This is a genomic window from uncultured Draconibacterium sp. (assembly GCF_913063105.1).
Lineage (GTDB): Bacteria > Bacteroidota > Bacteroidia > Bacteroidales > Prolixibacteraceae > Draconibacterium.
Genome location: NZ_CAJXYQ010000026.1, coordinates 1 through 45,664, shown reverse-complemented (window position 1 = coordinate 45,664; position 45,664 = coordinate 1). Strand labels below are relative to the sequence as shown.

Annotated in this window: 42 protein-coding genes, 2 tRNA genes and 1 pseudogene; 23 read left to right on the top strand and 22 right to left on the bottom strand. The window is 39.2% G+C overall.

Annotated features, from left to right (window positions below; all coding sequences use genetic code 11):
- The 3 genes and pseudogenes from araD to QZ574_RS18275 all read left to right on the top strand — a co-directional run.
- Positions 1-180, top strand: a pseudogene (araD, locus tag QZ574_RS18285) (L-ribulose-5-phosphate 4-epimerase); the annotation flags it as partial.
- An 86-nt stretch (positions 181-266) separates the two neighbouring features.
- On the top strand, positions 267-1,934 hold the full coding sequence (locus tag QZ574_RS18280) for a ribulokinase (protein ID WP_297092228.1): 1,668 nt from the start codon (positions 267-269) through the stop codon (positions 1,932-1,934).
- A 22-nt stretch (positions 1,935-1,956) separates the two neighbouring features.
- A complete protein-coding gene (locus QZ574_RS18275; protein ID WP_297092226.1) occupies positions 1,957-3,078 on the top strand; it encodes an aldose epimerase family protein in 1,122 nt (373 codons plus the stop codon).
- A gap of 300 nt (positions 3,079-3,378) precedes the next feature.
- Here the strand turns inward: QZ574_RS18275 and QZ574_RS18270 are convergent, their stop codons facing one another.
- Entirely contained in the window at positions 3,379-5,331 is a 1,953-nt protein-coding gene (locus tag QZ574_RS18270; RefSeq protein WP_297092224.1) for a DUF4914 family protein, read from the bottom strand.
- 159 nt (positions 5,332-5,490) lie between these two features.
- Positions 5,491-6,042 (bottom strand): XRE family transcriptional regulator, encoded by a 552-nt coding sequence (locus QZ574_RS18265; protein WP_297092222.1) that lies wholly within the window; start codon positions 6,040-6,042, stop codon positions 5,491-5,493.
- Positions 6,043-6,516: 474 nt separating this feature from the next.
- On the opposite strand from QZ574_RS18265, the gene QZ574_RS18260 reads away from it, so the two are divergent.
- The 3 genes from QZ574_RS18260 to QZ574_RS18250 all read left to right on the top strand — a co-directional run bounded on the left by QZ574_RS18260 (position 6,517) and on the right by QZ574_RS18250 (position 11,732).
- Positions 6,517-8,853 (top strand): GH92 family glycosyl hydrolase, encoded by a 2,337-nt coding sequence (locus QZ574_RS18260; RefSeq protein WP_297092220.1) that lies wholly within the window; start codon positions 6,517-6,519, stop codon positions 8,851-8,853.
- A gap of 134 nt (positions 8,854-8,987) precedes the next feature.
- Entirely contained in the window at positions 8,988-10,109 is a 1,122-nt protein-coding gene (locus QZ574_RS18255; RefSeq protein ID WP_297092218.1) for a glycoside hydrolase family protein, read from the top strand.
- Between the two features lie 402 nt (positions 10,110-10,511).
- On the top strand, positions 10,512-11,732 hold the full coding sequence (locus tag QZ574_RS18250; RefSeq protein ID WP_297092216.1) for a site-specific integrase: 1,221 nt from the start codon (positions 10,512-10,514) through the stop codon (positions 11,730-11,732).
- Between the two features lie 158 nt (positions 11,733-11,890).
- On the opposite strand, the gene QZ574_RS18245 is transcribed toward QZ574_RS18250, so the two are convergent.
- The gene (locus QZ574_RS18245) at positions 11,891-12,643 is read right to left on the bottom strand and encodes a helix-turn-helix domain-containing protein (protein WP_297092214.1); all 753 of its coding nucleotides are present in this window, start codon (positions 12,641-12,643) and stop codon (positions 11,891-11,893) included.
- A 148-nt stretch (positions 12,644-12,791) separates the two neighbouring features.
- Between QZ574_RS18245 and QZ574_RS18240 the strand changes: the two genes are divergently transcribed.
- From QZ574_RS18240 to QZ574_RS18170, 15 genes are all read left to right on the top strand, one after another.
- Positions 12,792-12,989, top strand: coding sequence for a helix-turn-helix transcriptional regulator (locus tag QZ574_RS18240; protein WP_297092212.1), 198 nt, complete (start codon positions 12,792-12,794; stop codon positions 12,987-12,989).
- Between the two features lie 10 nt (positions 12,990-12,999).
- The gene (locus QZ574_RS18235; RefSeq protein ID WP_297092210.1) at positions 13,000-13,185 is read left to right on the top strand and encodes a helix-turn-helix domain-containing protein; all 186 of its coding nucleotides are present in this window, start codon (positions 13,000-13,002) and stop codon (positions 13,183-13,185) included.
- A gap of 19 nt (positions 13,186-13,204) precedes the next feature.
- On the top strand, positions 13,205-13,378 hold the full coding sequence (locus tag QZ574_RS18230) for a hypothetical protein (protein WP_297092208.1): 174 nt from the start codon (positions 13,205-13,207) through the stop codon (positions 13,376-13,378).
- 70 nt (positions 13,379-13,448) lie between these two features.
- Positions 13,449-13,622, top strand: coding sequence for a hypothetical protein (locus QZ574_RS18225; RefSeq protein ID WP_297092206.1), 174 nt, complete (start codon positions 13,449-13,451; stop codon positions 13,620-13,622).
- A gap of 44 nt (positions 13,623-13,666) precedes the next feature.
- Positions 13,667-14,251 (top strand): hypothetical protein, encoded by a 585-nt coding sequence (locus tag QZ574_RS18220; RefSeq protein ID WP_297092205.1) that lies wholly within the window; start codon positions 13,667-13,669, stop codon positions 14,249-14,251.
- Positions 14,217-15,791: a VapE domain-containing protein gene (locus tag QZ574_RS18215; RefSeq protein WP_297092203.1), complete on the top strand. Its 1,575-nt coding sequence runs from the start codon at positions 14,217-14,219 to the stop codon at positions 15,789-15,791. The genes QZ574_RS18220 and QZ574_RS18215 overlap by 35 nt, the downstream gene beginning before the upstream one ends.
- A 640-nt stretch (positions 15,792-16,431) precedes the next feature.
- Complete coding sequence (locus QZ574_RS18210) at positions 16,432-16,761, top strand: hypothetical protein (RefSeq protein WP_297092201.1); 330 nt, start codon at positions 16,432-16,434, stop codon at positions 16,759-16,761.
- A gap of 88 nt (positions 16,762-16,849) precedes the next feature.
- Entirely contained in the window at positions 16,850-17,086 is a 237-nt protein-coding gene (locus QZ574_RS18205) for a hypothetical protein (protein ID WP_297092198.1), read from the top strand.
- A gap of 196 nt (positions 17,087-17,282) precedes the next feature.
- A complete protein-coding gene (locus QZ574_RS18200) occupies positions 17,283-17,453 on the top strand; it encodes a hypothetical protein (protein WP_297092197.1) in 171 nt (56 codons plus the stop codon).
- A gap of 369 nt (positions 17,454-17,822) precedes the next feature.
- Positions 17,823-18,071, top strand: coding sequence for a hypothetical protein (locus QZ574_RS18195; protein ID WP_297092195.1), 249 nt, complete (start codon positions 17,823-17,825; stop codon positions 18,069-18,071).
- Positions 18,068-18,307, top strand: a complete 240-nt coding sequence (locus QZ574_RS18190) for a hypothetical protein (protein ID WP_297092193.1) — start codon at positions 18,068-18,070, stop codon at positions 18,305-18,307. Before QZ574_RS18195 ends, QZ574_RS18190 begins: the two co-directional genes overlap by 4 nt.
- 1 nt (position 18,308) lies before the next feature.
- Positions 18,309-18,617 (top strand): hypothetical protein, encoded by a 309-nt coding sequence (locus tag QZ574_RS18185; protein WP_297092191.1) that lies wholly within the window; start codon positions 18,309-18,311, stop codon positions 18,615-18,617.
- Between the two features lie 12 nt (positions 18,618-18,629).
- Complete coding sequence (locus QZ574_RS18180; RefSeq protein WP_297092190.1) at positions 18,630-21,257, top strand: phage tail tape measure protein; 2,628 nt, start codon at positions 18,630-18,632, stop codon at positions 21,255-21,257.
- A gap of 11 nt (positions 21,258-21,268) precedes the next feature.
- A complete protein-coding gene (locus QZ574_RS18175) occupies positions 21,269-23,134 on the top strand; it encodes a hypothetical protein (RefSeq protein WP_297092188.1) in 1,866 nt (621 codons plus the stop codon).
- A gap of 2 nt (positions 23,135-23,136) precedes the next feature.
- Entirely contained in the window at positions 23,137-23,910 is a 774-nt protein-coding gene (locus QZ574_RS18170) for a hypothetical protein (RefSeq protein WP_297092187.1), read from the top strand.
- A 320-nt stretch (positions 23,911-24,230) separates the two neighbouring features.
- Here the strand turns inward: QZ574_RS18170 and QZ574_RS18165 are convergent.
- Positions 24,231-24,305 (bottom strand) — tRNA-Pro (locus tag QZ574_RS18165).
- A 14-nt stretch (positions 24,306-24,319) separates the two neighbouring features.
- Positions 24,320-24,407 (bottom strand) — tRNA-Ser (locus tag QZ574_RS18160).
- A 425-nt stretch (positions 24,408-24,832) separates the two neighbouring features.
- On the opposite strand from QZ574_RS18160, the gene folE reads away from it, so the two are divergent.
- Complete coding sequence (gene folE / locus QZ574_RS18155) at positions 24,833-25,540, top strand: GTP cyclohydrolase I FolE (RefSeq protein ID WP_297092185.1); 708 nt, start codon at positions 24,833-24,835, stop codon at positions 25,538-25,540.
- Here folE and QZ574_RS18150 read toward each other — a convergent pair.
- The 10 genes from QZ574_RS18150 to QZ574_RS18105 form a co-directional block, all read right to left on the bottom strand.
- The gene (locus tag QZ574_RS18150) at positions 25,537-26,787 is read right to left on the bottom strand and encodes a PQQ-binding-like beta-propeller repeat protein (protein ID WP_297092184.1); all 1,251 of its coding nucleotides are present in this window, start codon (positions 26,785-26,787) and stop codon (positions 25,537-25,539) included. The genes folE and QZ574_RS18150 overlap by 4 nt on opposite strands.
- A gap of 134 nt (positions 26,788-26,921) precedes the next feature.
- Positions 26,922-27,899: a tRNA-dihydrouridine synthase gene (locus QZ574_RS18145; RefSeq protein WP_297092182.1), complete on the bottom strand. Its 978-nt coding sequence runs from the start codon at positions 27,897-27,899 to the stop codon at positions 26,922-26,924.
- Positions 27,900-27,939: 40 nt separating this feature from the next.
- Positions 27,940-28,968 carry a rhodanese-related sulfurtransferase gene (locus tag QZ574_RS18140; RefSeq protein WP_297092180.1) on the bottom strand — a complete coding sequence of 343 codons (1,029 nt, stop codon included), beginning with the start codon at positions 28,966-28,968 and terminating at the stop codon, positions 27,940-27,942.
- Between the two features lie 138 nt (positions 28,969-29,106).
- Positions 29,107-30,318 (bottom strand): S8 family serine peptidase, encoded by a 1,212-nt coding sequence (locus QZ574_RS18135; RefSeq protein ID WP_297092178.1) that lies wholly within the window; start codon positions 30,316-30,318, stop codon positions 29,107-29,109.
- 232 nt (positions 30,319-30,550) lie between these two features.
- Positions 30,551-32,269: a S8 family serine peptidase gene (locus QZ574_RS18130; protein ID WP_297092176.1), complete on the bottom strand. Its 1,719-nt coding sequence runs from the start codon at positions 32,267-32,269 to the stop codon at positions 30,551-30,553.
- Between the two features lie 138 nt (positions 32,270-32,407).
- Positions 32,408-32,908, bottom strand: a complete 501-nt coding sequence (locus tag QZ574_RS18125) for a TlpA disulfide reductase family protein (RefSeq protein WP_297092174.1) — start codon at positions 32,906-32,908, stop codon at positions 32,408-32,410.
- A gap of 61 nt (positions 32,909-32,969) precedes the next feature.
- Positions 32,970-34,448 (bottom strand): hypothetical protein, encoded by a 1,479-nt coding sequence (locus tag QZ574_RS18120; protein WP_297092172.1) that lies wholly within the window; start codon positions 34,446-34,448, stop codon positions 32,970-32,972.
- Between the two features lie 116 nt (positions 34,449-34,564).
- Positions 34,565-35,518, bottom strand: coding sequence for a phosphoribosylaminoimidazolesuccinocarboxamide synthase (locus QZ574_RS18115; RefSeq protein ID WP_297092170.1), 954 nt, complete (start codon positions 35,516-35,518; stop codon positions 34,565-34,567).
- 173 nt (positions 35,519-35,691) lie between these two features.
- Entirely contained in the window at positions 35,692-36,669 is a 978-nt protein-coding gene (locus QZ574_RS18110) for a PhoH family protein (protein WP_297092168.1), read from the bottom strand.
- Positions 36,670-36,803: 134 nt separating this feature from the next.
- On the bottom strand, positions 36,804-36,953 hold the full coding sequence (locus QZ574_RS18105) for a PspC domain-containing protein (protein ID WP_297092166.1): 150 nt from the start codon (positions 36,951-36,953) through the stop codon (positions 36,804-36,806).
- Between the two features lie 131 nt (positions 36,954-37,084).
- On the opposite strand from QZ574_RS18105, the gene mazG reads away from it, so the two are divergent.
- On the top strand, positions 37,085-37,861 hold the full coding sequence (mazG, locus tag QZ574_RS18100) for a nucleoside triphosphate pyrophosphohydrolase (protein ID WP_297092164.1): 777 nt from the start codon (positions 37,085-37,087) through the stop codon (positions 37,859-37,861).
- A gap of 28 nt (positions 37,862-37,889) precedes the next feature.
- On the opposite strand, the gene QZ574_RS18095 is transcribed toward mazG, so the two are convergent.
- The 7 genes from QZ574_RS18095 to QZ574_RS18065 all read right to left on the bottom strand — a co-directional run bounded on the left by QZ574_RS18095 (position 37,890) and on the right by QZ574_RS18065 (position 45,339).
- Positions 37,890-38,468 carry a flavodoxin family protein gene (locus QZ574_RS18095; RefSeq protein WP_297092162.1) on the bottom strand — a complete coding sequence of 193 codons (579 nt, stop codon included), beginning with the start codon at positions 38,466-38,468 and terminating at the stop codon, positions 37,890-37,892.
- 36 nt (positions 38,469-38,504) lie between these two features.
- A complete protein-coding gene (locus QZ574_RS18090; RefSeq protein ID WP_297092160.1) occupies positions 38,505-39,158 on the bottom strand; it encodes a DUF4159 domain-containing protein in 654 nt (217 codons plus the stop codon).
- Positions 39,159-39,239: 81 nt separating this feature from the next.
- Complete coding sequence (locus tag QZ574_RS18085) at positions 39,240-41,003, bottom strand: ABC transporter ATP-binding protein (RefSeq protein WP_297092158.1); 1,764 nt, start codon at positions 41,001-41,003, stop codon at positions 39,240-39,242.
- Positions 40,993-42,738, bottom strand: a complete 1,746-nt coding sequence (locus tag QZ574_RS18080) for an ABC transporter ATP-binding protein (RefSeq protein WP_297092156.1) — start codon at positions 42,736-42,738, stop codon at positions 40,993-40,995. Before QZ574_RS18080 ends, QZ574_RS18085 begins: the two co-directional genes overlap by 11 nt.
- Positions 42,739-42,952: 214 nt before the next feature.
- Positions 42,953-43,795: a hypothetical protein gene (locus QZ574_RS18075; RefSeq protein WP_297092154.1), complete on the bottom strand. Its 843-nt coding sequence runs from the start codon at positions 43,793-43,795 to the stop codon at positions 42,953-42,955.
- Between the two features lie 14 nt (positions 43,796-43,809).
- The gene (locus QZ574_RS18070) at positions 43,810-44,766 is read right to left on the bottom strand and encodes a glycosyltransferase family 2 protein (protein WP_297092152.1); all 957 of its coding nucleotides are present in this window, start codon (positions 44,764-44,766) and stop codon (positions 43,810-43,812) included.
- A 21-nt stretch (positions 44,767-44,787) separates the two neighbouring features.
- Positions 44,788-45,339 carry a DUF4199 domain-containing protein gene (locus tag QZ574_RS18065; RefSeq protein ID WP_297092151.1) on the bottom strand — a complete coding sequence of 184 codons (552 nt, stop codon included), beginning with the start codon at positions 45,337-45,339 and terminating at the stop codon, positions 44,788-44,790.
- Between the last annotated feature and the right edge of the window lie 325 nt (positions 45,340-45,664).

Below are 45,664 nucleotides of genomic sequence, written 5' to 3'. Positions count from 1 at the left end.
GGTCCGTTTTCGTGGGGAACAAGTGCCCACAATGCCGTTCATAACGCAAAAGTTATGGAAGAAGTGGCAAAAATGGCGCACACTGCGTTGCAGTTGACTCCGGGAGCTGAGATCGATCAATTCTTATTAGATAAGCATTACCTGCGCAAGCACGGGAAAAATGCATACTACGGACAGTAATTGTCCATCAGTTAAAAAAATCAAGGACGAAAAGTTGGTGGAGGAACAAACGCTGCCAGCTTTTCGCTCCATCTTAAATTAGAAAAATGGCAAAATATACAATTGGACTGGATTATGGTTCTGATTCGGTTCGTTCATTAATCGTAGACGTAGAGACCGGCGAGGAGCTGGCAAGTGTGGTGTTTGAATACCCGCGTTGGAAAAGAGGAGAATATTGTGATGCGCCAAACAACCAGTTTCGTCAGCATCCGAAAGATTATTTAGAAGGCTTGGAATACACCATTGTTGAGGCCCTGAAACAAGTTCCTGCAGGTGTGGCCGAAAATGTTGTGGGTATTTCTGTTGATACCACCGGATCGACTCCGGTAGCGGTTGACGAAAAAGGTACGCCACTGGCATTAACACCGGGTTTTGAAGAAAATCCAAATGCGATGTTCGTACTTTGGAAAGATCATACGGCAGTAAAAGAGGCGGAAGAAATTAATGAATTAGCCAGGAAGTGGGATATCGACTTTACAAAATACGAGGGTGGAATTTATTCATCAGAGTGGTTCTGGGCCAAGCTGCTGCATGTAACGCGCAAAGATGCCGGAGTGTACCGTGCTGCTTATTCGTGGGTAGAGCACTGCGACTGGATTCCGGCGGTTCTTACCGGAAATACCAATCCGAAAACATTAAAGAGGAGCCGCTGCGCAGCCGGGCACAAGGCCATGTGGCATGAAGCTTTTGGTGGTTTGCCATCAGAAGAATTTCTGACTCAGCTTGATCCGATGTTAGCCGGATTAAAAGATCGTTTGTTTAAAGAAACATTTACCTGTGATGTTGCGGCAGGAACATTGAGTGAAGAGTGGGCGAAGAAATTAGGCCTTTCAACCAATGTGGTTATTGGGGTAGGAGCTTTTGATGCTCACCTTGGTGCTGTTGGTGCACAAATCGAACCGTATCACTTGTCGAAAGTTATGGGTACCTCAACCTGCGATATGCTGATTGCACCGCTTGAAGAAGTGGGTGATAAACTGGTTAGCGGTATTTGTGGTCAGGTTGATGGATCGATCGTTCCCGGAATGTTAGGTTTGGAAGCCGGTCAGTCGGCATTTGGTGATATTTACGCCTGGTTCCGTCGTTTAATCGAGTGGCCAATGCAAAATATTTTGGCAGAATCTGATTTGATCGACGAGGGCACTAAGAAAAAACTGATCGATGAAACTTCAGGTAAGATCATTGCTAAATTAAGCCAGGAAGCTGAAAAAATTCCCATCGCTGAAAGTGGAATCGTTGCATTGGACTGGATGAACGGTCGTCGTACTCCGGATGCCAACCAGGCATTAAAAGGAGCAATTATCGGTTTGAATCTGGGATCGGATGCACCACGTATTTTCCGTGCTTTGGTTGAAGCTACTGCTTTTGGATCAAAAGCTATTAACGACCGCTTCATTTCAGAAGGAATCCGCATCGATGGTGTTATTGCGCTCGGAGGAGTAGCTAAAAAATCGAAACTGGTAATGCAAATTGTTGCCGATGTACTGGACATGCCAATTAAAGTGGCTCGTTCGGAACAGGCTTGTGCATTAGGAACTGCAATGGCAGCAGCAGTTGCAGCCGGTGTATACGAAAACCTTGGTGAAGCACAGGAAAAAATGGGCGGTGGTTTCGAAATGGAATATCATCCCATACCTGAAAATGTGGCCAAATACAAAGCGCTTTACGAGAAATACAATCAGCTGGGTAAGTTTATTGAATTCGATTTGAATTAAAAACCAAATAAATAAATAAACAATGAAGTACTTAGGAATTATAGCTTTAGTTATAATGTTTTTTGGCTGTGTGCAGGAAGAAGCCACAGTGGGTATATCACGCGAAGATTTTGCGTTTGATTACAATGGAAAAACCATTGAACTTTATACCTTGAAAAACGATAATGGCCTTGTTTGTCAGTTAACCAATTTTGGCGCAAGGGTGGTAAGCTTGTATGCACCTGATAAAAACGGAACGCCCGGCGATGTGGTGGTAGGTTATGGCAGTGGTAAAGATTTTGTTGAGAAAAAAGAAAATTTCTTTGGCGCTACTATTGGGCGCTACGGAAACCGCATAGGAAATGCAACATTTACCATTGATAGTATTAGTTACCAGCTGGAGAAAAACGATGGAGAAAATCATCTTCACGGCGGAAGTAACGGATTTCACCGTCAGGTATGGACGGTGGAAAGTGTAAGTGACAACGAAATTGTTTTTAGCTACCTTTCTCCGGATGGCGAAAGTGCTTATCCGGGAACCGTAAATACAACCATTACATACCAGTTAACGGCAGCTAACGAGTTAAAAATTGAGTATTTTGCAACAACAGATAAAAAAACAGTTCTCAATCTTACCAATCATACCTATTTTAATTTAAAAGATGGCGGTAAAAGCTCAATTAACGAACACCTGATGTACTTGAATGCATTACGTTTTACCCCGGTTGACGGCGGATTGATTCCTACCGGAGAATTGGCAGAAGTGACTGGTACTCCTTTTGATTTTACGCAGGCTACGGCTATTGGCGAGAGGGTTGATAACGAGCACCAGCAGTTAAAAGTTGGAAATGGTTACGACCATAACTGGGTGCTTGATACCGGCAACGATAAAACACAATTGGCAGCCCGCGTAGTTGAACCCGAATCGGGCAGGGTACTCGAAGTGTATACCAACGAGCCAGGCATTCAGTTTTACGGAGGAAACTTTTTAGATGGAACAATTGCCGGAAAATCAGGTATAAAATATGGATTCAGGTCTGCTTTTTGCCTGGAGACTCAACATTTTCCCGACAGTCCGAACAAACCTGAATTTCCAGGAGTGTTGTTAAATCCGGGAGACAAATATTATTCAATTTGTATCTACAAATTTGGTGTTGAAAAATAGGATTCCGGAGATTGAATAAATGAAATGCTGTTGAAACTTATTAATGATGTAATACAATTTAGGCGAGGAACTCATAACTTAACAGAGCAGTCAGCCCATGGGGGATGCGTGAAACACCCATGAACCATTTAAAATTTAAAACAGAATAAAATACGGAAAAAATAAAGGGGAGCTGCGAATGCTGCTCCCCTTGGTTTATGCCTCCTGTGTAGTCAAATTCATTGTGATATTAAGTTAATTATTAAGTAGTATGCGAAAAATTTGAATCTGCTTACAGGAAATAAATTTTTACTTATCGAATTAAATTTTACTATTCTTTTCGTAATCCTCGATGTTGCTAAATGCATATTCGTAATCCATCGGAATAATCTGGTTGTAATCTTCAATAGTTGCGTTGGATAAACAGGCCTCAATAATTTTTCTTCCGGTTTGAAATAAATCTTTGTGCAGGTATTTCTGTAACTCCTTATTAAAGAACTGCTGCAAAATTTCGGCACCGGCATCATAGGCATCAGTACCTACCTCAACCTGGTTGTAAACTTTTAAAAATCGGCTCGGTATTTTAGATCCTTCAATAGTGAGGTAATTTAATTCGTAGCCTAAAAGCGAACAACGTGCAGCTTGCATTTGGTCGTCTCTGAGTTTTGTTCCTCCCCGTCGGGTTAAATATTCACGCATTAAAAGCTGCGGTTTAAAACCAACTTCCCAAACACCAATATTTTGGTTAGGCACCAACGAGAATATCGTTCTAGGTGTTTCAATAATTTGTTTTAACAGCATGTTGGCATGGATTATACGGTCGCCTGTTGCAAAAGGCCAGTACGAGCCTACGCCTTCGCTTTCCATTGCTCCGGTTCCAACAATGCTTGGATTTTTGTGTCCGCGTGGAGCTACCAAACGCCATAACCAGGCCAATGCCGGTGGTAAAATATGAAATAGCCCAACAATACCGTAAGTTGGGTCTTCAATCGAGCATTTTGGTGTACGTATTCCAAAACTGCGCACATCAACCGATACTGCTCCGTCAATCGAATTCTCAACAATTTCGCGGGGCATTACAACTCTTGGATTTGGGCAACGTTTGCCCGGTTCGTCTTCAATATGATCCCATATTAATGCCGTTGACTCGGGTTTGGTATCGATATTTAAAAACAATAAAGGTTTTTTAGGATTGATAGTATTCTTCTCTAAAACCGGGTCGTCGCCGTATTTGTTAACACTATCGGTTCTTACAAACCAGGCGTTTTCAGCATCCATAATTCCCAGTTTCCCATTGTCTTTCTGAAATGATGGATGACAGAATGCCATATCGTCGGCAACAGCTTTAAAGCTGCATGTTCGAGGAATGGTTATAAACCTGGTTTCATCGGTACGCGAATTTCTACCCAGTAAAACCCTTCCGTCTGTTTCTCTTAAAATATGTTGATGCAATTCTGATTTTCCACCGCCACTGGCACCTTCGTGCATAAAGGTTGTGGTAATATCGTAAGGGCTTATGGATTGCACTGCCGAGCAGTGCGCTGTAATCCAGCTCTCTCTTTCGCCCTGGGCAAGAAGCACGCCATACAAGCCTTTTTTGGCACTTGGCCCCGGGTAAAGGTTATACGAATATAACTCATGAATATCGTCCAGGCGATTATGTACAACAACTTGCTTTCCGTCAAAATGTGTATGACGGAAAACAGGAGCCACAAAAATTACTGATTTTAAATCGCCCTTTTTATCAATTTCATCAATCGATACAATTTCCTGCAACATCGAAAGACCCATGGCAAAAAAACCGGCGTTTGCAGGTGCTATCGCAATGCCAAGTGAGCCTATTCCCTGTCGGCCGGCAAAATAAAAGAACACTGCCAAATCCTGTTCTTTCAGCCAGTCAAAAGTTTTTGATTGTATGTCAGCAAAAGGATATCCAAATTTATCAGAAAAACGAGTTTTGGCAGACGGTTTGTCATCGCCAATAACCATGGTTCCCGGATCCCTTCTACGCATATACGCTTCGGTATAATTAACTGAAATACCGTTTTTAACCCGGTGAACAATTGCTTCGGTGTACGTTCCTTTGCCCTCAATATCATACGAAACGGCAAATTCTTTATTTTCTTTTCCGTTGGTTGCGGCTTCGGCAAGCTCATCGGTAGAATTAAAAAATGTAAATGATTTACAGGAATTTAGAAGGTTTTGTACATTATCAGGCAATTGAATGCCTTTGCTTTTAAGGTTGCTTGTAAAATTTGAATACTCTTCACGCATACTAATACTTTTTTGAGTTATTGTACCGGCTTAACTCGTGCCGGTAACGTGGCGCAAAACTATAAAAAGCTTTAGTATCGTTTAAAAAATGAAGAAGAACTTAATACTATTTAAGTATTTATTAACTTATTAAGTAGAGATGAAAATTGCAGTGTTTTTCTAAATGTTTGGAGGAGTAACCACCCAAATTGCCCGGGTAACACCATTGTGAATATTTTTGGCGTTATGCATAATGTTTGAATTGAAATAGAAACTATCTCCTACTTCCAAATCGTAAGTTTTGTCCTCGAGTGTTATAGCCAGTTTTCCCTCGGTTAAGTAGCAAAACTCTTGTCCGGGATGATTGGTCATAATTCCATTACTGTCTGAATTAGGCACAAACTCAAGAAGGTATGTCTCCATTTGCTTATGCGGATCGTGGTGCGAAAGCAGGAAAAGTTTGGTTCCGCTTTTATTTTTCTGCACAAATTTTTTCTGCTTGTCCGAAATCAGCGGTTGTTGTAACAGGGTTTCATTTTCTCCAATTAATTCACCAACAGTTGTATTTAAACTGTCGGCAATATTTTTTAAGGTAAGAATGGATGGAAAAGCTTTTGCATTTTCAATTTGCGATAACGCACTGGAGCTGATTCCTATTTTTCCAGCTAAATCGTTAAGCCTTAGGTGTAAGTTTTCTCTTTTTCTTCGTATTCTTTCCCCTAGTCGTTTCATAAATTAGCTCTACCTGGTTGTTAATTTTTTTGTTAGTGCCACAAAAAAATGACATTGCCAACAAAGGTAAAAGAAATATCTAAGCTGTTAAAGATTAGTTAATAAATTAAGTAGCTTTTAAATAGTGTGTTGTTTTGTTTTATTTGAAGCCGGAGCTGTTTTTATAAGTAATTTTATATTATCGTTGTATTTATGAGATTAATTTCGTGGCGCTTACTTTTTTATAACAAAGCACTGCCATCGGGCCAGGTGGAGATGTGCTTTGGGACGATGGAACAATTATACATCAAAATCATTTTGGAATGCCCTTCTTGCTGATTGAAAATGGCGTGCCTACCCATTTGTTTGCCGCAACCGGCAACGGACCTAAAGGCTGGAAGTTTGATAAAACATGGAACATGTTAATTCCTTTAAAAACTATTTTTTAGAGAGTAATAAGCAAAATTTTTACAATCTTCGAATAAAAATTTAGATATGAACTGTAACCAAAAACGTATTCTTTTTTTGTTTCTGTTGTTGTTGTCGGTCTATTACACAGAAGCACAAAAAATGCCGGTAGACCTGGTAAATCCATTTGTTGATACCCACAATTCGCGCTGGTTTTATTTTAATTCGGCATCTCGTCCGTTTGGCATGGTAAACCTTAGTCCCGACACTGATACTGATAAAACATGGAGTTCAGGGTATTTATACGATAGCAAAACCATTCGTTGTTTTAGCCATATACATGCCTGGCAGTTGGCAGGCATTGCTGTAATGCCAACAACAGGCGAGTTTAAAGGGCATTTAGGAATGAATGCATACCAATCAGCTTTTACTCACGATACCGAAGTGGCGAAACCCGGATACCATAAAGTGGTGCTCGATGATTACGAAATAACAGCAGAGCTTACTTCTTCAACACGCGTTGGTTTTCACAGGTACTCCTTCCCCGAAAAGAAAAATAAGGCCATTATTTTTGATACTGGGGCAAAGCTTGCCCATGGGCCTACGGTCTACTCGAAAGTATGGAAAGTTAGCGATACTGAAATTGCAGGAATTCAGGTACTAAGCAAGACAGGTCGTCGCCCCAAAGATACTCCTGTTTATTTTGTAGCACGCCTAAATAAGCCTTTCAGTTCGATAAAAGGCTGGAAAGATAAAAAGCTCTTGGCCAATGCGCCCGATACCATCCAGGGAGTAAATGCTGGTGCCGCTTTATTTTTCGATTCAGAAGAAAAAGAAGAAATTTTAATGAAAGTTGGAATTTCGTATGTAAGTACCGATCAAGCCCGCTTAAACCTCGATACCGAAATTAACCATTGGGATTTCGACCGGGTTGTTCAATCTTCAGTTGATGAATGGAACGAGTGGTTGGGAAGAATTGAGATAGAAGGAGGAACTGAGCAGCAACAAATTAAGTTTTATACTGATTTATGGCGCTCGTTACTTGGGCGAAGAATTGTAAGCGATGTAGATGGAAAGTACATGGACAGAACGGGTGAAAACGCTGTGGTACGTTCGGTTCGTGTAGATGAAAACGGTGAGCCGCTGTTCCCGCATTATAATTTTGATGCGTGGTGGGGCAGCCACTGGTCGTTGAATATTCTCTGGTCGATGGTATACCCCGAAGTGATGGATGGTTTTTGTAACACCATGGTTGATATGTACCAAAATGGCGGATTAATTCCACGCGGACCTTCAGGTGGGAACTATACTTTTGTAATGATTGGCGATCCGTCAACCTCGTTTTTTGCAACAGCCTATAATAAAGGAATCCGAAATTACGATGCTGAAAAAGCCTATGAAGGTTTACGTAAAAATGCATTTGTAGGTGGTTCACGCGACCATGCCGGATACGAACACAATACACCCGCCTTTGGCGGAGGAATGCAGTATTACGTAAAACAGGGTTGGGTTCCGGAGGGAATTAAAGCAAAAGGTGGCCATAAGGACGGGGCATCGATGACCCTGGAATATGCCTACCAGGATTGGTGTTTGGCACAAATGGCAAAATCCCTTGGAAAAGATAGCGATTATGAGTTGTTTGTGGAACGATCGGAAAATTACAAGCACCTGTGGAATCCTGAAACCCGCATGATTCATCCGCGCGAAATGGACGGTAGTTGGATCGAAGATTTTCAGCCGGTGGTTGAAGATTTTAATGCACGGGGTTTTTGCGAAAGTAACTCGGCTATCTACACGCATTTTGTTCCACACGATATGGCCGGATTAATCGAACTTTTTGGTGGCAACGAAAAGTATACCCATTTTTTGGATTGGTGTTTTAACGAAGGCGAAAAGCTCGATTTTGTTGGAATTAACAAAAACCATGCGGCTAACTGGATTGACTATGGGAACCAGCCCGGTACCGGAATGGCGCATTTGTTTAACTACTCGGGAGCGCCATGGCTTACCCAAAAGTGGGTGCGAAAAGTAAAAGAGGCCTATGGCGATATTACGCCTTACGATGGCTATAAAGGCGACGAAGACCAGGGGCAAATGGGGGCTCTGGGTGTGTTAATGGCAATCGGATTATTTCAGGTTGATGGAGGGGCTGCGGTAAAACCTTATTATGAAATTACAAGTCCGTTATTTAATGAAATTAGCATCCAGCTAAATCCCAACTATTATTCAGGTGAAAAGTTTGTGATTAAAACCAATCAGCCGGAACATACTTATATTCAGGCGGCCAAATTAAATGGTAAGCCTTGGGAAAAGTGTTGGTTTTATCACTCCGATTTTGAAAAAGGCGGCACACTGGAACTGGAATTGGGAACGGAGCCGAATAAAAACTGGGGGCTAAAAGACCCTTTGCCCATAGAGAAATAAATAAGCGATTTTATAAACTATCACAAAATGTGTCCCTATTAACCGCTTGCTGTCTCTTATATTTACCGGCCTTTATTCGTTAGATTTTAAACAGATAAATCGGTTTTCTAAAAATGAACGAAAAAAATTAAAAAATGAAACGACGCCACTTTATCCAAAATTCAATACTTTCAGCTGCAGGTATTTCATTATCATCAGGCTTGTTGGCCTGTGCTAAGACAACCCGCGAAATTGCATTTATCGACCGTATTTTACCGGCACCTGTAGGTGGTGGATACCAGGACCCGGATTATTGGGTTTGGGGTTCGTCGGTAATACAAGGCGAAGACGGGAAATACCATATGTTTGCCAGCCGCTGGTTAAAAGCGCTGGGCTTCGGAAAATGGGTGACCAACTCTGAAGTGGTACATGCTGTGGCCGATACACCGGTTGGCCCCTACAAAACAGTAAAAGTTGCCCTGCCCATGCGCGGGAAAGAGTACTGGGATGGCATGTGCACTCACAATCCGCGTGTTGTAAAATACAAAGACAAATTTCTGTTGTACTACTTTGGAAATACTTACGATTTTGAACAGCCAAGCCTTGAAAATAAGGAATTACCTAACGAAAACTGGACTGCAGCCTGGATGAACAAGCGTGTTGGTGTGGCGATTAGCGACAGTGTTTACGGTCCCTGGAAACGTTTGGATAAACCGGTAATTGAGCCTCGCCCCGGAAAATGGGATGCCTCAATTACCTCAAACCCTGCACCGGTTGTGAACGATAAAACCGGCGAAATTCTGTTGATGTATAAATCGTCGGAACATGGTCCGCAACCACCTCTTTTATTGGGTGTGGCAAAAGCCACCAACCCCGAGGGCCCGTACGAAAGACTTAGCGATAAACCAATATTCCGTTTCGAAAAGCCAGGGCAAGAGCATATTGATGTTGAAGATCCGTATGTGTGGTGGAACGGCGAAAAATACGAAGCCATTATTAAAGATCGCTCGGGCGAGATTTGTGGCGAAGAAGGAGGCGGAATTCATGTGTGGAGCAACGATGGTGTAAACTGGCAGTTGTTCGACAAGGTAAAAGCCTACAGTCGCGATATTTTGTGGGATGATGGAACAACAACGCATCAAAACCATTTTGAGCGCCCTTTCCTCCTTATTGAAGACGGCATACCAACCCACTTTTTTGCAGCAACAGGAAATGGCGATAAAGCCTGGAGTTTCGACAAAACATGGAATATGGTGATACCGCTTAAAAAATATTAGTTAATTTTTTTTAGGTGGTTATTAAGCTATTTTATAACAGGTAGGTGATGATTGTATTTAGTGGTGTATTTTTGGTTCCAAGTCTTAAAAAAGGTAAAAACAACGTTCTAACAGGAATGCTGAGGTTCGAAAAGTCGAAGAAATAATTGGAATAACTATATACCTTATACGACAAGAATTTGACAGCATAAAAAAAGGAGTAAACAAAAGTTTAACTCCTTTTTTCAGTGGTCGGGATACCAGGATTCGAACCTGGGACCCCCTGCTCCCAAAAAGTGCGATTTGTTTTTTTGTGTTTTATAATAATCTAATATTGAGCAATATAGTTTGTTTTAATTTATTTTGTTTTACTTTGTTTTAGTGTTTTGTTCAAACTATGTTCAAACTTTATTAAACTTTGATATGGCAGCCAGTGCAAAAATTGTATTGTTTAAAAGTAAAACCTATAAAGATAAAACTCACCCGGTTTACCTGCAGGTAACAATCAATCGCAAAAATAAATATTATAGTTTGGGTAATACTTTTAAATGTATTCCTGGGCAATGGGATTCAACAGATAGAAGATTTAATAAAACTTTTCCTAACTATAAAAAGGCAAATCGAAATATCTCAAAATCGATTGCTACTGCAGAAGAAATACTTATTGACCTGGAAAACCTTTCTCCCGGATTTTCACATGATGATTTTACACGAAAATATCATCACAAAGTAACTAAGCTATGTTTATTCGATTATACCGATAAGATTATAACCCGGCTAAAAAATGCCGGTAAGGTTGGGAATGCTGCAGCGTATGAAATTGCCAAAAATCAATTCGAAAAATACATAGGGAAGGACAAAGAAATGACTGCAATTTCAAAAAAAGATCTGCAGCTATTTGTTGAGCATTGCCAGTCAAAAGAATTAAAACCAGGTACTATAAGTAATTACCTTAGAACAATACGGGCCGTATACAATCGCGCTCGGAAAGAAGAAGATTTTAATTACTATCCTTTTGATGGATTTAACTGGAAACAATTGAAACACCAAACGGCGAAACGTGCAATAACCAAAGATCAAATACTTGGCCTTTTAAATTATGATGCCAAACCAGGAACCGACAAGTTTGATGCAATACAATTGGCGGCGTTTATTTACTTCTGCGAAGGAATAAACTTTGCCGATATTGCAAAAATCGAAGAAAAGAATATAATCTACTCAAATGGAATTACATTACTGCAGTATAATAGAAGCAAAGGCGGTAAATTGTATGAAACACCACTATTACCAAGAGCCCTCGATATTTTGAAATATTACCGCAGCCGAACCGATAATAAATATATTTTCCCGATCCTGAATGAATACATCCATATTACACCCGAGCAAATGAGGACAAGGCGTAAAACAGCACTGAAAAAATACAACGGCATTTTAAGAGGCATCGCAAATGAGTTAGAGATCCCGATGAAGGTAACCACGTACACCGTGCGACACACTTTTGCAAGTGTATTGGCCAAAGAAGGAATTTCTCCGCTTACAATAAGCGAAATGATGGGGCACAGTGATCTAAAAACAACACAAATTTATCTTAAAGAACTCGATCATTCGGAAAGAATTGAAGCAGCCAAAAAGCTAGATGTTTAGATTTTTTAATAAATACGGTGGGGGAGAGGTCGGCAAGATGTGCATTTGTATAACAAATACTTCCGCCCGGTGGCGGATTGATCATAAAATTTATAGGTAATTTTCTTTTCAAACACCCTCCCTTTTTAGTTTTTATGAGGGATATTTGAAAAGAAAAATCAATTATTTTTATTTAAATCGTTATCCTGTTTTAGTCTTTGTAATTGAGCCTTGTGTTTTTGGGTTCTTTCTTCTTCTCGCTTATCATGCCAGAAAAGAAATTGTTCTACTTTGGACTGGGAAATATCCATGAATTCACTCCAATATTCCGTTAATTTGGCAGCTATATTATTTTCAGATTCTACTATAGCCGTAAGGTAAATGTCGTTAAGGTAGAGCAGTTCTAATAGTTCAAAATCAGTAAAAATACCTTCTTTTAAAATACCTTTAATAGTATCCTTCATATATTCTTTTTCAAGCACTAACTGCTCTTTGAGCTTATCTTTCATTTCATCGGAATCAAAATTTCTGATTCCTTCATAAATTTCATTAAGTAATTCTATGTAATCAGTAAAATCACGCTCTATTTTTTTTACATATAGGTTTTTATATTTCTCTTTGAAAAAGTCAATTAGTAGCTCTTTATCATTTATCTCACTCTTAAGTTTTATTGATTTTTCTTCAAGTTCATCAATTTTTTCTAATAAAATAGTTCTTCTGTTGTTGAGTGATTCAATATCAAAAAGCTCCGTAAATGGAATGTCGAGCTCGTTTGATATTTTTTTTGCAACGCCAAGTGGTATTAAATCAGTTTCGCCTTTTTCGAATTTAATTAGCGATGGTTGAGAAACACCTATTAGTTGAGCGAAATCCTTTTGATTGATTCTTTTGGCTTTTCGCCCCTGTATGATCTTATCTGAAATTGAATTCATATTCCAAATGTAGATTTTAGCTTTTTTACTTCAAAATATTTACTGTTTTAAAAAGAATAATTTGTTTTTAAGTAAATAATATTTTGTTTAAAGGTAAATAATTCTTAGTATTGTGCTAAATAAAATTTACTAAAAACATATAATAATCATGGGAAAAATAAAAAATGTTGTTCAAAGTAAAGAGAACAGATGCTTTTTCTTTCATCCACAGAAGCCATTTTACGATGCTGTAGGAATTAATCAAAAACGCTGGGGGCAAATCTACAGGGGCGAAATTGAGCCAACTATCTCTGAGGCAAAAGCTATTGCTGAATATTTTGAAGTTGATATTACAGAACTCATTTAACACAATAGCTATGGATTTAAACACAAAAACAGTTCTTAATATGGATGAAGCTGCTGAATATACCGGTCTCAAAAAATCGTACTTGTATGTATTGACCAGCGAGAATAGGATCCCATGCTACCGGCCATTTGGAAAGAAGATATTTTTTAAACGACAAGAGCTGGAAGATTTTCTCACCAGTGATAAAAAACAGTAACCTTTTATTGTCTAAAACCATGAATACAGATAACATTGAAGAAGCCAACAAGCTGCTTTGCGAATCACAAAAGCTATATAAAAAAGTTATTGACGCATTGAACGCTGGTGAAGATCCGAAAGAAGTTCGAAAAAAGTATGCTATTGAAGCCGGTGAAAAGCTAGATAAGGGAATGGAGCTATTATGGGGGTAATTTTTTGTCCTTTCAATGCATCACGAATTTTAATCTATTTGTAACACATAAGCATAAAAAATAAAATAAAATGGATGAATTAAAATTTAGCGAACTCCGCAAAAAAACTCAATGGGTAGGAATTCGCATTACCAAAGAGGAACGAGATCAGCTAGATAAAATCTGTTCAGAAGAGCAAATTTCAAAGACGGATTTTATCAGGTATTCATTTCGAAAAGCAATTAACGAAAAGACAAAAAGATGAATCCGGAAGAGGTTCAATATAATTCATTGATGAAGATCAGGAGTATGTTTTTCAATCTAGCCCAAGAAAGAAGAATTTCGGCGGCTGAACTTGATGATTATAACCATGCTGCAGCAAATGCATTTGAAGCTTTAGAAGAAATTAAGCTTCAGATGAAGAAAGCCAACGAATCGAAAAATGCTGCCATAAAAGGAATGGAAAAGAAAATCGACATTGAAAAAAAATTGGTCGCTATTCTTGAAATTATTGGGATGAAATCCGATGGAATTAATGTGCTTTTAAATTATCCATTAAGGTTTTTATCAGCTATAAAAAGTTCGGTAAAAAAACACCAAACACCAATAATGAACGAGAACTATTTCCTTCTTATTGATCAGAAATATCGATGGCTCAATACAATGATTGAACGTGATCGGCAAAACATAAAAACAATTTCAGCACAAGCCAAACTTTATCAGAGCAGAAACGATAAAGCAAAAGAAATGGCTGAAATGATCATGCATGAAATTGCAGAGGAAAGCAATCATATTATCGATGGATTAAGAGCACTGAAAAGTTTTTCTGAATTACAGCAACAAATAGAAAACCACTGGTATGAGCAAATTTCAGCCAATAACATTGCCGAATAAGTCACAATCAAATAATTCCATTGAAGAGAGTAAAATGGAAGATTACATTCCAACTGCCAGGCAATTATTAGAAGCCGCTGGCGCGGATGTAGAGAAGCAGCTCAATGCAATTCAAGAAATAACATCAAAACTCATTTCTTTTGAAAATCCATTGAAGATGATGCGTTACATCGACGTACTTTGCAAGGATTTCAAAATAAAGAAAGAGGAATTTAAAATTGCAGTAAAACAAGCCGAAAGCGAAAAAAAGGAAACTGAAAGCTCGGTAGAAAGCAGCGCTTTGGTGACCAGGGTAGAACAGCACATCTTAAAAAAATATGAAATATATTTCAATGTAGTTTCTAATAAATTTATGTACAAGGAAACCGGAAGCAAAGAATTTACAAGCCTTAACGAACACAATTTATACCGGGATCTGCAAAAGAATCATTTAAAATATTCGTTAAGCGATCTAAAATCTTTATTAAAAAGTGACTTCGTCCAGAAACGGAACCCATTTTTTGAATACTTCGAACACTTAGCTGCCTGGGACGGAGAAGATCATATTGAAAAGCTATTGGGATATATCACTATTATTGATCCAAATCCAAACTCCGACATAGAAAAGGAAAAGGAACGATTTAAAAGAATGTTTAAAAAGATGTTGGTACGAAGTATCGCCTGCAGCTTGGAAATTGACTTCAATAAACAATGCTTTACATTGGTTGGCCCCGGCCAAAATATAGGAAAAAGTACTTTTCTCAGATGGTTGTGTCCGCCAAAATTGGAAGACTATCTATCCGAGAATATTGGTACCAGTAAAGATGATCTGATAGCCTTAACTGAAAACTTCATTGTAAACATTGACGAGCTAAGTACTCTCACTAAATACGATATCAATGCTCTAAAATCGGTTATGAGCAAACACCGGGTAAAGGTGCGACTACCATATGGCGAGCGAGCAGAGTTACTTCAAAGAAGATGCAACTTTGTAGCCAGCACAAATAGAACTGAATTTCTTAATGACGAAACCGGTAGTGTAAGGTGGGTTTGCTTTTGGGTAACTAAGATTAACTTCGACTACAACAAAGACATTGATATTAATAATGTTTGGGCTCAGGCTTACCATATCTTCAATGAGACCAACTACAACTACCAGTTAACCCCACAAGAAATAGATGAAAATGAGGAAGCAAATAAATCTTACCTTATTCGCTCACCAGAAATGGAACTAATCATGAAATTCATGAAACCAGGAAAAAAGGGAGATACGGATATAGAATTCAGAACAGCAACCGAGATAATTACAGAACTTCACCAAAAAAACGTATCGAACCTAAAATTAAATGCTGTAAACGTTGGCAAAGCATTGAAAATACTTGGTTTTATACAGGAATCGAAATACAGAAGTGATATTGGCATAAGCGTTAAAGGCTACTATGTTGCAACTAGAGATGGTAATCAAAATACTGATGAAGAAGATTCAGATACAGCATCGGCGGATAGCGAAACCTTAAATAATCAGCAACAAAAAGCAACCCAAAATAATATCCCTTTTTAATCTTTTAAATAATGAGCAAGTTGATAATAGTACTTACCATCTTACTTGAAATGGCTGAAATACTTATAAATAAAGGGATATAGTCGAGTAAGATAGATTTTAAAGAAATGGCTACAAGAACTGTAAACACAGGTAATTCAAGCGAGTAGGTAAGAAAAACAGCACATTACTCGAAAAACGAAAGAATGCGCTTTTCAGAAGCTTTTCGAGTAAGATGGTAGTCAAGTATGGACTAGTTAGAGTTTAAAAAAAAGAAAAATATGTCTCAATCAATAAAATACTACGTAAAAGTTTTTACCATGTGCGACGATGGATCACCGGCGCGACAGCAAGTATTACACACATTCGCGAATGATGATGTGGCCGCCGAAAATAACATCTCAGATCTTATAGAAAATTGGCGCGAAGTATCAGCTTACTGGATAATGCGAGTCTCGGAGCAGCCGATTAAACTAACCCTGTATAATATTAAAATTTTGACGATATACTCGAATCACTCAAAAACTATTAAGCTTCGAGTAGCAATGGAGAACCCAGAAGAGGCAACAGATATCTTTAAAGCTTTTTCTGACGATTGGAAACGCCTGGTTCGTTTCGACATTATATCTGTAACACCTATCATTAATTAAATTATAAAGCAATGAGTAAAAGTAATCAGAAAGAATCAAAACAATCACTTTTTAAGCTACTGAAACAAAACGAAAATATGGTTTCAATGCTGGAAAAAGAACTCGAAATGCTAAGGCATGTACTAAAAGGCTACCGTACTCTTACAAGTTTAGTTGATCACTACATCAATTACTACAATGTAATACAATTGCAGAATTCAATTGGATCGTATGACAACCTTCTGGAAAGCAGGGAGGCCTTTCCTGAAATTATAAAAAAATATGCGGTTCGATATGTTTTAATTGAAAATTGGCTTGATGAATACTATGCAGCAATTACTGAATTAAAACTAAAACAATAAAAGAAAAAGGACCGCTCAATAACGGTCCTATAATTGCTTGTACAGTAGAAATTAATAATTAATACTATCACTTTAAAATTACACTAAAATGGAAAACAATCAAATTATTGAAAAGCAAAATGTTACAAATGCTAACATGATCTCTGAATTAAAAACACAAATGATTCAGATTGAAAAAGACAAGAATGCGGGTACTATCGACCATGTAACTGCAGTTGCAAGGATGAAAGCCTTGCAGCTGAAGGTGAATAAACTTCTTTTCACTGAAGATAACGAACAATTACTTAACCAGTTCGGACTTACACTTGGAAAAAATATAGCGTAAAATAGTCGCTTATACTCATTATCGGGTAATATCCGGTAATCCGTTTATATGCCTGCAAACCCGTAGCTATTACAGCTGCGGGTTTTTTATTTGGTTTCACTGTTGGTACTTATCGGTGTTAATTGGTGTTCAATCTGTCCTTTGCCATGGGCTTCTGGCTTCATACATTTGATTGTAATTTATTATTGATAAAGAAATGGAAGAAACAAAATTGATTAAAAGAAACAAGCTTACAAAGCAAGTAGCAGTCAGGCTCGATGAGCCACTAACCAATGCAATCAAGGTAGAGGCTGCCAACCAGGGTAGGACTCTGGCTGGCATGATCAGGAGAACATTAAGTCAGAATTTTGGGCAGAAAAATCAATAAAAATCGCTGTCATATATCCTGTGATTCTGCCCATTACCCTGCATTCTTTCATAGGGCGGGCTTGGGGAGGGTTGAGGCATAAAAACGTTCTTTTTCGAAAAAACAAGCTTCCGATAAGCTAAAACGCCGTGATACCAACAAGAACAGAAGGATTTCTAAAAATATTGTTGAGAATTGAAAAATGAAAAAAACGGCATTTACAAAGGGAGATTTGGTTTTTAAGACAACCGACGCGAAGCGGAGATATCCAATAAAAATTTCGAGTGTGAGAGCAGAAAAGAATGAAATATTTTATCGCGGCTCGTTCGTAAATAATCGAGGGGTAATGGTTTCACGCAAGTTTAAAGAATCGGATTTAATTGCAGCAAGATGAGTGTTTCGGAGTTGAAAAAACTTGAAATATTGGCTTTTAAACCAAGTCTTACAAAGTTTAAGCTTGGAGATTTGGTAACGGAAATAAGAACCGAAAACCCCGAAATTATGGTTGTTAGCGATTTGTGCCCGATTGGTGACTTCCACGACAATGATGCTGATTATTGCTGCAGCTGGATCACGAACCGGGGAAAGATTAAAGAAAAACCATTCAAACAAAAAGACCTAAAGATTTTAGAGAAATGAGCTTAAGAGAAATTCGAAAAATAGAAGTTGAAAATTCAGAGCACGAATTCAAGTACCAGCTTGGAGACGTGGTGTATTTAAAAACTGATTCAGAGTTCAAACTCCCACTAATCATATCTGACTTTGTCGCGGAGGAATTATCATGTTGCGATTACGAGGTTTCCTGGATGAGTAAAGACCATAAACGAGAAATAAGCGCCTTTCCGGAAGAGTGCCTGATACAAAAAAACGAATAAGATGAAAAAACGATTTGAAATAATGTATTCGGGGTGTATAGGCAAAAACAACTTTTCAACTATGCAGCCACTTTTTGTAATGGCCAGAAATGCCCATGAAGCCGAAATCATTTTCTGGAAGTATCATAAAAAAAGGAATCTAGGCACCAAAATAGCTATTAAAAGCATTGCTATAAGCTATAAGTTCGAAAGCCCCCACAAAGAAACATGTTTCCCTACTATTTATGTTTTGCCGAATGGCAAATTTCGTTCTTTTTATGATTGTATTGAGTATGAGATGCTGCGTAACGAAGCAACTTTTTTAACCTAAAACACAAAAACGATGGCAAACAGTTACAATAGACGAATAAACCTTTACATAAACGGTAAAGAGGTAAAAAATAACATGCGGTCAATCTCCGCTGAGTTCTCGAAAGCCAAAGGCCAGATCCGAAATATGACAAGAGGCTCAAAGGAGTATAACCTGCAGATGAGAAAAATTAAATCGCTGAAAAAGATCGTTGATGATCATAACAAAAGCCTTGGCCGCACATCATCTATTTGGCAAAAAACAAAAAACCTTTTTGCACAAGCCGGTATAATTGGAGGTGTTGGAGCATTAGTTTCAGTATTTAGAAATGCCGCCCAGGTATCAACAGAATTTTCCAAGGAACAATCAAACCTCGCTGCAGTATTAGGAAAAACAAAAGATGACATCCGGGAGCTAACGAATGATGCCATTCGCTACGGATCCATAACCAAATTCACAGCCGGTCAGGTTACACAACTTCAAACCGAATTTGCTAAACTGGGATTTACCGAAACACAAATTCAAGCTTCCACTAAAGCAGCCCTGGATCTTGCTGCAGCAACCAATGCTGAACTGGGGCCTGCTGCAAAAGTTACAGGTGTTGCACTAAAAGCTTTTAACATGTCTGCAACTCATGCCGGCGAAGTCGCTGCTTCTTTGGCTGTAGCAACTTCAAAATCGGCATTAAGTTTTGAAGATTTTGAAACCATACTTTCTACAGTTGGGCCGGTTGCTTCTGCTTTCGGGTTTACACTAGAAGACACTTTGGCATTAACAGGAAAATTAAAAGATGCCGGGTTTGATGCCAGCTCTGCAGCAACGGCCACACGAAATATTATTCTTAACCTGGCTGATTCAAACGGAGCCTTGGCAAAAACACTAGGCGAGCCTATTAAGTCGCTTGATGATCTGGTGCCGGCACTGGCAGATCTTCAAGCAAAAGGAGTAGACTTGAATACCACTTTGCAGCTAACCGATAAAAGATCAGTTTCTGCATTTAATGCTTTTCTCACCGCTGCAGATTCTACATTGGCACTTCGCGATGGTCTGCAGGATGTTGAAGGCGAACTGCAAAATATGGTCGACACACAACTCGATAATTTATCGGGTGATATTACATTGTTGAATTCAGCATGGCAGGGATTTATATTGTCGATTGAGAACGGCGACGGTGTAATCTCTAAATTCGTTAGGGGATCAGTAAAATTTTTAACCGATGCTTTAATCAAACTGTCAAATGTGGATCTTGTTTTCAAACGTGCTAAAAAATTCTCTGAAGAGGACATGGAACGGGTGTATGATGCCATGATCAATCTATCGGGTAGTAAATACCGGGCATTTCAGAAAATTGTTGAAGCTGAGAACAAACTCACCCTGGAGCAGATCGAATTGAATAAGAATTCAATGATCCAACAAATAAAAGACACCGGTCAATCGCAACGCGAAGCAGAAATGCTTTGGGATGAGTTCTACAAACGTCGCCTCGATCAAGATGAAAAAGCAAGACAGTTGCAAATTGATGAAGAAAAGTCTGCACAAGAAAAAGCGGAAAAAGAGCGATTGTTAGCAGCTCAGAAAGAAGCTGAAAAAATTGCCGAAGCACGCAAAAAATCTCTGGCAATATCTGAATTTATTGAAGCAGATATGGCCAAACAAAAAGAAGCAATACAGAAATATTTTGCGGAGGCAGGAGAAGGTGCTTTTGATGCTTTCATAGCTGCTATCGAGAAAAGCCAAAAAGAAAAGACTATCGATTTTTCGTTGGTTCCTGAAATGGAAGCTGAAAATGAAGAGTTTGATCCAACAGCTGATTATGCGATTCAACAATATCAGCAAACCCTTGAATTTAAAACAGCACTTAATGAATCGATGTATGAACAGGGTTTAATTGGCGAACAAGAATACCAGGATCGATTAACTGAATTAACCAGGCAGGGCGAACAAGAACGCTTATCCATCAAGCAGGATAACATCGAAAAAGCCAGACAGTTTACTGATATGTCGGCAAACTTTGTAACGGCATTAATGGATCTTGAGTTAGAAAAAGCCGGCGACAATGAAGAGAAGAAAAAGGAGATCCGGAAAAAATATGCTGATGCACAGTTTGCAGTAACTGCAGCAACCATTATTGCCGACACAGCAGCCGCAATTATGAAAGCTTATGCCCAGCTGGGACCAATTGGCGGTGCCATTGCATCCGGGTTACTTGGAGCTACCGGCCTTGTCCAACTGGCAGTTGCCAACAAACAACGGCAAGCGGTAAAAGGATTCTCAGAAGGTGGCTACACCGGCGACGGTGGGATACTGGAACCTGCAGGCATTGTTCATAAGGGCGAATATGTTGTTCCGAAATCCTTGATGAGTTTGCCTGCAGTTGTCGATATGGTTTCTACAATTGAAACAATGAGGACAAAGCCAGTTGCTGTTAATTCATCGCTAACAAGAATGTATTCGGAAGGGGGCTACACAAGTAATAATGGAGCAACACCTGAAAGTCCTTCAGAATCTAAAAACGCAGATATTCAAAAGTTACAAGATTCAGTAAGCAAGCTGCACCATACTGTTGAAATATTAAGCAAAAAGAAACACTATGTTGCAATAGAGATGGTGCAGAAAAAGTTGCAGAAGTGGGAAGAAATTGAAGCCTTAAAAGGAATGTAAACAATAAGAAAATGCTAGAATTTAGTTTAAATAATAAACCTTTTTTATTAAGCTCCGAGACCTCTGTCAGAATTCTCTGGAGCAATCCAGCCTGCAAGTTCGACAAAATTGATGGCAATGCAGGTATAGGAATCAGCATACCAGTGAATGATCATAACAAAAGTCTTCTTCGAAACCCAGGTAGATTCGAAAAAATTAGCACAAAAAATAACCGGGAGTTTAAAGGTTTTGAAATCAGATTTGGAGGTGTATTGCTCTTGAGTGGTACATTGATTGTAAACTCTGCAGATGATGCAAGCTATGAATGTTGGCTCAGGGGAATTGTTGGCGATATAGGAGATGAACACCGTGAAAAATACATTTATGACATTGATGCATTTGGCGAAGAGGTAATATGGGAAAATAAAAGTGATTATGATCCCGTTGAAGACGACTATTGCTGTCCAACGGTTTTTAATCCAGAATTTTTCTCAGAAAAAGGCAGAACTATTCCAATAGAATATTCTGTTCCGAATCTGGATTATTATCCCGGAAGTCTTCATGATGAAACCCTTGGGGCGCCTGAAACAACCGAAGCATTTTCCCATGCATTTTGGAAAACATCTGAATACTTTATCAATAGCCGAAATCAAGATGGTAGTATAAAAACCTTGAGCAACTCCATGTTAGCAAAGTTGTCTGAAAATCTTGAAATCACAGTCGTTTCCCCAATGTTATTTTTAAATAATGTGCTGCGGCAATTATTTAACGATGCTCACATTTTTATTGATGAAGATGCAATTAGAAATGATGTTGATTTAAAAACATTACTCCTTTACAATAACTTCGACATTACCTCTATGCAATATACGCAGCTCCCGGAAATGTGGGTTCCTGATATTCGATATGATGGAACAACAATGAACGGTTACTATGTTGAACCAGGATTAATTTCCCGCAATTATTTAAAATCTTTTCAATACAAGGATCTGCTTCCTAAGGTTAAATTAAAAGATTTTCTTCTTGGAATTCAAAATCTTCTGAATGTGTGTTTTGTATTCAAATCTAACAACAAAGTTGATATCATCGACCGTGAAACAATATTCTCATCTGAAGCTATAAATATTGAAGAGTACATGGTAGGCAGCTGGAAATTGGATGAACAAAAAAATGTTACCTTGAAATTTTCGTATGAACACGATACCAACGATATTATTTTTGCGGAGAGATGGACGGACATATCAGATCGTTTGAATGATCTAAAGGAGTCGGTCTACAACTGGTCAGAATTGCCAAACGTAACAGATCCGCAACTCGGAGATATACGCTACCTAACAAGTTTAGACGTATATGCCGAATACAAACTAATGAGTGTTTCAGAACCCGATCCGGTGGGAGCAAGCGAAATAATTACAGATGCCCTAGGATGGGAGCATTTTTCTATAGGATTTCAACCTGGTTTTTACAATCCGGATCAGACCGAAGAAGAAGAAATAAAAACATGCTTTAGTACGCTTGTTTGCGATCCTTACCCAATTGTTTTCCAACCTGGAAATGTGGAGGGTATCAGGTTTGCATATCAAAAATTTGAACCGCGACTGCTTTTTTACCGAGGCAATAATATTGCTTTAAACTCTACCGGTAATCTTTCTCTCTCATGGGATAAAGAAGATATTGGTTTGTTCTCAAAAAGATGGGCAAAATGGAACCGGTTCTGGTCAAAAAGACAACCGGTTGTTAGAGAAGCTCAATTACCACTAAATGTTATCGCGAATATCAAAGAGAATATAACAAGTAAACTCTCAAGCAAAGAAGGAGAATTTATAATAGAAGAAATGGAAACAGAATTCTCATTAAACAGTATTGGAGCTACAGTAATTAAAGGATTTAAAATATAATTATGAAAACAAAAGCACAAAAACCGGAAGCAGCTGAAGCAGTTGCACCGGAAAAAAAAGAGTTTGAACCTAGACTTATCGGAGATCCTGATTTTAAAAGGTTGCATGAAATAAATGTAGCCTACGAAAAACTGTTTCGATCTGCAGAAAAGCTAAAACAACAATTGGAGCTATGCCTGAAAAGAGAACAAGTGTATTCTTTCTCCGAATTTGTTGAATTTCTTAAAAGTGATGCGAAAAAGTGGATTTATTCCAAACATATTGAATACAATAACTTGAATTACCCTGGCATTAACCTGGAACAACTGATTGAACTTAAAGCTATCACAATTGAAGGAATTAACGAGGTATTGGCTGCACGTTCAAATTTTGAAGAAATAAAGACTGCTGTTAAAAATTTAAAATTCCACTTTCCGATTGCAAAGCTTTGGAACGAAGAAGAACAAGAATTTATCGAAAATCAGGAGTTTTGGGAAAGTAGCGAAATTTTTTGTTCAAGATTTACACGTTCCGAAGACCAGAATAGGATCCTTAGCAAGATTGAAAACCTGAAAGATGCTTTAAACGAGCTTGTTGAGGAAGGATTATTGCGCACTAATAATGGCCCAACAGAACTGAATTTCATAAGCGAGTGGCTCACTATTCCGATCAGAAGCAATGAGTCTGGCTTTTCCGTTGACCGGGTATTGTTTTGGAAGCAGCGGACGCGCAAGTTTAAAATTGCAGGTATTGAGCAACACTGGCAAACAGATCCAGAAATTTTGCTATCTGTGTAATTGAAAAAACAAAGTGAACCGGTATGCAAAAACCAGTTCGCTTTGTTTCATAATTGGAGAGTGTTCACTGTTCGTTTTATTTTTTGAGGTGTGGTTTTACTGCACCTCATTTTTTCTAATATATTTTTGCGCAAATTGTATGAAGTGAGGACAATTAGTTATCCGTGCCGCTTTAACGGTTTTTTTTGGATTTCAATAAAAAGCTATGCGGAATCTGTATGGTATTGGGACAATTTCCAAAAGTGGATGCGTTGTTCAAACTATGTTCAAACCATATAAAAAAAGGAGTTAGAAAAATTTCTAACTCCTTGATTATTAGGTCGGGATACCAGGATTCGAACCTGGGACCCCCTGCTCCCAAAGCAGGTGCGCTAACCGGACTGCGCTACATCCCGAAAATATTTTTATGCGGTGAGGGCGGGATTCGAACCCGCGGTACAGTTTACCCGTACGCCAGTTTAGCAAACTGGTGGTTTCAGCCACTCACCCACCTCACCAGTGGTATTTGTGCTAAATTTCATTTCGTTTTTAAAACGAATTCCATTTAATACTTTCTTTCACTATTGTCTTGAACGTCGTTGCTTTGTTAAAGCGTGTGCAAAAGTAGAAATTGTTTTTACACTGGCAAAGAAAATTAAAAAAAAATGGCAAAAAAAATGCATTTGTCGTTAAGTAGTGCAAACGAATGTGGATAGGGGATTGGGCTGCCTTTTTAGAAATAAAATGTACTCCCAGCTTTAATTTATTATCAACGGTTTTATGTGGTTAACTATCAGCTATTTTTGACGAACGCTTTTGGCCTTTCAGTATTTTAGCAAGATAAAATTTAATAACTGTTTAATTATTTAGTCAAAATAGTTAAACAAAAAGTTTTGAAAGCTGTTGTTGTATCTAAACAATTAGCAATTTAAATAAGAAAGCCATGAGTTACAGGGAAGAAATAATTTTTACAAATACAACGAGAAACAGAAACGGAAAATCAAACGATACACATGATAACATAGGAGATAATCATGTGGCAACATCGTTAGAAACTCCTTTACGACCGGATGCTTTTCAATTACCAGACGAAAAGAAAATGGAAATTATCGAAAGTAAATTTCGCGAAATTATGGAAACAATGGGTCTCGACTTAAGCGATGATAGTTTACAAGGAACTCCACATCGTGTGGCCAAAATGTTTATTAAAGAAATATTTTATGGATTAAATCCTCAGAATAAACCAAAAATTTCAGTATTCGAAAATAAGTTCAAATATGGTGAAATGTTGTTGGAGAAAAATATTAATCTAAACTCAACTTGCGAACATCATTTTCTGCCGATTGTTGGGAAAGCTCATGTAGCTTACATCTCGTCGGGCGAAGTAATTGGATTGAGCAAGATAAACCGCATAGTAGATTATTATGCCCGAAGGCCGCAGGTACAGGAGCGTTTAACCGTTCAAATTGCCAACGAGCTAAAATCCGTGCTAAAAACCGACGATGTTGCCGTAATTATTGATGCCAGGCATATGTGTGTGTCATCGCGCGGTATAAAGGATGAGGGAAGCAGTACTGTAACGGCAGAATATTCAGGCAAGTTTAAGGAGAATGAAACCCGTGCAGAATTCCTAAAATATATTGGACTTTAATTTGTTTTGCCAATATCAAATGCCATTAAAACCTGGCCGTGACGTTGGTATAAAATACCATTTTTTATTACCGGGTGTGAAAAATGTTCTTTTGTTCCCCTGTTAATTTTGAAACTGCTCACCTGAGTCATTTTTCCTGTTTCATTAAAATCTACCAGGGAGAAGCTTCCGTTTTGCCCGTAGTAATAAAGCATATCGTCGGCTGAAATAACGGCACCCCAGCCTAATTTTAATGAATCGCAAAGTTGGCCAGTGGTGGCATTAATACTTCTGAAAAGCTTTTTAGAAGTAGCACTGCCGTATAAATAGTTGTCAATTTTTACAATTCCTCCCATGTAACTGTCAAAATATTTATTTCGCCAAACTTCTGTAATTTCCGAACCATCCTCGTTTAGTTCCAATTTAACTCCTCCGTTGCCGTCGCCCGCTGCGTAGTATATATATCCATTATCAAAAACAACACAGTTACTGTGCGTGTCGCCCATGCCTGGCTGGCGTTTTTCAACAGGCACGTTGTCTTGCGCATGTGTCCATAATAACTCACCTGTTTCCGTGTCAAAACCCATCATGTTGTAGGCCGAGAATGTCACAAAAATTTGTCGCGACGGAAGTCTGATAAGCGTTCCGGGATTGTATCCCGAGCGTTCGCCATGTCCTTTGTTGCTCCAAAACAATTTGCCTGTAAAACGGTTTAAAGCCACCACATTGTACTCTTTTCCTCCGGGGGTCCAAAATACTTTATCGCCAGCGATAACCGGTGCTTCCGAGTGCCCAAAACGCGGGTAGATACCATTAAAATCCTCCATAAAACGTTTTTCCCAAACTACTTCTCCATTTGATCGATTCAGGCAAAACAGGTTTCCCATTCCTGAACCAAGGTAAATTAAATCATCAACAACAGTAGGTTGCGAGCGCGATCCCGGATAATTGATAACCCATTCTTTACCAAAAGGCACCTGCCATTTTATAACGCCGCTCAAATCAATACAAAATAAGGTGGCCATGCTGTCAATGGCTCCGGTAATAAAAATTTCTGTTTCGGTAACAGTTGGAGTGCCATAGCCATCGCCAATATTTTCGGTATACCATAATTCAGTGGGGCCATCCTCGGGCCATATTTTTAACAGGTTGTTTTCAGGAAAAATGCCCAGGCGGTTTTCTCCCCGCCACTGGTAAACTTTTGTTTGGGGTGAACTGCACGAAAATAGTAAAGCTGCTATCAGAAGAAAAAAAAGGTTTTTCATCATTGTGTTTTGTTTATCAATAATGGTATAACTTTTACTCGAAATGTTACAGTTTAGCCGAAATTGTTGTGGCAGGGGAGAAGGTGCTTTTCAAAAAAACAAGCCGGTAAAAAGAGGTAAATGTGGCCTGAAATATTTTATGAATTGAAATATTTATACACCTCCGGGTAGTCTTTTACTTCCATTAAATCGGCTCTTAGTTTTGCAGCTCCTGGAAATGAATTGAGGTATATTTTATAAAAGCGTTTTAGGATATTGAAATTTTTTATGCCACCCCATGTGTGCTCAAACAAACGGGTATGCTGAAGCAGTTTTTCAATGCGTTCATCTTTGGTAATTTCTGTTTTTTCAGGATTAAAAAACCAGGGGTTTTGGAGAATACCCCGGCCAATCATCACACCGTTAACACCGGTTTGTTTAACACGGTCGATCCCTTGTTGGTACGAAAAAACATCGCCGTTTCCGTGAACGGGGATATGTGGTTTTAAGCTGTTTTTTAGTTTTACCGCTTTGGCAATTTCGTCCCAACAGGCATCGCCTTCTGATTGCATACGCTGTGTACGGCCGTGCAAAATAATGGCTGCCGGATCAACTTCCAGTAAATTGGCTATCCAGTTTTCGGTAATATGTTCTTTAATTCCGGTGCGGGTTTTTACGCTAACCGGCAGGTGTGTGGCTTCTTTGGTCGCAAGCACAATTTCTTTTGCACGTTCGGGGTCACCAATTAATGCGCTGCAGGCACCAATTTTAAACACTTTTTTTACGGGGCAACCCATATTAATGTCAATACCATCAAAATTGTAATTTTTGGTAATGTATTTGGCTATGTTATGGTAAATCTCCGGATCGCGTCCCCAAATTTGCGCCACCAGTTTAACTCCCAGCTTTTTCAATAACTCTTGCTCAGAAGTGTTTACAATCAATCGTTCCGCAACACGCTCTCGTCCAACCGGATGATTCATGCCTTCAACCGACGTAAACTCGGTAAACACGATGTGCAATTTTTGCGGAGCTGCCATGCCCATTACAATTTCACGAAAAACAGTATCGGTAACGTCTTCCATTGGGGCCAGCGAAAAAACTGGTGTATTAAGTTCTTGCCAGAAATTATTCATGATGCAAAATTACCAAAACATATAAAAGTGTACAATGCAATTATTTCTGTTGCTCGAGTTGCATTAACGAAAGGCTTTTTCTGAATTTCCGACTGTTTCCAAATCCAATGCGCAAATTGGATGGACGGCCGGTGTCTTGCATTTTCTCGTCGGCACATTCGGGAGTGCAGCAACCGTGATATTTTTCGGCACACTCCGGGCACTGGATAAATAGAATATGGCAGCCGTGATTATCGCAGTTGGTATGCGAATCACAGGGCTTTCCACACTGATGACATTTCGAAATAATTTCGCCGTTTACACTTTCTCCCAAACGTTCGTCAAACACAAAGTTTTTACCTAAGAACTTTGAATCGAGCTTTGCCGCTTTTATCTGACGGGCATATTCCAAAACGCCGCCATGCAACTGGTTTACATCGTTAAAACCCTGGTGTTTCAGGTAGGCACTGGCTTTTTCGCAACGAATTCCTCCGGTGCAGTACAGCAGTATTTTCTGGTCCTTTTTGTTTTCAAGCAGGTCGGTAACCATTTCAAGCTCCTCCCGAAAAGTATCCGCTTCGGGGCAAATGGCTCCTTCAAAATGCCCAATCTCGCTTTCGTAGTAGTTGCGCATATCAACAAGCACAGTGTTTTCTTTGCCAATTTCGTTGTGGAATTCCAGCCCGCTCAGGTGTTTTCCAACGTTGGTAACATCGTAGGCATGGTCATCCAAACCATCGGCAACAAGTTTAGGACGTACTTTAATGGTTAGTTTATAAAACGATTTACCATCATCTTCAATGGCATACTTTATCGGAATTTCGTTCAGAATTTCGTATTTTTTCATTGTTTGAAGAAATGCTTCGAAGTGATGCTCCGGAACACTCATTTGTGCATTAATTCCTTCGCGAGCCACATAAATGCGGCCAAAGCAATCCAAGGGAAACCAGTCACGAAAAAGTTCATCGCGAAATGCCTGTGGATCCTCCAGAATATGATAACGATAAAATGAAATGGTTTTTCGTTGAAAGCGTTCTTCAGCGAGCCTTTTTTTTAGTTCTTCTTTATTTACCCGGTTGTATAAAAACATAACTGCAATGTTTATAAATGCGCGGCAAAAATACACAAATCAACAAAAAGAGCAAAAAAGAGCTTAAAATCTTAAAATGAAGCAAAAGAAAACCCGAATTGTTAAATCCGGGTTTATTAATCAGATTTGTTATTTAATTTATAGGTGTGCAATCGGATCAGGATTTCCATCTGGATCGCCATTTACAGTTCCACTGCTTGAAAGGTTTCCGAGTAATAAAATACCTGCTACGTGTGGAGCAGCCATTGATGTACCGCTAATGGAATTGTACCCTCCGTTTTTCCAGGTAGAATTGATACCTACACCCGGAGCACAATAGTCAACCGGAGGATTGCCATAATTTGAAAAACTTGCCCAGTTATCGCCTTGTCCCATTGCTGAAATGGTGTAAATGTTATTGCCATTGGCACTTGCCGGAGATTTTGAAGCAGCATCTGTACTTTCATTACCAGCTGCCAATACGAAGATTACATTTTTTGATGCTGCAACAACCGCATCATTAACTGCTTGCGAAAAGCCACCTCCCAGACTCATATTTGCGACATCGCCTGCCTTTCCTTCCGTGCCCACATAATCGATTCCGGCTATTACGCCCGAATAACTGCCACTTCCACGTCTGTCGAGCACTCTAACAGAAATTACTTCAGCACCTGCAGCAACACCAACAACGCCAATGTTATTATCAATGGCTGCTACGGTTCCTGCCACATGTGTCCCATGCCCGTTTTGGTCGTCGGGATTATTAGCATCTTTTCCCGACAGGAAACTCTGACTAAGCGAAGTATTTACGTTTAGGTCGGGATGGTCTAGATCGATACCTGAATCAATAATCCAGGCCCTTAAGCCAGTACCATCAGCCGCTCCGCCAACCCGTGTTATTCCCCACGGAACGGTTTGGCTTGAACTTCCACCATCATCACCTCCTCCATTATCTGGTTTTCCTTTGCCCGGAGGTGGGGCTAAAGCTATAACTTTATCTTCCTCAATATAAGCAATTGAAGGGTCTGCCATAAGTTTTTTAAGCTGGCCCGGCGCAATTTTCACCGAAAATCCTTTCAAAGCTGTTCCATAGGTAAAGCCAAGTTCACCATCAGTAATTCCTGCTCGGGTTAAAATCTTTTGTGATTTTGCTTTTACAGCATTCTGTTTTTTCTCGTAGCCTTTTAGTATGGTTAACTCGTTTTCGAGTTCAGCATCGTTGAGTACCACGATATAGCTTTTCTTCGCTGACGAGGCGGCTTTTAACTGAAGCTCATCGTTAGCATCTTCGGTAATCAGTTTGTCATTACACGAGAAAATTAATGCGCCGATACATAGTAAGGCGATTACTTTAAAACCTTTGTTTTTCATAAAATTCATGTTTAGTATTTATTTGTACGATCTATATTGTAAGCAAACTCGTGAAAGCCCTCATTTTTTAGACTTAAAAATAAAACACCAATTTATCTTAAATGTTTAAGTGGAGCTGTAGAGGAGTTTCTGATCCGTTTTTTTGTTGCGACAATAGGCTGATTACGGGAAGTACAGGCATAAGAAAACCCGGATAAAAGTACCCGGGTTTACCAATTATTTTATTAAACTTCTAGAGCAGAAGTGAAACATCGTTTGAGCAGGATGAACCATCGGTTTCGCATACTGTGAACACAAAGGTTCCGCTTGATCTTCCCATATCTAAGGTTTCGCTGCCATCGTTGTTGATGGTGGTAGTTGTTACACCGTTTATTTTAACGTCAATCTGGCTGCCATTTGCACCACTCCAGGTTAAATCTACATAACGAATACCACGAACTTTACGCATAACAGCAGTTAAAGTAATGTCGCCTCCAACTGGTTCTTCGGTTAAGGTAATTACTTCGGTATAAGTGTCGGTATATTCACCATCCGAAACGGTTAAGCTAACCGTTTTGCTGCCATAACCACCGAAGGTGAAACTTGGATTTTGAGCCGTTGAAGAACCTTCTCCGTTAAAATCCCACGACCATGAAGTAATGCCATTGTCATCGGTGCTGGCATCAGCGAATGAAACTGTTAAGTCGCTAACAGAATAGGAGAAATTGGCATTTGGTGCCTGGTTAACCGGAGGAGCAACCTCTCCGATATAAGCAATTGGATCAGCATTTCCATCCGGGTCGCCATCAACGTATCCATCGGTACCGGGATTACCGCCTGTAACCAGCAGAACACCGGCAACATGTGGTGTAGCCATCGAAGTTCCGCTCATTGTTGTATAACCGCCATTTAAATAGCATGAATACACATCAACACCGGGGCCGCAAATATCAACTGTAGGATAACCGTAGTTAGAGAAATAGGCAAAATCGTCGTTAATATCCATTGCCGAAACAGTCCATAAGTTTGTTCCGTTTGCACGTCCCGGACTAACCTGAATAGCATCATAGATGCTCATTCCATCGTTACCGGCAGCTACGGCAAAGAAAATACCTTGGCTAGCAGCATTAACAACGGCCTGATCAAGGGCTGATTCGTTGGGGTAACCAACGCTCATGTTGGCAACATCTCCGGGAGTGCCATTTGCTGCAACGTGATCAACACCAGCAATACAGTCAGAAGATAATCCATAGCCACGATAATCTAAAATCCGAACCGCAATAACAGTTGCACCGGCTGCAACACCAATTACTCCTATCTCATTATCGATAGCTGCAATGGTTCCGGCGCAGTGTGTACCGTGTCCGTGTCCATCGTCAGGTGTTGTTTGTCCGAAAGCAACACTTCTGCCTGCATCAACATTTAGGTCAGGATGGTCCAGGTCAATTCCGGTATCCAATACCCAGGCTACATTGGAGCCGCTGTATGTGGCACCACCACCAACACGCGGAACACCATAAGGCGTTGATTCGCTCGGAGTAGGAGTTGGCCTTTTCAGAATATTAGTTGGTTGTTTCAAAATTACAACCTGGTCTTCTTCAACATATTTAACCGAAGGATCGGCTTCAAGTTTCTTCAATTGACCCGGAGGTAATTTTACAGAGAATCCTTGCAGCGCTGAAGTGTATGCATAGCCGATTTCGCCATCGGTAATACCGGCACGTTTTAAAATTTTAGCAGTAGTGGCTTTTACCTTTTCCTGCTTTTTTTCGTAGCCTTTAAGTTTCGAAAGTTCGGAACTCAGTTCAGCATCATTTAATACTACAATGTAACTTTGTTTTTCGCTGGAAGCCGACTTTAGCTCCATTCCCATTTCATCTGGGGATTCGGTCTCTACCAGTGCTTCATTACACGATTGAATTACTGCCAGCATCAAAAAGAGCGGCACAATTTTCCACAACATTTTTTTCATAGAATAGAAGGGTTTTTAGAATTAAACAACATTTATCGCATCCAAGGTATGGAAAATTGTTTGGTTTACATAATTTATCTAAACAAAAGATTAATAAAATGCATTATAAAAATGCAATTTTCTACTGGGGTTTATGGATTACAGCAACTCTTTAACCTTTGCAATCATTTCTTTAAACTCCTTTTCATTGAAGCCAATTGATGAAACAATTATTTTTCCCTGTTTATCAATTATAAAATTTCGGGGGATATTTTGCTTGGCATATTTTGAAAAAATCTCGCGTTTTGGGTCGGGGTAAAATGGCATTTTGTAGCCTTTTTCTTTTTTGAAATTATTTACCGTCGTCCAATCGTGTTCGCGGCCAATTACCAGTACTTCAAATGCCTGGTCTTTAAATTTTTCGTATACTTCCTTGTCGAGGTGGGGCAGTTCCTTTCGGCAGGGCGGACACCAATCGGCAAAAAAGTTTATCCACACCACTTTGCCTTTTAAATCGGAAAGCTGTTTTTCTGATCCATCTTCGAGCAGGATGGTGAAATCGGGAGCTAATTCCCCTTCTTTAACCAGAGTGAAAGCATCTTGTGCGAAGCTGCTAAACGAAAAAAATGTGATAAAAATGAGTATTGATAATTGTTTCATTATTCCGTTTTATAAATGTAAATAGACTTTTAAAAATATAGCTATTGCGAAGAAAGTAAATTTAGTATTCTATTTCAACTCTTTTTATGAATGAATAATGTCTGGCTGCCTCAATAGACGAAAAGTATAATGCGGTAATTTGTGTGAGGTGGGGCGGAATAAAAATATGCCCCTGAATACCACTTTTCGTTAAAGGTAATCTGCCAAAGTCTGATTCAACAAAGCCATTTCTAAATTTCCCGTTTTTGTATTTTTCTTTAAGAATTATTTCATCGTTTTGCTGGTAGGTCCATACGCCGTTGCGGTTGGTTTTTAAAAACTCGCCTTTTAACACAAAAGAGAGGTCTTTCCATTTTTCGGTAACAATTTCAAAAGATCCGGTGCCGGAAGTTATTTCAGCGTTTGGATTGTTTTTATTGATGATTTTAATTTCAAAGGTCTCATTCTTAAAAATGATTTTCATGTCTAAATCGCCATCTTTTAGGAAGTAATTCCATATTCCAATGGGCTGTGTGTGGTTAAATTGGGCATGAAGTTTAGGGTTTCCGTTTTTATAATATTCTGCGTAATCACCAACAATTTTTGTGCGCTCCAATCTTCCTGTTGCAAAAAGTTCTCCGGTGATATAGTAATCTTTAAATTCTCCTCCAAAATTATTAAGAGCTTTGGTCCAGAAGGCTTCCCGGTAATAGCTGGCCTTCTCGGGTAAACAAATCTGCCAGTTTTCGTTAAAGTATACTTTTACCTTTCGGTTGTTGTCTTTTTCCCAAAAATCATAAGGTCGATTTTTCGGTTGCCGATAGTATATCGTATCCGAAATAATACCAGCTAATCTTGTGTCGAGCGCTCTCGAAAGTGTATCAGTGTGGCCCCGTGCTTCCAGTAAATGGGTGCAGCCATTGCAATAAGCACTTAAAGCAATACAGTTTATATCGCCTCCCAGTACAAATGCTTTTTCCAGATTGGCACAGAATTTATCAAGGCTATCAAGGTAAAAACTGCACACGGCACAATTAATATAAACCGAAGCATTTTCGGGCGTATACTGTTTAACCCGGTTATAAAACACCAGTGCCGAATCGTATTTCTCGTTTAACCGATAATAGTTTCCGGCAAACTGGCTCATGTAAACCAGTTTTGTCTGGCTAAAATCTTCTGCAGCTATTTCAATGGCCGGCACAAAATAGTTGATGGCATTTGCCGAATCTTTCCAGTGTTTATAAATGTTACCCAGGGCATACCGGGTTTCAGCATTATTTGGTTCCAGGTTAATGTTCGTTTTGAAATCAGCAATGGCACCAATGGTATCTTTTAAATGCAGTTTACAAAGTGCCCTGTTTTGATAAATAAAAAAGGCTTCGGAGTCATCGCTAATGGCTTCATCAAAAAGCTGAAGTGCCTCGTGGTATTTCTTTTCAGTCATTAACAGGTAGCCATCATAATTTTTTTGGGCAACTTTTCGGTTAATGTATTTTTTCTGGGCATAAATTGTTTGAAAGCTGAACAGAAGAATGATGCTTATAATAAGAGGTTTTAACATATTGGTTTTGGCTTTTTTGTTTGTGTTAAATGATGGGAAGTTAACAATAAATATTAGAAACAAAAACACCCGCTCATTTTAAGCAGGTGTTTCAGTTTATTGGCAAGTGGTGTTTTTTATGCTTGTTTTTTTAAAAAATCGTTGACGGCATTTTCAATGCGCTCTTCAATTTTTGTAGTATCCGATTTTACAAATTTATCGCCGGTAATACTTTCGTAAAGCTCAATGTAGCGTTCCGATACCTGGTTTACAAATTCTTCCGGAATTTCGGGTAAAACATCGCCTTCGCGCCCCTGGAAATTATTTTCCATTAACCATTCGCGTACAAATTCTTTCGAAAGCTGCTTCTGGTTTTCGCCTTTATCAAATCGTTCCTGGTAACCATCGGCGTAAAAATAACGCGACGAGTCGGGTGTGTGAATCTCATCAATCAGGTAAATCTGGCCATCTTTTTTACCAAACTCGTATTTGGTATCCACCAGTATTAATCCCATTTCTTTGGCAATTTCGCTACCACGTTTAAATAGTTCAAGCGAAATACGCTCCAGTTCCACATAGTCTTCTTCAGAAACCAGGCCTTGTTTTATAATCTCTTCTCTCGAAATATTTTCGTCGTGAGCACCTTGCTCAGCCTTTGTAGTTGGTGTTAACAGCGGCTCCGGAAAGGCCTGGTGTTCTTTTAAACCTTCGGGAAGTGGAACGCCGCAAATATCGCGACCGCCATTTTTGTACAGGCGCCACGAGCTTCCGGTTAAGTATCCGCGCACAATCATTTCAACCGGAAATGTTTCGCAAAAATGACCTACTGTAACGTTCGGGTCAGGTGTTGCAATTTTCCAGTTTGGAACAATGTCGGCAGTGGCATCCAGAAATTTTTCTGCAATTTGGTTAAGTACCTGTCCCTTAAAAGGAATTCCTTTCGGAAGAACCACATCGAATGCTGAAATACGATCGGAAACGACCATTACCAAAAAATCGTCGTTAATGTTGTAAACGTCGCGAACCTTTCCTTTATAATGGCTTTTTTGCCCCGGAAAATTAAAAGCTGTTTTTGTAAGTGCGTTGCCCATTTTTTATTGAATATTTATTTGTTGATGAATTTCGGTATGTATAGTAACAATGATTTAGAACTCAGTTTTAATACAAATTTATACCGTTTTTGTTTAAGTTTTTAACAGGCAAAACCCCAAAAATATATTGTGGTATAAATGTTTGTATTCCTTGCGTTTATGTTGTGAACATTTTATTCCTTCACAGCCGTTTTTGTGTGTGCATGCTCATCAGCATGTTTATCGTAAGCTTCAACAATATCGCGCACCAGTTTGTGCCGCACAATATCTTTTTTATCAAAATATATGGTTGATATACTTTTAATCCCTTTCAAAATTTTTAGTGCCTGAACCAAACCCGAGTTGCTTTTGCGGGGCAGGTCTATTTGGGTGATGTCGCCGGTAATTATAAATTTAGCATTCATTCCCATTCGCGTTAAAAACATTTTTAACTGGTTAACGGTGGTATTCTGGGCTTCGTCTAAAATAACATAGGCATTGCTGAGTGTACGTCCGCGCATAAAGGCGAGCGGGGCAATTTGTATGGTTCCGTCTTTCATAAATTCTTCCAGTTTTTTAGCCGGAATCATATCTTGCAGGGCATCGTAAAGCGGTTGCAGGTAAGGATCAATTTTGTCTTTTAAATCGCCCGGAAGAAATCCGAGGTTCTCACCGGCCTCAACAGCCGGACGGCTTAATATTATTTTGCGTATTTCTTTATTTTTTAGCGCTCTGACAGCCAGGGCAATTGCAGTGTAGGTTTTTCCGGTACCGGCAGGGCCTATGGCAAAAATAAGATCGCTTTTTGCGTTTGCCTCCACCAATCGGCGCTGGTTGGGTGTGCGGGCTCTCACGGGTTTTCCACTATTGCCAAAAACAATAATGTCGGGTTCGTTGCTTCCGTTTTCTTCCAATGTTGATATTCCCGAAGCCATTAATTCGTTAATAATCTCTTCGGTAAGTATATTAAACTGAAAATAATGGTCGAGCAGGAGAGCGAACTTCTTTTCAAAAGCCTTAATTTCTTTTGGTTCTCCCTGAATAAAGAGTGCATGCCCGCGTGCCGTGATATTTATCTTTGGGAAAAGCCGCTTTATAAGTTCTATTTTTGAATTGTTTACTCCAAAAAATTCAAGGAGATCAATTCCTTCAAGTAGTATTTGTTTATCCAATGTTAATACTTAAAAATTGAGCAGTGCAAATTTACGAAAATTAATTGCCACTTTCTAAAGTCGGAATAATCCGTCGCTAAAATTAAATTTGAGGAAAAATAAAGAGGAAATTGTAATTGATTGCGCCAGCGTTATTATTTCGAAAACATTTTCACTATCCATAGAATGAGGTACAGACCTAAGCCAACTCCAAAAATTAGCACGCCTATAACAAAAGCAATTCTAATGGTTGAAACATTCCATCCTAATTTACCGCTAAGCCATTCTGAAACTCCTAAAATCATAAAAACCTGTTTAAAAAATTATGCAAACAAGATAGAATTATTTCTTTAATAACTCTGCAAAAGTTTTGCTAAAGTTATGTCTTGTTAATGCGAGGAATACTTAAATTCGGGTAGAATTTGAAAGTAGATTTATGCAAAGAAAAGTTGAAGAATTTAAGCGCTTACTGGATATAATGGATGAACTGCGCGAGAAATGTCCTTGGGATAAAAAACAAACCCTGGAATCGTTGCGAAAACTTACCATTGAAGAAACCTATGAATTGGGGGATGCCATTTTAAAAAGCGATTTGCAGGAGATAAAAAAAGAGTTGGGCGATTTACTTTTACACATTGTTTTTTATGCCAAAATAGGCGACGAAAAAGGGGCTTTTGATATTGGCGATGTGTTGGAAGGAATAAACGAAAAGCTGATTTATCGGCATCCACATATTTTTGGCGATGTTGACGTTGATGGCTCGGCCGATAAAGTGGCTGAAAACTGGGAGGCGCTAAAATTGAAAGAGAAAGGTGGAAACAAGCGCGTTTTGGAAGGTGTGCCTGCAGCTATGCCTGCTTTGGTAAAAGCTAATCGTATTCAGGAAAAAGCCCGCGGAGTGGGTTTTGATTGGGAATACAAAGAGCAGGTTTGGGACAAGGTGAAAGAGGAAGTTGAAGAGTTAAACCACGAAATTGACAAAGCCGACACCGATAAAATGGAGGCCGAATTTGGCGATTTGCTTTTTGCTGTGGTTAATGCTGCCCGTTTGTATGGAATTGATCCGGAAGCAGCTCTGGAACGTACCAACCTAAAATTTATTAAACGCTTTAATTTTCTTGAAAGTAAAACGCTGCTGCAGGGAAAAAGCCTGCACGATATGAGTCTGGCCGAAATGGATGTGATTTGGGAAGAAGCTAAAAAGCAAGAATAAACCGGCGCTTAAAGCCGCAAATCAAATACTAATCTGTTTTAATCTTTTTCAGCAGCCAGCTCATGTTTTCGGCAAGGATGCGTATGGTCTGAATACCTTCTTCATCCTTTAGCACACCGCCTTTGTTTTTACCAAAAGCAAAATTCCAATAACTCGAGCCCGGAACAATCATTTGGTTAATCAGGAAAAATCGGTTCATGGTATCAAAGGTGGGTAATGCACCACCCCTGCGAACAGAAATAATTCCTGCACCAACTTTTCGTTTTAATAAATGTCCGTTGCCGCGGGTAACATAACCGGCAACGTCCATCAGCGCTTTTATTTCGGTAGTAACATCCGAAAAATACACGGGCGAACCAAGGATAATTCCATCGGCTTCAATCATTTTTTCAATACAAACATTCAGCAGGTTATTTTTAATATGGCATTTACGGTCTTGTATTTCGCGGCATTTACCACAGGCTGTGCAGCCATGAACCGGTTTGTTGCCCAGCTGAACCACCTCGGTTTCAAAACCTTCAGCCTGAAAGATTTTAAACATCTCTTCAATGAGCAAGGATGTATTTCCGTTTTTTCTTGGGCTTCCGTTAATTGCAACTATTTTCATTTAATAAATTGATAGATTTTAAATTTTCTAAATAGTTTATTGTCCGAATACAAAGGCAATAATGTTAGCGCCCATTTGCAAGGCTTTTTGTCGCAGGTCATCCGGGTCGTTGTGTACGTCCGGGTCTTCCCAGCCATCGCCAAGATCGGTTTCGTAGGTGTACAAACACACCATGCGGTTTTCAATAAAAAGGCCAAATGCCTGTGGTGTTTTATTATCGTGTTCGTGAATTTTGGGTATTCCTTCGTTAAACGAATATTTCTGGTGAAATACGGCGTGCGAAGGTGGCAGTTCAATAAACGCTTTGTCGGGAAATACTTTTTTCATTTCGCGCCGAATATATTCATCAAGGCCGTAATTGTCATCGATGTGTAAAAACCCACCACCTTCGAGGTAAACCTTTAGGTTTATGGCATCGTTTTCCGATAAAATTATGTTGCCATGCCCGGTAAGGTGAACGAAAGGGAAATTAAAAATTTCAGGACTGCCAATTTCAATGGTTGATGGCTCGGGGCTGATATTGGTTTGGATGTTATTGTTGCAAAATTCAATTAAATTGGGCAACGCTGTTGGGTCGGAATACCAGTCGCCACCACCGCTATATTTTAACAGCGCAATTTTTACGCTGCTGTTTTGCGCTGCAGATCCAAGCGTTATCAGCAAGACCAGGAACAGAAATGAAATTCGCATGATTAAAATTTTCCGAAAAATACGATTCCTCGCCGAGATGAAAAAATGCTATTGTTAACTAGTTGAGAATTGAGCAGAGGTTTAACTTTCATTTATTCCTTGCATCAGCAAATCAAGTGCTTTGTTAAAAGATCCGGCAGCTGTTATTTCACCCGAGTTTACAAAAAAGATCTCGTCGGCATTTTCAATGGTGTTTAAGCGGTGAGCAATGATAACTTTAGTAGTTGAATTGGGCAGATTGTTAATAATTGCTTCCAGTTGCTTTTCGGTTACCGTATCGATATTTGCTGTTGCTTCGTCTAAAATAAGAAGTTCTGGTTTGCGTAAAATAGCACGCATAAAAGCAATAAGCTGTTTTTGTCCCAGGCTAATTCCTTCACCGGTAATCTGTATTGGCGTTTCCAGTCCGCGGTCGAATCGCTGCAGCAAACTTCCCAGTCCTGCTTCCTGAAGTGAATTTTCCAGCTCCTTGTTGCTCATAGCCTGTAAAGCTTCGTTGCCGTAAAGAATATTTTCTCTTACGTTGCCCGAAAAAAGAATTGGCTCCTGAAGAATAACACCAATTTTTGCTGCCCTTTCCGCTGCTTTGTATGATTTTATATCGCGGCCATTAAGCAGCAATGTGCCTTTTGTGGCATCATACAAACGGGCAATTAACGAGGCCGTAGTTGTTTTTCCACCTCCGGTTGGACCAATAAAAGCATAGGTTTTTCCGCGTTCGAGGTTGAAACTTACTTTGTGCAGCACCTCTTTGCCATTTGGGTAGCTAAACGAAACATTTTTAAAATGTACCAGCGATGTGTTTTTATGTATTTCTGTTTCTTCTGTAACTTCCAGGTTGCTCTCGAGCGAAAGCAAATAAGCGATACGATCCCAGGCGGCCAGTGCCTGTTGAAAATTAGCCCAAAGTATGGCCAGTTGTCGCAAAGGATTGTAAAAGTTCATTACATAAGCGATAAAACTTATGAGTAAGCCAACGGTGAAACTGCCCTGAATGATAAGGTAAATACCCAGTGCCAAAACAATAAGCTGACCAATATTGGCCGCAAAAGTATAAACGGGGTTAAGCACATTATTGGCAATGCCGGCATAAACCGAACGCTTATAATTTTCGTGGTTGACTTTCATAAAACGGTCTCGAAAATAATCGCGGCGGTTAAAAGCCACCACTACCTTAAAGTTGGCCAGGCTTTCCTGTATTTCAGCCGAAAGATTCCCCAGACTTTCAAGACTCGCCTCGTTTTTGCGGCGTATCCAGGGCGAAATAATTTTTGTGAAAACCAGAAGGAAAAGGGCAGGCGAGAGCGCTGCCAAACCCAGCGGCAGGTTAATAGCCAAAAGTAAAATTCCTGCACCGGTCATTGTAATAATTCCGCCAATAAAACGCATTAACGATTGTGAAAAGAACTCGTTTACTTTTTGGGTATCGTTGTTTATTCGCGATATCAGGTCGCCCGATTTATTCTGGTTGAAAAAATCAAGCGGCAGTTCCTGTAGTTTATTAAATACCGAGTTGCGTAGGCTGTACAGCATACGTTGCCCAATGCCCCCCATCATTATCATTTGCGCATAGTTTACAAAAAACGCAATAATGTACATGGCAAGCAAAATTCCTGCAAAGAGCAACACTCCGTGGTAGTCTTTGTTTTGCACATAATTATCGATGGTGTATCCAATTACATAGGCGCCGGCCAAACTAAGTGCGGCATTTACCGTTATGGCAAAAAATGCAATAATAAGGTTGCGCCGTTCATCGCTAATAATAGCCACCAGTTTTTTTAGCGAGGCGAGTAAGGGGCGTTTCTTTTTGCCCTGCGCTGATTTGTTATCCAGACTATAATTCATAATGATTGGTGCTTTTTTGTGAATTGTAAATCTGAATATATTCCGGCGAATTTTCTTTCAGTTCATTGTGTTTGCCACATGCAATTACTTCGCCTTCCATCAGTAATATTATCTGATCAAAATCTTTTACAGGCGCAATTTTTTGTGTTACGGAAACCAGGGTAAGCTTCGGGTAATTTTTATGAATATTGGCCAGTATTTTATCTTCAGTTTTTCGGTCAACGCGCGAGGTAAAATCGTCGAGCAGCAATACTTTGGGATTAAGAGCCAGGGCACGAGCCAGCATAATGCGCTGTTTTTGCCCGCCCGATAAACTGGTTCCCCGCTCAGAAGCAATTGTATCGAGTTTTTTAGGAAGGCTATTTGTGAATTCAAGCAGTTCGGCCGTTGCTATAGCTTTCTGCATATCCTCGTCTGAAACATTATCGTTAAAGGCCACGTTTTCTTTCAGGCTGAGGTTAAAAATTACGTTATCCTGAAAAACAAAGCCAACCTGTCGGTTTAAAACCTCGCTGGCATAATCTTTTGCCTGTATGTTGTCGATGGTAATTTCTCCTGAGTCGGGCGGAATAAGGTTAGTAAGCAAATAAAGCAGTTGACTCTTGCCGGCTGCAGTTGGCCCTATTATCGCCGTTTTGCTTCCGGCTTTTATTTCAAATGAAATGTCTTTCAGTATTGGTTTTTTATCGTAGCTCAGGTTAACATTTTTCAGCCTGATGTTTCCATTAATTGCTGATGTTGTCGTTCCGCGGTCAATCGGTAATGTAGAATTCAAAACCTGTTGAATTCTGTTGTTTGATGCTGTTGCCGAGGCAATAATGTTGCTCATAAAGCCAATCATCATTATTGGGAAAATTAGCATCATTACATAGCTGTTAAAAGCCGCAAAATTACCAAGTGTTAGTGTTCCTAAAACCACATAATGCCCCCCAAGTGCCAAAATAATTACAATAGCAAAGTTGGCTACAAAAGTTACAATTGGCACTAAAATCGAGAAGAGGCGCACAATTGCCAACCCTAAATCCCGCGATTCAACATTTTTTTCTGCAAATTTTAGTATTTCCGGTTGTTGCGAGTTTAAAACCCGAATAAGTGCCGAGCCCAAAATACTTTCATTTATAACCCGGTTGAGGGCATCAATTATTTCGCGACTTTTCTTAAAAAGCACCTTCACCTTTTTAAATACAATATAAAATGCTACCGAAAGTATAGGGACAATGGTTAGTACAGCAAGGGCCAGTTTCCAGTTAATGGAGATAAGTAAAACGGCCACCCCAATAATCACAAACAGAGAAGATGCAATGGATACAAATGCCTGTGAAACAAACATTTTTACCGAATCCATATCGGAGGTCATATTGGTTAACAGTTTTGAAGGATTTGCTTTTATAACGTACGAATAGCTTTGTTGCGAAATTTTGTCGGCCAGCTTGTTCCGTAAATCCCTGGCTACTTTTTCGGAGGTTAAGGTTTGTACTACACCTTGTAAAAATGTAAAAAGAAAAATACCAAAAGCCGCAAGAATAAATTCGGTGGCAATTGCGCTTGCATTAAAATGGTTGGCTGTAAAAGAATCGATGCCTCGGGCAATAATTCCCGGAATAAACAGGTTTATTCCACTTCCGGCCAGAGCCATTACAGTTAATGTGCCCACCAAAAGTTTGTAGGGACCAAGTATCTGAAATAATCCTTCTCCTTGCTTTGCCTTTGTTTTTTTATTTGGCGTTTTTCGCATGCTGAAAAAATGTGGTGCAAATTTACCCAATTATAACCGACCAGCATCGAAAATGATTAAACCGATGATGATTAATTTTACAAACTTTAGCGGTTGGCGGTGTAATGTTTTGATAGTCAGAAACTTTAAAAGAAATTTTCTGAAACAAAAGTAAATTGCACCAGTAAAAAACGCACTCTTTGTTTTTTGTGACCTTGAAAAATTGGAAGAACTTTTATTCTTGAGGAGTTAAAGTAGTTGTGCTATCGGTGCGTTCGGCAAGATTGAAATACTGAAACGCCTGAAAAGTAAACGGAATAACAAGCAAAGTAGTTGTTATTGTTGTTGACAAGGCATTTATTACCCAAAACCAGCTTGGATAGTCAATGGGATTGCTTATTTCTGTTGAAAATATGCTGGATGAAATGCCCATAACCATTGAAGGAGTTGATAGAACGAGACTAACAGTAAAGAGAATAATGACAGCAATTAAGTTTAAAAGTAAGGTGTTCCACCAACTGCTGTTTACCAACTGCCACGAACGACTTAGCGCATTGCTCAAGCCTTTTTTCTCGAAAATGAAAATAAAAACAACAAGCGAGAGGGTGTTGGCAAAATATAACCCGGGAAGCAGGCACAACATTGCCCCGGCAAAAACAATTAAAGCAAAAACAAAATTGGCACCAAGAGCCAGTAAACTGTTTGTGAAAAATTTTTGACTGATATCAGTAAGTTGAAAATTTCCTTTTCCTTGTTTAATGTAAGCTTCAAGGTAGGTGTAGAAAGTGCCAATTAGAAGCGATTGAACAAATAAACCAAAAAACATAAATATAAACAGGTTGAGATAGAATGGCCCGATATTGGCCATTAGTGCTTCCGGATCGTTAAGGTTGAGATTACTTAATACATTGCGTTGAAAATAAACTTGTGCACCTGCATATAAAACAACAAAAGGCAACACATATAAAACAATCATGCGTAGAAGGGGTTTGGCTTCCTGTTTCAAAAAATCAAACGAGTCGGAAATGATATCGCCAAGCTCTCTTTTTTGGCGAAAACGTATCTCTTTTTTTTCCATCAAAAAATAGCGCTTTACTTGAAAGTTTTTATATCGATTTGGTATTTATTGCGTTCACTTGAACTTCTGGAAACCAATTCGCCCAGGAACCCTGCCAGAAAAAATTGCGCCCCGATTATCATCGATGTTAGTGCGATGTAGAAATAAGGACTGTCGGTTATCAGGTGGCCTGTTATTCCCTGGTTGAGCTGAATAATTTTTTGAATGCCGAGATAAGCTGCTGCAGCCAGACCAATAAAAAATATAAGGGCTCCTAAAATGCCAAAAAAGTGCATGGGCCGTTTTACAAAACGCGAAATAAACATTACCGACAACAAATCAAGCGGGCCACGCACAAAACGTTCAAAACCAAATTTGGTGATGCCATATTTTCGTTCGGCATGTACAACTACTTTTTCGCCAATATTTTTATAACCTGCCCATTTGGCCAATACCGGAATATAACGATGCATTTCGCCGTACACTTCAATGCTTTTTACTACATTTTTCCGATAAGCTTTTAATCCGCAGTTCATATCGTGCAGCTTAATGCCCGTCATGCGCCTAACGGTCCAGTTGTACAATTTGCTGGGCAGGTTTTTGGTAAGTACGGGGTCGAAACGTTTTTTCTTCCAGCCCGAAACCAAATCATAACCTTTTTCCTTTATCATGCGATAAAGCTCCGGAATTTCATCCGGACTATCCTGAAGGTCGGCATCCATGGTTATTACCACATCGCCCTGTACAGCTTCGAAGCCACAAAACAAGGCCGCAGACTTTCCGTAGTTACGCCTGAATTTTATTCCTTTTATAAAGGGATTTTCTTGCTGAAGCTGCTCAACTACTTTCCACGAATCGTCGCGGCTTCCATCATCAATCATCATAATTTCATAAGTGAAATTATTTTCCTCCATCACTTTTTTAATCCACGATGCCAGTTCGGGAAGCGATTCTTCTTCATTAAACAGGGGAATAACTACGGAAATGTCCATTAAACCTTTTTGTTTTATTTATTAATATGAATCTTCAACTTTCTTTTTAACAATAGCCGAAACAATTAAACCAACTATCACCCCAAAAATTAATCCGTTAAGGGCGGTTTGGCGCAATGTTTTTAATATGCTTGGACTTTCTTCAAATTTTTCAAGTGCTTTGTCAATCTGAGCCTCAGGCACACCTTTACTTTCCATAAAAGCCATGGTTTTTTGTTGCATTACCGCCATTAAGTTTTCCATATAGTCGGGTGCTATAAACGAATGGAATATATAGTTGTAAACGATAGAAATAACTGTAGAAACTACCACAACCAGCAGCATGAATTTAAATACATCAGCAAAACTTATATAACCTCCAAACTCTTTATTCCGGTAGCTTTTTGCAAAAATCAGCATCAATACAAAATTAATAACCAGCATAAGTATACCAATAATGGCCGAGCCAAACAGCCCCATTGATTCCATTATGCTACCTGCCCAAATTACTACTGAAATAAGAATTGAAATTAGTCCGAGGTACGTACCATAGGTTAACGACGATTTTACTAGTGGAGAAGATTTTTGTTCCATAATGTTAGTTTTTATTAAGGTTCGACAAATATAAATGATTTTTTATTGCAATAATGTAATTCCGAATATACTTACAATTTTCCGGTTTCAAATGGTAAAATCAACTTAGCACATTGCCTTCAGATCTTTCGAATAAAAGAAAACGTTCGCTTTTTTGCTAAAAAAAATTTTTGCTTGTTATTCATTTTCAATCTAATATGTATTTATGCATCGAATAAAATTACGTAGGGCGAAAAATTTGTTTGGCAGAAGAACAAAATTTTCTACTTTTGTCGCCGGGTAAGTCCTGTGCGACCAGCTCCTGCTGAATCCCCCCAGGGTCGGA

What these genes read in the sequence shown, in the direction of transcription:
- QZ574_RS18280 (WP_297092228.1), top strand. Translation starts at nt 267, where the DNA reads ATGGCAAAATATACAATTGGACTGGATTATGGTTCTGATTCGGTTCGT.
- QZ574_RS18275 (WP_297092226.1), top strand. Translation starts at nt 1,957, where the DNA reads ATGAAGTACTTAGGAATTATAGCTTTAGTTATAATGTTTTTTGGCTGT.
- QZ574_RS18270 (WP_297092224.1), bottom strand. Translation starts at nt 5,331, where the DNA reads ATGCGTGAAGAGTATTCAAATTTTACAAGCAACCTTAAAAGCAAAGGC.
- QZ574_RS18265 (WP_297092222.1), bottom strand. Translation starts at nt 6,042, where the DNA reads ATGAAACGACTAGGGGAAAGAATACGAAGAAAAAGAGAAAACTTACAC.
- QZ574_RS18260 (WP_297092220.1), top strand. Translation starts at nt 6,517, where the DNA reads ATGAACTGTAACCAAAAACGTATTCTTTTTTTGTTTCTGTTGTTGTTG.
- QZ574_RS18255 (WP_297092218.1), top strand. Translation starts at nt 8,988, where the DNA reads ATGAAACGACGCCACTTTATCCAAAATTCAATACTTTCAGCTGCAGGT.
- QZ574_RS18250 (WP_297092216.1), top strand. Translation starts at nt 10,512, where the DNA reads ATGGCAGCCAGTGCAAAAATTGTATTGTTTAAAAGTAAAACCTATAAA.
- QZ574_RS18245 (WP_297092214.1), bottom strand. Translation starts at nt 12,643, where the DNA reads ATGAATTCAATTTCAGATAAGATCATACAGGGGCGAAAAGCCAAAAGA.
- QZ574_RS18240 (WP_297092212.1), top strand. Translation starts at nt 12,792, where the DNA reads ATGGGAAAAATAAAAAATGTTGTTCAAAGTAAAGAGAACAGATGCTTT.
- QZ574_RS18235 (WP_297092210.1), top strand. Translation starts at nt 13,000, where the DNA reads ATGGATTTAAACACAAAAACAGTTCTTAATATGGATGAAGCTGCTGAA.
- QZ574_RS18230 (WP_297092208.1), top strand. Translation starts at nt 13,205, where the DNA reads ATGAATACAGATAACATTGAAGAAGCCAACAAGCTGCTTTGCGAATCA.
- QZ574_RS18225 (WP_297092206.1), top strand. Translation starts at nt 13,449, where the DNA reads ATGGATGAATTAAAATTTAGCGAACTCCGCAAAAAAACTCAATGGGTA.
- QZ574_RS18220 (WP_297092205.1), top strand. Translation starts at nt 13,667, where the DNA reads ATGTTTTTCAATCTAGCCCAAGAAAGAAGAATTTCGGCGGCTGAACTT.
- QZ574_RS18215 (WP_297092203.1), top strand. Translation starts at nt 14,217, where the DNA reads ATGAGCAAATTTCAGCCAATAACATTGCCGAATAAGTCACAATCAAAT.
- QZ574_RS18210 (WP_297092201.1), top strand. Translation starts at nt 16,432, where the DNA reads ATGAGTAAAAGTAATCAGAAAGAATCAAAACAATCACTTTTTAAGCTA.
- QZ574_RS18205 (WP_297092198.1), top strand. Translation starts at nt 16,850, where the DNA reads ATGGAAAACAATCAAATTATTGAAAAGCAAAATGTTACAAATGCTAAC.
- QZ574_RS18200 (WP_297092197.1), top strand. Translation starts at nt 17,283, where the DNA reads ATGGAAGAAACAAAATTGATTAAAAGAAACAAGCTTACAAAGCAAGTA.
- QZ574_RS18195 (WP_297092195.1), top strand. Translation starts at nt 17,823, where the DNA reads ATGAGTGTTTCGGAGTTGAAAAAACTTGAAATATTGGCTTTTAAACCA.
- QZ574_RS18190 (WP_297092193.1), top strand. Translation starts at nt 18,068, where the DNA reads ATGAGCTTAAGAGAAATTCGAAAAATAGAAGTTGAAAATTCAGAGCAC.
- QZ574_RS18185 (WP_297092191.1), top strand. Translation starts at nt 18,309, where the DNA reads ATGAAAAAACGATTTGAAATAATGTATTCGGGGTGTATAGGCAAAAAC.
- QZ574_RS18180 (WP_297092190.1), top strand. Translation starts at nt 18,630, where the DNA reads ATGGCAAACAGTTACAATAGACGAATAAACCTTTACATAAACGGTAAA.
- QZ574_RS18175 (WP_297092188.1), top strand. Translation starts at nt 21,269, where the DNA reads ATGCTAGAATTTAGTTTAAATAATAAACCTTTTTTATTAAGCTCCGAG.
- QZ574_RS18170 (WP_297092187.1), top strand. Translation starts at nt 23,137, where the DNA reads ATGAAAACAAAAGCACAAAAACCGGAAGCAGCTGAAGCAGTTGCACCG.
- folE (WP_297092185.1), top strand. Translation starts at nt 24,833, where the DNA reads ATGAGTTACAGGGAAGAAATAATTTTTACAAATACAACGAGAAACAGA.
- QZ574_RS18150 (WP_297092184.1), bottom strand. Translation starts at nt 26,787, where the DNA reads ATGATGAAAAACCTTTTTTTTCTTCTGATAGCAGCTTTACTATTTTCG.
- QZ574_RS18145 (WP_297092182.1), bottom strand. Translation starts at nt 27,899, where the DNA reads ATGAATAATTTCTGGCAAGAACTTAATACACCAGTTTTTTCGCTGGCC.
- QZ574_RS18140 (WP_297092180.1), bottom strand. Translation starts at nt 28,968, where the DNA reads ATGTTTTTATACAACCGGGTAAATAAAGAAGAACTAAAAAAAAGGCTC.
- QZ574_RS18135 (WP_297092178.1), bottom strand. Translation starts at nt 30,318, where the DNA reads ATGAAAAACAAAGGTTTTAAAGTAATCGCCTTACTATGTATCGGCGCA.
- QZ574_RS18130 (WP_297092176.1), bottom strand. Translation starts at nt 32,269, where the DNA reads ATGAAAAAAATGTTGTGGAAAATTGTGCCGCTCTTTTTGATGCTGGCA.
- QZ574_RS18125 (WP_297092174.1), bottom strand. Translation starts at nt 32,908, where the DNA reads ATGAAACAATTATCAATACTCATTTTTATCACATTTTTTTCGTTTAGC.
- QZ574_RS18120 (WP_297092172.1), bottom strand. Translation starts at nt 34,448, where the DNA reads ATGTTAAAACCTCTTATTATAAGCATCATTCTTCTGTTCAGCTTTCAA.
- QZ574_RS18115 (WP_297092170.1), bottom strand. Translation starts at nt 35,518, where the DNA reads ATGGGCAACGCACTTACAAAAACAGCTTTTAATTTTCCGGGGCAAAAA.
- QZ574_RS18105 (WP_297092166.1), bottom strand. Translation starts at nt 36,953, where the DNA reads ATGATTTTAGGAGTTTCAGAATGGCTTAGCGGTAAATTAGGATGGAAT.
- mazG (WP_297092164.1), top strand. Translation starts at nt 37,085, where the DNA reads ATGCAAAGAAAAGTTGAAGAATTTAAGCGCTTACTGGATATAATGGAT.
- QZ574_RS18095 (WP_297092162.1), bottom strand. Translation starts at nt 38,468, where the DNA reads ATGAAAATAGTTGCAATTAACGGAAGCCCAAGAAAAAACGGAAATACA.
- QZ574_RS18090 (WP_297092160.1), bottom strand. Translation starts at nt 39,158, where the DNA reads ATGCGAATTTCATTTCTGTTCCTGGTCTTGCTGATAACGCTTGGATCT.
- QZ574_RS18085 (WP_297092158.1), bottom strand. Translation starts at nt 41,003, where the DNA reads ATGAATTATAGTCTGGATAACAAATCAGCGCAGGGCAAAAAGAAACGC.
- QZ574_RS18080 (WP_297092156.1), bottom strand. Translation starts at nt 42,738, where the DNA reads ATGCGAAAAACGCCAAATAAAAAAACAAAGGCAAAGCAAGGAGAAGGA.
- QZ574_RS18075 (WP_297092154.1), bottom strand. Translation starts at nt 43,795, where the DNA reads ATGGAAAAAAAAGAGATACGTTTTCGCCAAAAAAGAGAGCTTGGCGAT.
- QZ574_RS18070 (WP_297092152.1), bottom strand. Translation starts at nt 44,766, where the DNA reads ATGGACATTTCCGTAGTTATTCCCCTGTTTAATGAAGAAGAATCGCTT.
- QZ574_RS18065 (WP_297092151.1), bottom strand. Translation starts at nt 45,339, where the DNA reads ATGGAACAAAAATCTTCTCCACTAGTAAAATCGTCGTTAACCTATGGT.